Genomic DNA, 57,671 nt, shown 5'->3' with positions numbered 1-57,671 from the left:
TCGTTCTGTGCAGGTATTCGGTCCTTCGGACGCCCGAAGATTTCGAATCGGGAGTTTTACAATCGACAAGATGGTGGATGAGGGTACGGTGGTGAAGCAGGGGGATTTCATTTGCTCATTGGATAAGACCGAACTTTTTGGCAGATTGGAGGACAAGCGACTTGAGCTGGACCAGACCAGGGCCCAGTATGAGCAAATCCAATTGGACACCTCCCTAAACCTCCGGCAGGAAAGGGACAATATCCTCAACATGGAGTACATTGTTCGAGAGCAGGAACTCATTCTCGAGCAGTCCCAGTACGAGCCCCCGGCGATTATCAAGCAGAATCAGTACAACCTAGAGAAGGCCAAACGCGAACTTGAGCAGGGTAGGGAGCGCTACCGCATCAAAACGCTGCAAGAAAGGGCCAGAATGGTAGAGATTGGCGCAAAGCTACGGGAGGTACAGGCCGAAGTAGATCAAATGATCGAGGTGCTCGACAAGTTTGTAGTGAAGGCGCCCCAGGACGGAATGGTGATTTATGTGACCAACCGTGGCACCAAGGTCAGAGAGGGATCTCAGATCAGTTCATGGAACCCGGTGGTTGCCACCTTGCCCGACCTTTCCACGATGCAAAGTATCACGTACGTGAACGAAGTCGATATACGCAGGGTGAAAATTGGCCAAGCGGTGGAGATCGGATTGGATGCATTTCCGGATAAGCGATATTCTGGAAAAGTCACGAAAGTCGCCAACGTGGGCCAACAGCGTCCCAACTCGGACGCGAAGGTTTTTGAGGTCGTCATCCGGGTCAACGAAAGCGATGATCTGTTGCGTCCCTCCATGACTACCAGCAATGCAATCATTGCCGAACAGTTGGACAATGTGCTTTACATCCCGCTGGAAGCGATCAACGTGGAGCACGACAGTATAAACTACGTATACCTCAAAAGCGGTGTGAAGCAAGAGGTGATGATGGGTATGACAAATGCCAATGACGTGGTTATAGAAAAGGGAATAAACCAAGGAGATAAGGTATATTTGTCAACCCCGGGCTGGGGCGAAAACCTAGCGGTGAAACTTTTGGATGAACTAAACGGAAAGAGAAGCCGTGACAGGGATGAGCCTAGGGTCACGGTCGACCGTGCTCAGGGATTTATCCCATAGGGCAACCTGTATTTATCCCAAGGGGATATGATCTAATGCAAGCGTATGATGAATGAACGGCTTTTGGCCAATTTTTACATAGCCTTTGAGGCGGTGTTATCCAACAAAATTAGATCCCTTTTGACCGCTTTGGGGATTATATTTGGGGTGGCTGCCGTGATTGCGATGCTTGCCATCGGAAATGGGGCGCAGCAGGAAATCATGGAGCAGATCAAGCTGGTCGGAGTAAACAATATAGTAATCCAGCCGGTGGTAGAACAGGTCGAAGAGCAGGTCGATGAATCCAGTTTGCTGGAAAGGGAGCGGGCCAAGTTCTCGCCCGGTTTGAAGCTGCAGGATGTGGAAGCCATTCAGGCAACCATACCGGGTATACGACGAATTAGCCCGGAGATAGTATTTGACACCCACATCGTCAAGAGTGGCTTGCGACGATCCGCTAAGCTGGTGGGAGTTACCCCTGCGTATTTTGACGTTTTGGATTTCAAGCTCAAAGAAGGGAGGATGTTTAGTGAGAAAAACATGGTCAAGGGCGATGCAGTCTGTATCATCGGCAGGAGTGTGCAGTCCCGTTTTTTTCCCAAGGAAAGCCCGATTGGGAAACGGATAAAAAGTGGTAATCAGTGGTTGGAGGTAATCGGTGTGTTGGAGGAACGGGTAGTATCGGAATCCAGTATATCGAAGCTGGGCATTCGGGATTTTAACATGGATGTGTACGTTCCTATACAGACGATGTTGATCCGCTTCAGAAATAGGGATTTGGTCACCCAGTCGGCGTTGGCGGGGGCTGAATCGGGAGGTGCCCGCTCAAATTACCATCAACTGGATAAGTTGGTCGTGCAAGTCGAGGACAGCGAACTTTTGACACCCACTGCGGAGGTGCTTTCCAAAATATTGGAGCGGAGGCATTTCGGTGTGGTGGATTTTGAGATCACCATTCCAGAACTCTTATTGAAACAGCAGCAGCGTACCCAAAACATTTTCAATATTGTCCTTGGTGCGATTGCGGGCATCTCCTTGTTGGTGGGAGGGATAGGCATAATGAACATAATGCTCGCATCTGTGATGGAAAGAATAAAAGAAATCGGACTAAGACTTTCGTTGGGAGCAAAAAAATCCGATATTGTCAATCAGTTTCTCTTCGAGGCAGTCATGATAAGTATTACCGGTGGAATCATAGGCGTTATTTTAGGAGTGGTGTTGGCCCATATGGTATCCACTTTTGCGGAATTTCCGACAATTATTACCATGCCATCCATTATTTTGTCCTTCGGTGTGGCCGCAAGTGTTGGATTGGCCTTTGGTATCATGCCTGCGAAGAGAGCAGCCAGTCAGGATCCCATTACATCCCTTCGATATGAATAAGAACCAGGTAATTTTAGCTATCTTTTTGTGTTTTTTCTTTTTTACGTCGGCATCTGCACAAGAACCAACACGTTTTACGCTAGAGGAGATTGTGGCCCGTGCCAAGGCCCAATCCCCCGCTGCCCTACAGGCAGAAACCCGCAGGGAGAACCTCTATTGGCGCTACCGTTTATTTCGTTCCAACTACAATCCCCAGCTTTTTCTTTCGGGGACCTTGCCCCGGTACAGCCAGGAGTTTGCCAGCGTCACTCAGCCCGATGGGACGCTGGAGTTTAGGGAAGTGCGGCAGAATTTCATGGACGTGGAACTAGGCCTTAGGCAGGAAATCGCTGCGACGGGAGGTACCATTTCCGTTAACAGCAGTACCAATCGGTTTGACAATTTCATGGCTTCCAATTTCGATCCCCAGACCCGTTGGAGTGGTGTGCCTTTAAATGTGCGGCTTATCCAACCCATTTTCGCTTTTAATCGACTCAAATGGGACAAGCAGATCGAGCCCCTGGTTTACGAGGAAAGTAAGCGGGGCTACGTGGAGGAGATGGAGGGGATTTCCCGCCGTGTATCCTCTATGTTTTTTGATTTCCTTGTCGCCCAGGTTGATCTGGAGATAGCTACAAAAAACCTGGCCAACTCAGAGGCCATTTTGAAAATCGAGAGAGGGAGGTACAATATCGGTACAACCTATGAGGATAAGCTGTTACAAGTGGAACTACAAGTACTGGAGGCAAAGCAGGATTTGGCCAGGGCCAAGCTACAAATGGAAACCAGTTCACTGGCTTTAAAGTCTTTTGTCGGGTTGAACGAGGCATTGACCATTAGCCTGGAACTGCCCTCGGAGATTCCTTCATTTACAATCAATGTCCAGGAGGCAATAGATCGGGCATTTCAGAACCGGTCGGATGCGATTGCTTTTGAGCGGGAAAGAATAGAGGCGGAAAGCGGCGTTGCCCAGGCTAGGGGACAGCGTTTTCAAATGAACCTGAATGCGAGCTATGGGTACAATAATGCCGGATTGGCGTTTTCCGAAATTTACACCAATCCAAATACACAGGCACTGGTTAGTCTGGGTGTCGGTGTGCCTGTATTGGACTGGGGCAGAAACAAGGCCCGCATGAGCCAGGCCAAGGCCAATCAAAAGTTAATCAACTATACCTTGGACCAGGAAGTTATCAATTTCGAACAGGAGATCTTTACGAAAGTAAAGAATTTTGAGATGCTTCGGGACCAGATCGAGATTACTGAGCTTTCAGACCAGGTGGCTGACAAGCGATACGAGATTTCCTTCAACCGCTATCAAAATGGCAACGTGACCATCACCGACCTAGGTATCGCACAGCGGGAGAAGGATCAGAATCGACGGGCCTACATAGAATCCCTCCGTGAGTTTTGGACAGCTTACTTCGAGATGAGGGGCCTGACACTGTATGATTTTGAGAAGGGTGAACTATTGTACAATCCATCTTTGGAATAGCTAAGGGTGCCAGGCTTATATAAAAAGGTTCTTTTGAACGTAGCAAATGATTGACGTAGTCTGTGCGGTAATAATCAGATCCGGTCGCGTACTGTGTGCGAAGCGGGGCGTGACAAAAGCCCGAGCCAACCAATGGGAGTTTCCAGGTGGAAAAATTGATCAAGGAGAAAAGGAGGAGGAGGCCTTGATCCGAGAGATTTTTGAGGAGTTGGGGGTACGTATTCGCATTGGCACTAGATTGGAGTCATTGGAGCATGAATATCCCGATATTGCCATTCGGCTTATACCCTTCATAGCTTCCTTGGAGAGCGAAGATATTGTCTTGGCAGAGCACTCCGACGTTTATTGGGCAGGATTTGCCGAGCTAGCGGCATTGAACTTTTCCGAAGCCGACAGAAAGGTGGTTGCCATGCTTAGGACACATCCATCCACTCAAGGATTAGTTGGATAAAGCGGATATTTCGACAATAAAATGGATGGGTAATTTTTTCTACACAAAAAAGCCCAGCCCGGAATTCCCTGGCTGAGCTTTTCATGGTGATAATAGTTGGTTGAGTTAATGTCTTTATCTGAATACGTACTTTATCCCCAGACCTGCCCGGAAGTAATTTCCAGATCCGGTAGGAAAAATGGGACTTGCTTCCATCAAAAAACCGACATTTTCGGTTTTGGCAAATGGCTTCACAAGTAGTCCTAACGGTATTCCCAGGTAAAGGTTTTGCGAAGGTTGATTTCCCAAATGAAATCCCGAGTAGAAATTTACCGTCTCATTTTGCACAAAGTTGTAGCCAAAGGTTCCTTCAATGCCAACCCTTCCTCCAGTAGAAACCCTTGCCTCTCCAAAAATTTTTTGTTCAGGATCGGTACCGATACTGGCGAAAGTCGCCGAACTTAACCGGTATACCCCAGCAGCTATTTGGGCGTAAGAACTCAGGCTGATGCCAAGGAAAAGAATGGCTGCGATAAAAAAACACCTGTTCATGGTTGATCTTGGTTAGTATCGATCAAGGGCTTTCAAAATTCCTGCCAAAGTTCATGGGCCATATAAACAAGAGGCGGCAAGGAGTGATCCCTATGTTTTTTGCCTTCCATCGCAATAGGGTGGGTTTTGGGTTTTTTGACAGGTACAGATCTGGTATTCGCCGTCATTGGAGGGGGAAAATTTAAGCGGTTTATGGCTCGTTTGGCGATGGGATCCATTGCAGAATGGATGGCTAGCACTCAGTCCGCAGGTACACCATGCCTCTCTAGAACAACTATGGAGATGGATGGTCAAAGGTCGGCAAGAATCACTTCTAGATGGTGGGGTATTCACAAAAAGGGGAATAAAAAGGGCAGTCAACGCCGGTTGACTGCCCTTGGGTTTTTTATAGTGAAATTAAAATTAGTGTACGGCTTCTACACCTACGGGTGCCTTTACGTTTTTCTGCCAGAAAAAGAAGATAAGGAATAACACGATCAGGATACCTGGAAAGGCCACCATGTTTAGCAGTGTTGCCTGCCCGGCCACTAGTTCAAGTTCTTCCCCTGTCAATCCTTGAGCTGATTTTTCAGCCATATTGCCATCGATCCATCCGCCAATAATAGGTTGGAAAATGGCAGTGGAAAACATGCCGATACCTCCGATGATGGACATGCCCAATGCACCACTAAGAGGAACCCGCTGCGCAACCGCGCCGATCATTACCGGCCAGAAGTAACATACTCCCAATGCAAAAATGATTGCCGCGAAATAGGCAACACCTCCTGTTACCACACTGAACAGGTAGATACCTAGTGTAGAAAGGATGGCACCACCCAAAAGGACGCCCGTTTGCCCTAGCTTGGCCACTACCGGGCCGGCAAAGAAGCGGCCTACTGCCATGATACCGGTGGTCAGGGCCAAGATCAACATGGCATTTGCACCACTCTTACTCAACACGATGTTAACCCACTGTTGTGGTCCGAATTCAGTGATGGCGGTAAGGGCCATGGTGAAAAACAAAAATATAAACACCGGGCTCACCATTGCTTTGAAGTTCTCTGCCAGGGAAGTAACGCCCTCCACTTTTGGCTTGGGGAATGCTTTACCGTAGAACAGAACCGCGTAGATGATAGTTGGAATCATCAATACCCACATTTGGGTTTGCCATGCGCCCATGGCACCGCCCATACTGGTCATGATGTTTGAGATGATCGCGCCAAGCATGATACCTCCGGGGAACCACATGTGGAAGCGGTTCAGCATTTTGTTCAGCTTGTCACCAGAATACATGTCAGCGATCATTGGGTTACAGGCAGCTTCCGTACAGCCGTTTCCAAACCCTATAAAGAGCGTGGAAATCAACAGTGTCGTGTAGCCACCCGCATAGATGGTTAGCAAAATACCAAGGGTGTGCGCTACAAATGCTACCCGCATGATGTTGGCAGGACCGAAGGAATGGTAAACCAACCCTCCGATAATCATGGAAATGGGGAATCCCAAAAACCACATCGAATTGATAAAGCCCAGTTGCTCGGCACTGAGGCCAAACTGTTCCCCTAGCTGGGGAAGGATCCCCGCCCGGATGGCGAACGTAAAGGCGGTGGTGATCAAGGCAAAGCAGCTTCCGTTAAAAAGCGCGCTTCGGTTAATGTTTTCGTTCATTGACTTTGGGTTTTGATGATTTGTGAAAATGTTTTTAGGTTGATTTACTGATTTGCTCGGACAAGATAAAAAAAAATGAACTTATCCCGGAGATCATAAATAAAATATTGTCAAAAAATTTGATGAGCGTTTTATTTTGGCTGCAAATCACGTTGGCAACCAAATTTTTGGGGTTCATTTTTTGGGTGTACGTCGAGTCTTTTAAAAAGTTAACACTGTTAAAATTGGTTTATTTCACTCTGGTTTACATGGAGGTGAAGTTAGACTTACTAAAAAACCAAAAAAAATGTAATTCAAATACATAAAAACGAACCCTAAATATTAATCATTAATTAAAAATAAAGATTTAATACATAGATAAATTATTTAAATGTTAAAAAAAAATAAATTTAACAAAATAAAAAAATTGTAAAATTATATAATAAAAATATTTTTTGAAATACATAAAAAATATTTTTGAAAGTGATTTTGGTTTCCTAGCTTTACAACGGTTTGTTTTTCAGAAAGCTAGGATTGGAGTTATGGAAAGGGAAGATAAGCACTTGTATATCCACGAAATGGTGGAGAAAATAGCGGGGAGAAAAGGAGATACGATTGCCCTTGTTTTTCGATCAGAATCGCTAACGTATGGCCAATTGAATGAGCGTGCTGAGGCACTCGGCGATGAGATACTTCGGTTGTTTCCAGGCGAAGGGCTGATTGGATTGAGTACCACCAGAAACTTGGATTTGGTCGTCGGTATTCTTGGTATTTTAAAGGCGGGGAAGGCCTATGTGCCCTTGGATCCTACGTATCCCCTGGCTCGGTTAGCCCAGGTAGTCGCAAATTCCAATCTTAAGGTGGCAGTTTGTTTGGAAGAGGAATCCGTTTTTTTTGAAGACCTCGGTTTGGCTGCGCTTTCTTTGAATTTTACTCATTCTACTCCTGGTTTTGATTTGACTAAAGTGACAAGGCAGGAAAATGCGTGCATTCTCTACACCTCTGGTTCCACGGGAACACCCAAGGGTGTATGCGTTCCGCATGCCGGACTGGTCAGTTTTTTGGGACATCATATCAGGACGTCGGAAGCGAGATCCGGTTCAAAAACCGCACAATTTTGCCATATTGGATTTGATGTTTCGTTGGATGAAATATTCGTTCCCTTGGTCACCGGGGGAACCCTCTATCTTTTGGGAGAGGAACTCAGGCTGGATTCCAGGGCTCTTTTGGACTATATCATTGAGGAGGAAATCAACCGTTTATACCTCCCTTTTGTCGAGCTACAGTACTTCGCCGAGGAGGCCGCTAGGTCTCAGTTGTTTCCCCAGAGCCTGATAGAGATTACTACGGCGGGAGAGACGCTCAAGATTACCCCACCAGTTAGGACTCTTTTTCAGCAGCTGAACGGGTGCAGGTTCAACAATAAGTACGGGCCTACCGAAACCTGCATTTATGTTACCGAACTGGCACTGAAGGGTGATCCTGCCTTTTGGGATGAATTGCCTAGTATAGGGAAGCCGCTGTCAGGAGTGTCGATAGTTTTACTGGATGAACAGCTGCAGGAAGTAGCCACAGGAGATAGTGGTGAAATATGTGTGGGCGGGGTACAGGTTGCTAACGGCTATTTGAACAACCCGGAAATTACAGCTGCCTCGTTTGTGGAATGGGTTGATAAAGAGAACCGATCTCATAGGATATATCGTACAGGGGATCTAGGCAGGTGGCTTCCGGATGGGAACCTCCAATTTGAAGGGAGGAGAGATCAGCAGGTCAAAATAAGGGGAAACCGCATAGAGCTATCCGAAATAGAAATCGCGTTGATGCAGATCCCTTCTGTCAGCCAAGCGGTGGTATTAGCGCGGGAAGAAGTGGCCGGTAAGAAGTATCTGGTGGCCTATGTCATCATGGAGGGACTGCCACTGGAGGTGGAGGCGTTGCGTGAGCATCTATTGCGAACGCTTCCTGATTATATGGTTCCCTCCTTTTTTATTCAGTTGGACGAATTTCCTACCACCAGCAGTGGAAAGGTAGATAGAAAGCAACTTCCGGCACCTGTTCACAAGCGACCTAACCTTAAGACACTGTTCCGAAAGCCAAAAGCTGGAATCGAATCGCAGTTGGCTAGTTTGGTTTGCAGTGTGCTTCAGTTTGATCAAGTTGGGGCGGATGATCATTTTTTCGAATTGGGAGGTAATTCCCTTTTGGCCCAAAAACTGGTGGCAGAGATCTCCCATCATCTGGGCAAGCGCTTGCCCATCACCCGATTGTACCAGACACCCACCGTGGCGGGGATAGCCGGTTTTTTTGAACCCCAACGTCAGCCTAACCGGGCTATCCCTAAATCAGAGCAAACTAAGACATCGGGTGGTGCAATAGCTATCATCGGGATGGCTGGACGTTTTCCGGGGGCAGATACGGTAGAGGATTTTTGGAGCGTTCTGGAAAATGGTGAGGAAACGATCACGTTTTTTGAGGAACATGAGTTGGATCCTTCGGTACCGGATTCCCTGAGAAAGGATCCGTCCTACGTAAAAGCAAGGGGGATAATTAACGGTGTGGAGTACTTTGACCCCGGTTTTTTCGGGATCTCTCCAAAACTTGCCGCACTGATGGATCCGCAGCAGCGGGTATTTTTGCAGCTAGCGTGGGAAGCGTTGGAAGATGGAGGTTATTTCCCGCAAAACGGTCACGACCAAATCGGTGTTTTTGCCGGCTGTTATTCGAACGGGTATTATTTGAACAACGTGCTGCATCATCCAGATTTGATTCAGCAGGTCGGTACTTTTCAAGTAGCAACGGTAAACGAAAAAGATTATATCGCTTCCCGTACAGCCTACCATCTTGACCTTAAGGGTCCTGCGGTAAGTGTATATTCGGCCTGTTCGACCTCTTTGTTGGCAATAGCACAGGCGGTGGAGTCGATTCGCTCCGGCAAGTGCAGCATGGCATTGGCAGGGGGTGCGTCGGTGGCTTCTCCTTACAAAGTAGGCCATCTTTACGAAGAGGGATCCATGCTTAGTGCGGACGGTCACTGCATGCCCTTCCAAAATGGATCAACCGGCACTTTGTTCAATGATGGGGCAGGTGTGGTATTGCTAAAGGATTTTGAAGTTGCGGTTGAGGACGGCGATTACATATATGGAGTAATCAAAGGAATTGGCGTAAACAACGACGGAGGTGGAAAGGGAAGTTTTACTGCCCCAAGTTCCTCTGGTCAGGCAGGGGCTATACGGATGGCCCTAGAAGATGCTGATGTTGACCCAATGGATATTCAATATGTGGAGGCCCATGGTACGGGCACGCCCATTGGTGATCCCATTGAAATAGAAGGGTTAAAACTAGCTTTTGATGTACAGGATAGCAAACAATACTGTGCTATCGGTTCGGTCAAGAGTAACATCGGCCATTTGACGGCTGCGGCTGGGGTTGCAGGAACCATTAAAACGGCCTTGGCACTCAGCAAGAAAATCATTCCGGCTTCATTGGGCTTTACTACCCCAAATCCTGCCATCGATTTTGCCCATAGTCCTTTTTTCGTCAATGCATCCAATCGCAGGTGGGAGCAACAAGCCGTTAGGCTGGCCGGCGTAAGCTCCTTTGGAGTGGGTGGCACCAATGTCCACGTGATCTTACAGGGGTATGATCGTCCTATTTCACCTGTTTTGAACTCGAGGCCGTTTCAGTTGATTTCTTGGAGTGCCAAGTCTGAAAACAGCCTTAGGATGTACAAAGCGAGGCTCTTGCAATTTTTGGATCGACATCCGGAAGCAACGCTGGAGGAAATAGCAGCCACCCTTCACACCAAGCGTGCAGCCTTTAACTTTAGGAGTTTTTTGGTGGCTGATTCCATCGGGCAATTGAAAAGTCAGTTGGCAGATCCTAAGACTACGAATATTTTTTCCAACGAATTGACCCATCTCCACGGGGATATGGTGTTTACCTTTCCGGGACAGGGAGCACAGTTTGCCAATATGGGACGGGAACTGTACCAGTCTGAACCGGTCTATCAGAAAGCCATTGATTCCTGCGCCCTGATATTGGAAAGGTATATGGGAGAGGATATCCGGGACATAATCTTTACGAAGTCCGGAAATGATGAGGAAGCGAACAAAATCCACACTACCAACTATACCCAGCCGGCCATTTTTGTCACCAGCTATGCCTTGTCCCAACTTTGGATGAGTTGGGGAGTTCGTCCGTCGGTTATGTGCGGCCACAGCATAGGAGAGTTTGTGGCAGCCCATTTGGCAGGTGTATTCAGTTTGGAAGACGCCCTTTATTTGGTAAGCCTAAGAGGCAAGATGGTCTCTGAACTACCTAAAGGTAGCATGCTGTCGGTTAGGAAAGGTGTTGAAGAGCTAAAAGGTATGCTTCCTGCGGATCTTTCTGTTGCCGCAATCAACAGCCCGGCGGCGGTCGTCGTTGCAGGCGAAGACGTAGCCATTGCTGATTTTTCTAAGAAGTTGGATGTATCCGGAATTCCCAACCGGGTGCTTTCGACGAGCCATGCGTTCCATTCCCATATGATGGATCCTATTGTGGAAACGTTTTTGGAAATCGTAAATGGGGTAGCATTATCAAGGCCTACTATTCCAATCGTTTCTACCGTTACGGGGAGTTGGTTAAAAGAAGAGGAAGCGACGGATCCGGCATATTGGGCAAAACATCTAAGGCAAGCGGTTCTTTTTTCCGATGCGTTGGAGGTAGTGGCTACATTGGATAGTCCTTTGCTGTTGGAGGTTGGGCCTGGTACCGTGACCAGTGCGCTGGCACGTCAGCAAATCGGAAGTAAACTGAACGGCGTTTTTCACACCCTTGATGGAAAAAGCGGAGATAGTGAACTCTCAAAAGTATTGCAAACTCTTGGAGAGCTTTGGCTGCGCGGCTATCAACCGGATTGGAACTCGTTTTACGGAAGGCATCCGAATCGGACATGCAAATTACCCCACTACGCTTTCGAAACTATCCGCTGCTGGGTAGAGCCAGGCAGGGTGCTTTATTCAGATCAGCGTATTGAATTGGATGAGCAAACCAATACGGGCACTAGGCCAGATAAACCTGCGGATCCAGCTTTGCTTTCTGCTGATTCAGATCCCATTTTGGATAAGTTGATGGATATTCTATCAAATGCTTCTGGTATTTCCATAGACCAAATCCATCTAGGTAGGTCTTTTTTGCAGCAGGGTTTTGACTCGTTACTGTTGACCCAGCTTGCCTTTACTATCAAAAGGGCCTTTGAAGTGCCGATATCTTTCCGCCAGCTGAACGAGGAGTATGCCTCTCCAGAGAAATTGTTGGCCTTGCTGCGGGAGCAGATAGCCCTAGAAACCAGTATCGCTGTACCTAACCAATCGCCCACGGCTTCGGTAGTCCTAGACTCGAGCCATCCACCTGTGCCCAATGCCAGGCTGGGAGTTGACCAAAGCGGCAATCCCGCTTGGTTTTTGGAAGATGAAAACAATCCGGGAAGTTATTTCCAACTTAGTTAATATTTTTTTGCAATGAACGACCAAATGAAGACAACGGCGGTGGGATTCAATCCATTCGCCGGTAACGCTATTGAGCGGGTGTTTCCTATGATTGCCCCTCAGAAGGAAATCTGGCTGGCCTGTATGGTGGGCGGAGAACCGGCTAATTTAGCCTATAATCAGGCTATCTCGCTCCATATGCGGGGTAGACTGAATGTAGATAGGTTAAGGCAGAGCCTGGCCATTTTGATAAAAGGCCACCAATCCCTTCGCAGTAGAATAAGCCGAAACGGGGAGAGTGTCATGGTAAACCTTGATGGGAAGCTGGAGTTTGAAGTGCTGGATTTTTCGGTATTGCCGGTAGATGAACAGGAGGACAAAATTTCTGGTTTTTACCAACAGAATGCGCTGCGCAGTTTTGACCTATTCGAAGGTCCTTTGATCCGGTTTACCCTCTTGAAAAAGAGGGAAGAAGATTTCGTATTAAATATAACCGCCCATCATATCATTTGTGACGGTTGGTCCTTAAATGTAATCGCCAGCGAACTTGGCAAGAATTACTCGCTATTGCAAGCTGGATATCCTGCGGGACCTAATCAGGAGCCTGATTTTTCACAATATGCCTTGCAGCAATTGGAATTTGAGAAATCTCCGGCTTATAGGCTGGTACAGCAGTACTGGCAAAAGAAATTCGCCGGGCATTCTCGAGATATTTCATTACCCATCGATTTTCCACGTCCGGAAATCAGAACCTACCGGGCAGACAGAAAGGTATACCTGCTTAGTGAGTTAGCGGCGGTCGGAATTCGAAACCTCGTACAAGACACCGGTTGTAGCGCGGTAAATGTACTGCTAAGCGGAATTGAAGTAATGTTATCCCATGCTTGTAAGACAACGGAGGTGGTCATAGGACTACCTGCGGCAGGCCAGGTGGTGCACGGTGATTTTGGTCTGGTAGGACACTGTGTCAATTTACTTCCCATCAAAAGTTCCGTGACGGCTGAAAAAAGCTTTTTGACTTATCTAAAGCAGCGGCGGAGCGAGTTGCTGGATGACTTGGATCATCAGCGTTTTACTTTTGGTAGCTTGCTGGAATCCATACAGCGGGTGAGGGATTTTTCAAGGGTGCCCTTGGTTCCCTTTGTACTGAACTTGGACGTGGATCCAGGGGATGATTTGAACTTTCAAGGACTTGAGGCAACCCTTTCGAACGACCCGAGGGCTTACGAAAATTTCGAGATTTTTCTGAACGTCGTGGGGTCTGCCTCCGGCTTTTCGTTTGAGTGGACCTATAACGCAGACTTGTTTCATCCGGATACCATCGGTAGGTTGATGTCAAACCTCCAACAGCTTCTTGAAAAGGTCTGCGAGGACTCGTCCCTGCTGATTTCATCTCTTGGTGTCGGACAGATGGCAGTAGAAAACACAGAAGTGTTTTCCACTTTTTTACCCAGAGACTACGCGTTAGACCAAACGTTCCAACAGTTCTTTTCAGATATAGTTCGGCGTTATCCCGAACATCCCGCCGCATCTTTTGGCTCCAAGGAAGTCGATTATCAAGCACTTGACCAAATTACCAATCAGTTGGCTAATTACCTGATCGGAAACGGAGCGGGTGTAGGTACCGTTGTAGGGTTGGCGGTGGATAGATCCTTGGAAATGCTGATTTCGGTGATCTCCATTTTTAAAACTGGGGCTACGTACCTTCCCCTTGATCCGGAATTCCCTGCGGATCGTCTAAGCTACATGGTGGAAAATGCTAAGGCGCAGTTGGTTTTGGTGAACGAAAAGCATCGACTGTCCATCTCGTCCTCGGCGCTTTCCATCGATCTGGAGTCCCTTTTTCCCCTATTGGCAAATGAACGGACAGACAATCCGGGTATTTTGGTTGGCCCGGAAGATGTGGCCTATATCCTGTATACCTCGGGTTCTACCGGTAGACCAAAAGGAGTAATGGTGACCCACAGGAATCTAACCAATCTTCTGCAAAGCCTTAAGGAGGATTTTGGCCTTGCGGTAGGGGATCGTTGGCTGGCCGTGTCTACCATATCCTTTGATATAGCATTCAATGAGCTGCTGTTTCCGCTTGTGTCGGGAGCTACCGTAGTAGTAGGCGATAGCCAGTTGGTGAAGGATGGACGGCGACTGGTTGAGATGATCAAGGAGCAAGAGATCACGGTTTTACAGGCTACCCCCCCGACTTGGCGATTGATGCTATTGGACGAATGGAATTTCCACGACCGATTGCGGGCAGTCTCCACGGGAGAGGCGTTGCCGAAAGATTTGGCGGAGAAACTCCTGCCCAAGGTTCGCGAACTGTGGAATGGCTATGGCCCAACGGAAACGACGGTCTGGTCTTCTCTCGCGAAAATAACCGTGTTGGATCGGGGAGTTACCATTGGGAAACCCATCGGAAATACGACATTCTATCTGCTGGATACCGACGGCCATCCAGTAAGAAATGGTGAGCCAGGAGAGCTCTATATTGGCGGTTTGGGAGTCTCCAAGGGTTACCTCCACTTACCTGAGCTCACTGCCGAACGATTCTTGCATGATCCCTTTTCAGCTCACATGGGCGGGCGTATGTATAAGACCGGGGATTTGGTAAAAGGGCTTTCCGACGGGGAGTTTCTGTGTTTGGGACGATTGGATAACCAGGTCAAAATCCGTGGATACAGGATAGAACTGGAGGAAATAGAATACGCGCTTCAAAAACTCGACGGAATACAGCAGGCGGTCGTAGGTGTGCGTGAATTTGGTCCGGGAGATGACCGCCTCGTAGCCTTTATCAAGCCACAAATAGCGGATGCCGGACTTTTTGAAGCTTTCCAAAATGTGTGGAGAAAGCAATTAAAAGAGGTCTTACCTCCCTATATGGTTCCTGCCGGCTGGGTCATGATGGAGGAATTCCCTCTCACGCCAAATAAAAAGATCGACCGGGCTGCGCTGCCCAATCCTCAGAAAACACTCCTAACCAAACCAAAAGATACAGCGGTGTTAAGCCCGGGCGAAGAACAGCTAGTGCAGATTTGGTCTGAGGTGCTGGGTGTTTCATTGATCAGCAGGGAGGATAACTTCTTCGAGCTGGGAGGGCATTCACTCACGGCGGTAAAGGTTATTTCCCGATTAGAAGGGGTATTGGGCAAGAAGATACCGGTTGTTGCCCTCTTTAAGTATCCGGTGTTTGGAGATTTTGCTGCAAATATGCTGGATGAGGGGCTTGCTCCGTCAAGCAATTCGCCCACACCAACCGTTCCGTTGGTAGAACTGCCTGAGATGGTAGATCTTACGTTTGACGCTACCGAACCCCAGTCAGAAATTTTTGCGGCCTGCCTCCTAGGGGGGGTAGAGGCCAATAAGGCCTATAATCTTTCCTTTTCCTTGGAGTTGAAGGGATCCTTGAATGTACCCGCATTCGAGCGTGCACTTACCTATCTTCAACGGCACGAGTCACTACGGGCGAGGTTTTCAGAAGATGGCACCCGGGTCGAGGTGTCAGCCGATGCGAAAGTCCCGTATCAGTTTTCGGATGTATCCGGTCTGGAGCCGGAAGAGATCGAAGCATTTATCCATCAATTCAAATTGGATAGCGTAAACCAGCTATTTGACCTTCAAGTGGGTCCACTTGCCCGGTTTTCATTGATCAAGACGTCGGAACGTAGCCACCTGTTTACCATTATGGTACATCACATTGTCTGCGATGGCTGGTCTATTGATAATTTGTTTCGCGAGCTAGGGCATAGTTATCAAAAGCTAATCAAAGGTGAACCGCTTTCCGGGGCTTTACCGCCAGCATACAGTAGATTTGCTTCCGAAAGGCAGGTATATTATCAATCCGATGCTTACCGGGAAACCGGGAATTATTGGAAGGAGAAGTTTGAAGATGGTTTTCCCGTATTGGAGTTGCCCACTGATCAGGAGCGGCTTCCAAACCGTAGCTTCAACAGCAAACGGCTAGACTTCTTTGTTCCGACTACATACCTCTTTCCATCGGGTAACAGTGCTGGATTTTTGGGAGCGAATACCTCGACCTTTTTACGGATTGTATTGGAGGTTTTGCTTTACAAAGTTAGCAGGCAATCTGATTTGATAACGGGTATGCCCGTAGCCGGCCATTTGGAGCATCCGGATTTTTTCGAAATGGTGGGACATTGTGTTAACATGCTTCCCGTGAGAGCGGCCTTGAGCGGCGACACTTCCTTTCAGGATTACCTCGCCAGACGAAAAGACGAAATCTTGTTGGATTTCCAACATCAGGGCTATACCTATGGCAGCATGCTGAAGGATTTACCTATCAGCAGAGAGGCCAGCAGGCCACCCATGATTTCTTTTGTAATGAATTTCGAAAAGGCGGAGGAGTTGGGGCCTTTGTATACGGGCTTAGATGTACGTTTGATCAGTAACCCAAGAGCCTATGAGCATTTTGAGGTGGTCCTTAATATCAACGAGGTTTCGGGGGGTTTTTGGTTTAATTGGAGTTTTCAAACCGCTCTCTTTTCGCCGGTCTCGATTGAAAGGTGGCACAAAAACTTCATGGAAATTGCCAAGGAAGTAGCTTCGGATTCCACGGTGACCCTGGGGAAGCTACCCTTGATCTACGATACAGGTTTTCGGCCTGCACGAGTTGGTGGACCTACCAAAGCGCTCAAAAACGGGTTTTTACAGATTTTGGACGAGGTAGTTGCCCGTTTTCCCGATCGTCATGCCCTTTCCATGGGGGATGAGGTGCTTACCTATTTTGAATTGGACAGAAAGTCCAATCAGCTAGCGCGGTTTTTGGTCGAAAAGGGGATTCGTCCAAATGACCGGATCGGTATATACATGGACAGATCGCTGGAACAGATGGTGGTTGTTTTGGCGATTTTGAAAGCGGGAGCTACCTATGTTCCTTTGGATATCTCCTATCCCGACGAGCGCATCTACGCGATCCTTGCACATGCGGACCTGAAGATGGTTTTTTCTAGGAGCCGAAGGTCTTGGAAATTTGAACATGGTCTGGTAGTGTCCAGTGATAAGATTTATTCGATGGCTGCGGGTTTTGAGGATGCTCCCTTGCTTGAGCGACCAAATCAGGAGCAGATGGTATACGTACTGCATACATCGGGATCTACCGGACAGCCGAAGGGAGTTTGCATGGGCTACACGGCACTTTCAAATTTGATCCAGTGGCAGTTGGAGGGATCTGGTTCGAGTCCGGAGTGGAGTACGGTACAATTCTCGCCGATTACCTTCGACGTTTCCTTTCAGGAGATATTTTCTACATGGTGCAGCGGAGGTACACTTGTTCTTATCTCTGATGAGGAAAGGCTGGACGCGTATCGACTTTTGGAGATTTTAATCAATCGGAACATCAACCGATTGTTTCAGCCGTTTGTGGCATTGCAGTCGTTGTGTGAAGCAGCGGTTAACCGTAAGGCGTGTCCCGTATCCCTTCGAGAAGTGATGACAGCAGGGGAACAGCTGCAGGTGACGCCACAGGTGGTGGCATTTTTTCAACAGTTGGATGGTGCTCTGTTGTTCAACCAATATGGCCCCACCGAGACCCATGTGGTCACCGAACTCCGCTTGGAAGGGGATCCCGCCAATTGGCCTGCCCTTCCGGGGATAGGGAAACCGATCGATAACACCACCATTATCCTATTGGATGAGCAGCTGAATGAAGTCGGTCTCGGGCAAGTAGGGGAGCTTTGTGTGGCAGGTCTGTCTTTGGCGGATCGTTACCTAGGCTCAGAACAGCTTACCATGGATAAATTCCCGATCTGGACAGACCACAGGGGAGTTGAGCAACGGATCTATAGAACGGGGGATTCTGCGATGGTGAACTGGGATGGCTCCTTGGTTTTTCTTGGCAGAAAGGATGACCAGGTAAAAATCAGGGGCTACAGAGTGGAACTTGGTGAAATCGAGGCCGTGATCAACAGTCTTCCGTTTGTAATTCAATCGGTTGTCAAAGTGCAGAAAAATGCCGTAGGTCAAAATGAGTTGATCGCTTATATCCAATCAGACCGGTTAGACCACCCCGTAAGGTCAGATGGCTCTGCATTACTTGCTGATTTCTCTGTTTTTGACCTCCCTGAAAAGGAAGCCCAGCTTCTAAGGGATGCATTGAAGAGTCGGTTGCCGGATTACATGCATCCGAAGGTGGCCGTTTTGGTGACCGGTTTCAAGAAAACCTCCAGTGGCAAAATAGATCGGAAAGCACTGCCCCAAGTTGAGGTAGCTGAGCTTTTGGTCCGTGGCACTGCCTACTTTCCTCCCGGTACCTCAAATGAACGGTTAATCTGTCAGGTGTGGTCCAAATGGTTGAATCTAAAGGAAATCAGCATCAAGGACAACTTCTTCGAATTGGGAGGCTATTCGTTGATAGGAATAAAAATAATGGCGGAGCTGGAGAAACTTACAGGTGTACGCCTTCCGTTGATTTCCCTCTTCAACAATCCAACCGTAGAAAAACTGGCGTCGCTGCTCGAGCCTGACCAGGACCGTATCGCATGGGATTCACTGGTTCCCATCAAACCACAGGGTACCAAAAGGCCCATCTACATTGTTCACGGTGGGGGGTTAAACGTGACCCCCTATTATAAGTTGGTTTCCAGAATGGACGCAGAGCAGCCTATTTATGGAATACAGGCCATGGGGCTAAATGGTATAGACCAACCCTTTGAAACCATAGAGGAGATGGCTTCCCATTACCTGTCGGAGATACTGGACCAAAATCCCTACGGCCCATACAACCTGGCCGGATATTCCTTTGGGGGGGTGATCGCTTTTGAAATGGCGCAGCAGTTGGTTCGAATGGGGAAGAAGGTGGACAAATTAATACTTTTTGATACCTACGCCAACCAACATGAAAGACCCACTGGATTGGTAGGGAAGGTGATTGACGGAATCCGCGAAGAGCTTGGAAAGCGATATATTGAGTTTAACTTGTTATGGAGGCACCCAAGGGTATTCAAAAACAAAAAGGTGAACTCCTTCAGGAAGAAGCGGGCCGCTTTGATGCGTATTTTGGGAACTTCCCAGCAGACCGAGGCCGACGGGATTTTGGCTACCCAAGAGCGGATCATAGCCGTTAATAAGAAGGCTGCACTGAACTATAAGGCCCAAAAATACGATGGAAGCATTTATTTCTTCCGGGCGGGAATCTGGGATTTTTACGAAAAGGACCTAACGTATTTGGGATGGAGGCCTTTTGTAAACGAAATCAAGGTTATCCCCTCATTAGGTGAACACGTTGCGATGTTCAACGACGAAAACGTAGACCTATTGGCAAAAAACCTTCAGCAGGTACTTGACGAATAGATGAGCTCATCCTGTAGTTTTTATGACAAAGGACCTACATTTCTCCAAGAAAAGGAATTGACCCAAAGTAGGAGATTGAAAGGGGGAGTCACCATCTACCTGGTTGACTCCGGGGAGGTAGTGCTTCCGGCGGATTACAGGAAGGTACTTTCGATGGAACAGCTTCAAAAGTCTGATGCCTTTGCCTTTTCTTGGCTAAAAAAGCGGTTTTTGGTTGGACGTTATTACCTCCGGTATTTGCTCGGGGCTTATTTGGGCGAAGATCCGGCGAAGATTGTATTTTGCAGGGGAGTGAATGGTAGACCCCAATTGGGGGTAGACTTCCCGCTCTGCTTTAGCGTCAGCTATTCCCGAACCATGATCGCCATAGGCATCGCTGATGGCTCCCTCGGAGTAGATATTGAGTTTGTCAACGAGGAGTTTGGGTTTACGGACATCGTATCGCATTATTTTTCGCCAAAGGAAGCTGAATTCATTGTGAATTCAGACAATTCTGCGGATGCTTTTTTTATGCTTTGGACACGAAAGGAAGCCTTGCTAAAAGGGATGGGTTTAGGCCTTGTAGACGACCTTCATGCGGTTCCCTCGTTGGATGGAACCCACCTAGCTGATCTCACAACAAAGGGTATTCCCGATGCTGATTGGACTGTCCATAGTTATACCTACGGGACAGGGTCTAGAATCAGTATTTCCTACCCTGATCGTATGTTTGAGGTCTGTTTTTGTCGGTTAGTGGCAGATCCGTCCCGAATTATTTTTTGATACGGTGACCATATTTGGTTGGTTTTGTGTATATTCCTGCTCTTTAGCGACGATATACGTTGTACCACACTACCAAAACCAATTATGAGTCCAATCAAAAAAGAAGATCTCAACCAGGAAATTTTTGACATCTACGACGAGTATGTACACAGTAAGATCGACCGTAGGGATTTTGTGTCCCGACTCTCTGCTTATGCAGTCGGAGGATTGACCGTCTCGGCGATTATGGCGTTTTTACTGCCCAATTATGTTCAGGCCAAGCGATTTGAGCTCAACGATCCCCGACTTGTTTCCGAATACCTTACCTATAATTCGCCAAAAGGTGCAGGCACCATGAAAGGATTGCTCAGTAGGCCTGCCGACGCTTCTGGTAAACTACCCGGCGTTTTGGTCGTTCATGAAAACCGCGGGTTGAACCCGTACATTGAAGATACGGCCCATCAAGCAGCGTTGGATGGGTTCATTGCCTTTGCCCCGGACGCATTGACCCCATTCGGTGGATATCCGGGTACCGACGACGAGGGAAGGACCATGCAGGCAAAGCGGGACAGGGAAGACATGCTGCAGGATTTCATTGCAGGATACGAATACCTTAAAAATCACCCGAACTGCACCGGAAAAGTAGGCGTTGTTGGATTTTGTTTTGGCGGTTGGATTTCGAATATGATGGCTTCCCGTTTACCGGATTTGGGGGCCGCTGTTCCGTTTTATGGAGGGCAGGCATCTGCAGAAGATACCAAAACCATACAGGCTCCCCTTCAGCTGCACTATGCGGAGTTGGATACCCGTGTAAATGAGGGCTGGCCTGCCTATGAGGAGGCCCTCAAGGCGAATAATGTGGGTTACGAGGTGCATTTTTACCCCGGTGTGAACCATGGGTTCCACAACCATTCTACACCACGGTACGACAAGGAGGCAGCCGACCTAGCTTGGTCTAGAACCGTCAGTTTCTTTCAGAAATATTTAGTTTGATCTTAATTGTTTTTCTAGTCCCAAGTTAACCAGTAGCTGACCATGAATTTAAATGACAGAGGCATTTCATTGATGCATGAATTCGAAGGACTTAGGCTGGAAGCCTATCTGTGTCCGGCCCGCATCCCAACCATTGGATGGGGAAATACAAGGTATGAGAATGGCCAACCTGTGAAAATGGGGGATGTCATTACCAGGGAACGAGCGGATGAGCTTTTTAAAAATATCGTGACCGACTTTTCCAAAGGTGTGCAACGATTGGTTTCAGCCAATCTAAACGACAACCAATTCAGCGCATTGGTTTGTTTTGCGTATAATTTGGGATTGGGTAACTTGCAGCGGTCTACGTTGCTAAAAAAAGTCAATGCCAATCCTGCCGACCCTACCATCAAGGATGAGTTTATGAAGTGGACCAAAGCGGGCGGGAAAGTCTTGCAGGGACTGGTTAGGCGTAGAGAGGCAGAGTCCAAGCTTTATTATTCTTAAAATCCCCAACGGTAAGCAATGACCGACAACCACGTAGACGTAGATTCCCTTTTTGGGCGCTTTTTGGCAAAAGAAACAGAGAACCCCTTGTACTTTGGCGAAAAGCTTGCCAAGGTGGGTACAGATGAGGTAAGGACTAGGCTTTTAAACCTTTTAGACCTGGAAGACATGGACGATGCTTTTCTGGCCGTAAAGGCACTTCTTCTGATGCCAAACAAGGAAGAAACATTGGAACGGTTATTAAGCACAATTCTCCGTCCGGCCAATAGGGGAAAGAACGGAGGGCTTGTTTCCTTGTTGGAAGAATTTGACCTTGGTGAACATTTCGTGGATATTTTCAGGATATTTCTTTTTGGCACCTTCAAAGCATCCACCTTGGCGAAGGGGTATTTGGATTACATGGAATTTGAAATCACTCCTAGAACGCTCAAAAAGGTGGAAAAACATTGGAATCATTTCCTTAACAACGCATCAAACGATGATTCCTTTGAACTGAAGAAAATGGAGGGAGAAGAAATAATCCAAGAACTGAAAGATCTCTTGAGTCAAGGGTAATATATTCTCGTTGTCACGGAGTACATGATTGCATTCAATACCAAACCACCCATTACAAAAAACCCAAATGAAGCCTACCCAACTTGCATTAGTCATTACCCTTGCCACAGCTTGTTTGGCTTTTATTTTTCCCGCAAAGATCCTCGCACAAAAAAGCTGGAAGGATATCCAGACGGTTGATGAGCTTTACCGGATGTATCCCGAATTGGTCGAGGAAATGTTTGATCCGTTTGACTTAAGCTACCCGGGGCTGGAACGGGTCAAATCGGCCCACGAACGTGGGGAATGGGTTGCTGCAGCGAATGAGTTACTTACATATTTTAAAGGGGCCGAAAATGCCCCTGCTTTTGTTCGCGACCTGCCAGCCTACTCTACGACGGAGGTAGCGGAGGCGGATACGATTTTGCAGTATGTGTTTACTATTCAAAACGTTCGAGGGGTGGTGCCCATTGGTACCGACGGCCACAGGGACTGGTACTATAAAGGGCCAAACAACGACCGGGAATGGGCATGGCTATCCAATAGACACAGTCAATTGGCCACAGTCATGAAAGCCTATTTCGAAACAGGGAACAGTAAATATGCCCGTTTCATTGATGAGTTTTTACGGGATTTTATCCTCGCAAGCATGCCCTATCCAGCCGAAAAAGGTACGGAATCTATTTGGCGGGGGCTGGAGGTGGCAGCTCGCGCCAAGGTTTGGGCCCGTCTCTTTTACGCCATGCGGGACAGCGAGTATCTGTCGGATGCTACCCGTTTGCTGATTTTAAGGAGTCTTCCGGATCATGCGCATTACAACAGAAACTTTCATGGTGCAAATAACTGGTTGACCATGGAGATTTCGGCATTGGCTACGATTGCAGCCTATTTTCCCGAATTGAAACAGTCTAGCGCATGGCTGGAGTATGGGATCGAAGAAATGGTTGAAAGCATGAGGGATCAGGTGTATCCCGATGGTGTTCAGACCGAGCTCGCTTCACACTACCATAACGTTTCCCTCCATAACTTTGAGCTTTTTAAAGAAATATGCGACCATGCAGGCCGGGAAATGCCGGACTACTTTGTAAACACCATCAGGGATATGTACGGCTATATTGCCCATGCTGTCCGACCGGATGGACACCGCATCCTTAATAATGACGGGGATCGGGGCAGTGACCGGACAATGATACTGGCGGGAGCAGCGAAATTCAATCGGCCAGACTGGGAGTACATTGTTACCAACGGGCAGCAGGGCATGGCTCCCGCACAAAGCCCTTCGTTCTTTTTTCCATGGGCGGGTCACCTCATTTCCCGAAATGGATTTGGTCAGCATGCCCACTGGTCTTTCTTTGATATGGGGCCTTGGGGAAGTGGCCATCAACACAACGATAAACTACATTTGTCGATCGCAGCGTATGGTAGAGACCTGCTGGTGGACTCGGGAAGGTTTGCCTATACAGGTGCGGTGGCCGAAAAATTCCGGCCTTATGCGCTGAGCAGTGCTGCCCATAATCTGATTCTCATAGATGGGAAGGGACAGGGCCGGGGCCCCACCCATGCGACGGAGCCTTTGACGGACGCCGATGCACGAATCACAGACGATTATGATTTTGGTTATGGTAGGTTTGACTCCTTTTCAGGTTTGGAGGGTAATGCTGCTCATACCCGTTCAATGATGTATGTAAGAGATCGGTTTTGGGTGGTAGTCGATCATATAGAGGTAGACCGTCCCAGAACCATCGAAGCGCTCTGGCATTGGCATCCTGACTGTACAGTGGAGGTAGAGGGAAATGTTGTCCGTACCAATCAGAAGGTTGGGAATCTGAGCATCATACCGGCAGCAGACATGAAATTTCAGATAGATCTCATCAAAGGTCAGGAGGAACCAACGATTCAGGGATGGTATAGTCCGTCCTATAATGAGTTCAGCCCGAATACTACCGCCGTTTACAAAGCCGAAATACCGGGTACGACTACTTTTGTTTGGTTATTGTTGCCCTCTGAGGATGTCGGAGCGCATGCAACCGCCTCCGTGGTGGCTTACCACGCCAATTCGGTTGAGGTAGATATAGAGGTTGATGGCCGCAAATGGGCTTTGACGATTCCATGGAATGGAACGCAGGGCGTAGATGTGACCCAACGAGTCGTAGGTTACGAGGTCGTAGATAGGGATCGGGATTGAAGGCAGTAACATTTAAAAGGCCGGTTGAATTTGATAGGGTCGTCCAAAAGGCCCGCAAACGCCAATTACTTTCTTTTGTTTGACGGGGTTTTGGAAAGTCGCAGTAGCATGTTTTTTAGCAGATCTCTGAGCAGTTCCGTGAGTGGCTCGGGTTCCAAGACGTCCACATAGTCGGCAACGGTTAGAATCCACCGGGCCAAACCCTCCAGCGAGGAAGTCATGAAGGTCATTTGGACGGTTTTGCCGGTTATTTCTTCCATGACAAATCCGTGATGATAGCGCATTTCACGGAGGTATTTTGCGTTTTTCCTCTCCACGCTAAGAACTACGCGCTCCAGAAGCTGGTCCTTTGCCACCTGGTCAAGGTATTCGCTCAACGACGGGTGATTCCGGCTGCGCATAGTGTCCAATAAGGTAACGCTCTGTACCCTATCCAATCGAAAGGTGCGGTAGGCAAGCCTTAGCAGGCACCATCCGATAAGGTACCATTTCCCGTATGCGTGGTAGACGCCTACCGGCTCAATAACCCGATCGGTCGTTTCTTCTTCCAAAAAACTTGTGTACTTGAGTTGAACGTTTTTTGACTCCAATAGGGCGTTTAAAAGGGATTGAAGTGTTTGCTCGCGATCCTTATGCGGATTGCTGATCACCGCGATTTGCTCCGAAAGATTGGCGACCCGGTCTTTTTGTCCTGAGTTTAGTAGGGATTTTATTTTATACATGGCCGATTGAAAGTGGCGACTGCTCTCCCGATCTGTAAACTTTTCAATTATCTTTTCCGCTATCAAGAGTGACACCACCTCCTCTTTGCTGAATTGGACAGGGGCAAGACGGTATCCTTCTACGAGCGTATATCCCACCCCCGCTTCACCCGTGATGGGTATACCTGCTTCTTCGAGCGATCGCATGTCTCTGTATACCGTTCGCAGACTGATTTGGAACCGATCGGCGATTTCCTGTGCTTTTACAGCGCGTTTCGACTGTAGCTGGGTCAAAATGGCGGTTAGTCGATCAATCCGGTTCATCCAGCAGTTGTTTTGTTTCCTAAATGTACCTTTTTTGGACTTATCCACCGCGTAGGTTTGCCGTATTCATTGCTTTCTATCGCGATACCGTGCAGTGCAAATTTTTTTTGAATTAATCTTCGGGACTACTGACATAGGGCTGTCACTTGCTCTCTCTTTCTTTGTACGTATAATCAACTATCCACAAAAAAAACAGATCATGGAAACACAGGAAAAATCAGTGCCGCAAACAAAAACTCCCATAATTGACCGCCAGCAGTTACTTGCGCATTGGCAGGGACACAGATCCCTTACCCGTCGCGTTATAGGCCTTTTCCCTGATGACAAGCTTTTTTCCTTTAGAATAGGGGGGATGAGACCTTTTGGAGCCATTATTCAGGAATTGCTGGCCATTGCCGGGCCGGGGGTGGTCGGTCTCGCAACCAACGAATGGAATAACCTGGATGAAAACCTGGCCGGGCTGGACACAAAGGAGAAGCTTTTATCCGCTTGGGATGAGACTACCGAGAGGATTAACGAGTGGTGGCCTCGCGTACCGGAAGAGAGATTTCAGGAACGCATTACCGCGTTTGGTCAATATGAGGATGTGGGGTACTGCACTTTGTTGTACTTCATTGATAACGAAATACACCACCGGGGACAGGGCTACGTGTATTTGCGTTATTTGGGTGTGGCCCCACCGAATTTCTGGGAACGTTAAGCGCTTCATCCGATAAGTTATTTCCCCCGGGTGGATTTCCGCCCGGGGGAAATTTGGGTTTTTTTGCGTATTACCCATCCCGTAGGGTGTACTATCAAGGCGATTCTTTCATATGGTTTTTACAAAATCGTGGTTTTAGTTAAATTTAAGCGATGAAAATGCTAACCACCCAAGTGCTTATTTTTCTCCGTAACAAGCCGGACAGAAAGAATTTGCTCCTCTTGTTCCGGTTTTTGATTGTCCTATTAGTGATCATTCTGATTTACACACTGATATTCAGGTATTTGATGGGGTTAGAGGGGCAGACGTATTCTTTGGTGACCGGGTTTTATTGGACACTCACCGTGATGTCTACGCTTGGGTTTGGTGATATCACCTTCCAAGGCGATGCAGGCAGGTTATTTTCTGTGATCGTTTTGGTGTCTGGCATGCTTTTTCTCCTTATTCTCTTTCCCTTTACCTTCATCAATTTTTTTTACTCTCCCTGGATGAAGGCCCAAGAGCTGGCGAAGGTTCCTAGAGATCTGCCTGAGGGAATCTCCGGTCATGTTATTCTGACGAAATACGGGCCTATAGCCGAAGTGCTAATCAAGAAGCTGAAACAGTTTAACTACGAGTATGTGGTATTGGTAGCAGATATTCAGGAGGGGTTGCGGTTACGGGACCTGGGGGTTCATGTGATGCTGGGTGATTTGGGCGATCCGGAAACCTACCGGATGGCGAGGGTAGGCAGGGCTGCATTGGTGGCGACCACAGAATCTGATGTCATAAACACCAACGTTGCATTTACGGTAAGGGGCATCAGCAAAGAAGTTCAGATCATCGCAACGTGTAGTTACTCAGCCTCCGATGATATACTCAAATTGGCCGGCTGTAATCATGTGCTGCATCTGGGAGAAATAATGGGGTTGTTTTTATCAAGGAGAGCCAATGGTGGCGATGCCGGTGCCCACCTAATTGGCGAGTTTGACGAATTGAAGATTGCCGAAGCGCTGGTGACCGGGTCGAGCTTGGTTGGACTTAAATTAAGGGAAACGAGGCTTCGGCAGGACATTGGTGTGAGTGTGGTGGGTGTATGGGAGCGGGGTAAGTTTCAAGCTGCTGAGCCAGATACGCTGATTTCCTCCAGTACGGTGTTGGTTTTGGCAGGGACAGCCCAGCAGATAGAATCGTACAATCAGACCTTTTGCGTAAAGGCCGTGATGGCGGCGCCTGTTTTGATCATAGGGGGAGGGCGCGTGGGGCGTGCTACGGGTCGTAACCTGATTGCCAGGGGACTGGATTACAGAATTGTCGAAAAGGATCCCGAGAGGGCGAGGGGAAAGGAGCGAGTGGTGTTGGGTGATGCTGCCGAGTTGGAAGTGCTGAAGGAAGCGGGCATTGACGAAACCCACTGTGTCATCATCACATCTCATGACGATGATGTCAATGTTTACCTGACCATCTATTGCCGGCTTTTGCGCCCGGATGTGCAGGTAATCACCAGGTCAAATTTGGAGCGGAATATTGGAATCATGCATAGGGCAGGTTCCGATTTTGTCATGTCATATGCCTCCATGGGGGCCAACACGATCTTTAACCTGTTGGAGCGGAGTGGCATCCTGATGGTGGCCGAGGGATTGGACCTCATCGAAGTGGCCGTTCCGGAGTCGCTGGAGGGAAGAAGCATAGCGGCATCCTGTATACGCAAGGAAACAGGCTGTACCGTTATTGCCGTGAAGGCGGAGGGCATCACCCATGTAAATCCAGCACCCGATATGGTATTACAAAAAGATGCCGAGATTATCCTGATAGGTACGGTTGAGGCCGAAAAGAAGTTTTTTGAACGGTACGGTTCAAACTAAAGGCACGCCTTCAAGCCTTCCTCGATAGGCGTTGGCTTCAAACCATAGGCCTTTTCAATTTTGGAAGAGTCAAAGCAATAGTTGTTTTCAAGCTGGTAACTCAGTTCTTTTATTTCGGAGAGAATGGGTATAAAGGGCAATAAGAGTGTCATCAATAGGGGTGGCATACGCCGAATGGTTGCCTCCATGCTCAGATATCCACTTAAAATAGCTGCAATATCTTCCGCTGAGGGATATCTGCGGTCTGTGGGTAAGTGCCAAACTTGGTTGTAGGCGGCATCGTGTTGGGCTAAAAACGCGGTGGCATTTGCAGCATCAGGGATATAGGTGAAGGAGTGCTTTTTATTGGTTTGGTAGAGCCACTGCGCGGATTTGCCCGCTTTCATGCGGTTGATGACTGATTCGTTCAACATACAAAACCGGGCATCTTTCCCATAAAAATCGGCTGCGCGAACGATCATTCCCTTTAGTCTACCGGAACGGATTTCATCCAACATCTCTTGGGCAATTTTGGCGCGAACTATTCCTTTTCTACTGGACGGATTGATGGGACTGGACTCCGTGAGTTTCCCTACATGCGCGGGATCATACGCATACATGTTGTCAAAAAAAACCAACTTGGTGCCGTGGGCAATACATGCGTCCAAGACATTTCTCATGATGACAGGCCACTGTTTTTCCCAAATGTTGGTTTTGTAGGTTATTCCTACCACCAAATAAGCCGTATCTGAACCAGCTACAGCGCGATCAGTTGCTTCCGCATCCAATAAATTGGCGGTGAACACCTCATCGCTTGGGTTGACCTTCGAAGGGTTTCTACTGACCAATCGGAGGGGGAGGGCATTTTTAGCGAGTTCCATCGCCAGGGCTTTTCCGATATTTCCGGTAGATCCCAAGATGGTGTGGTAAAGTGGTTGGCTCATGGCTGTTGTAGTGACGAATGGGTAGAAAAGAAAGAATAGGTGGTGGTCCAGGTTTGGCTTTCGCCGGGCATTACGTGTACATCCATGTAGGGTTCTGGACATAGCGTAGTGTGTATTCCCCAAAAGGGTAAGAAAACGATGGGGTGATCATTGGTGATTCGTACTCCATAGCCGCTCTTTCGGTTGGTTAGGGTGATGTCGTAATCCGAAGCTTCTTCCGAGTAGCCTCCCAGCACAAAATAGACGCTTTCTCCTGGTGGGATAGCCTCCTTAAATGCCACTTTATTGCCGGAAATTTCGGTGACTGTGCCCATTCCCTTGGTATTTGAAATCAGCGTCGGCCGAAATGGGAATGAGACCTCGTAAGCGGGGCCTATGGGCTGATTGTCTAACATAAAAAAATTGTGATTGTATACGCGGGTTTTGATGGGATTTTTGCCGGTATTTTCCAGTCGGTGCACCAATTTCATTTCTGGCTGACCTTGTACCAGCTCCACTACCTTGGTATATTGGTAGCCGTAGCCGTTTTTTTCCGAAAGGCGCTGCCGGAGTGTGACACTTGTTTTTGTTTTTTTGATTCGCCACTTTCCATGATCGGTGATCTCAAAGGGAGCAGTAAAGCGGTAAGGCTGTTCGTCTATTTTCCGGATCCACCCAATGCCGATTTTAAGAAACTCTTCTCCGGACTTTGCTTCCTCGTATCCGATCGGGTCAAAAGCTTCCACTGGCCCTAAAATTGCGTCGTGCAGATACGGGTCATACCGCTGAAACCACTGCCCGAAGTACGTGTGCCCCTGAAAAGTAAGTTGGGAGATGACACCAGACCAATCAAATCGGGATCCTCTATAATATCCTTTTGAGGCATCGGGAAGATACAGGCTGACCCGAAGGTCATCGCTTTGGATCTCTGTGGATGGGAAATCTTGAGCTTTTGCAATGCCAACCCAACTGGTCAGCACCAATAACCAGGCAATCCAGTAGGGTTGTTTGAATAAATGGAAGGAATGCATCATACTTGACTGAATATAAAGCAGTAAGATATGCGTTCTGACCCGGAAAGCAAAATGATATTATTTACGGAACGCCATGTCGTTCCAATGGATTTCCTTTCGGAAATCCCGGATTCGGGTATCCTTGTCTATGACGAGCGCCTCTACGCCCGCAATTTCAGCAAAGTCCATCAAGATTTCTGTGCTTAGGTTAGAGCTGAAACAGGTGTGGTGTGCACCTCCCGCCAAAATCCAAGCTTTGCAAGCAGTTTCCATGTCGGGAAGCGGTTTCCAAAGCACGCGGGCTACCGGAAGCTTTGGGAGTTCGTTTTCGGGATCTACGGCTATAACCTCATTGATCACCATTCGGAATCGGTTTCCCATATCCACCAAGGAGGCATTGAGGCCCTTTCCGCCCGCTGCATTAAATACCAGTCGGACAGGATCCGCCTTGCCGCCTATACCCAGTGGGTGTATTTCCAAGGAGGGTTTGTGAGAGGCCAAGCTTTCGTCGACCTCCAGCATGTGGGAACCCAGCACCAAGCTGTTTTCAGGATCAAAATGGTAGGTGTAATCCTCCATGAATGCATTAGCACCGGGGAGCCCCTTACCCATTACCTTCATGGCGCGAACCAACGCGGCTGTTTTCCAGTCTCCTTCCCCAGCGTACCCATAGCCTTTGGCCATGAGGCGTTGTACGGCAATTCCGGGAAGCTGGTGCATGCCATGTAGGTCCTCAAACGTATTGGTGAAGCCATTGAAGTTTCCCGCCTTCAGAAATTGTTCCAGCCCCAACTCGATTCGAGCAGCTTCCAATAGTGAGTTTCGCCATGTTCCACCGGGTGCCAGTTCCGGGGCTAAAGTATAGCGTTCTTCGTATTCCTCGAGTAATACCTGAATTTCGTCTTCGGTGACCTGAGAAATGGCTTCCACCAAATCTCCTACCCCATGGGTATTCACCGAAAACCCGAATCGGATCTCCGCTTCCACTTTATCCCCTTCGGTTACGGCTACCTGCCGCATATTGTCTCCGAAACGGACAAATTTTGCATCCTGCCAATCGTTCCATCCGGCACATGCCCTTGCCCAATCGTCGATTTCTTTATGAACAGCTGGGGATTGCCAGTAGCCGACCACCACCTTACGGGGAAGCCTCATCCGGGAAGTGATAAACCCAAACTCTCTGTCTCCATGGGCACTTTGGTTTAGGTTCATAAAATCCATGTCGATGCTGCTCCAGGGAATATCCCGATTAAACTGGGTGTGTAGATGTAATAAGGGCTTTTGAAGGATTTTTAGCCCATTGATCCACATCTTGGCCGGAGAAAACGTGTGCATCCACGTGATCACCCCCACGCAGGAAGGAGATTGGTTTGCCTGATTAAGTACCCGTTTGATTTCCGGTGTATCGGTGACCACGGCAATAAACCGAACCGAGATCGAAAGCAGTGGCGATGCTTGCAGACCTTCCGTAAGTTTTATTGCGTGATCTTTTACTTCTGCAAGGGTTTGTGCACCGTAGAGGTGTTGGCTTCCTGTAATAAACCAGAGTTCGGATTGGACGGCTGGGCTCATAGTTGTTTTTTTGACACTTTTAACGGTGTCTTTTGATACTGTTTCTTGATGAGTGGATTTATCTTTTGATTTTGTATTGGCTGTTTATCCTTCTAGCAGGACGGCACGGTCTTTTTGGTCCGACTCTACGCTGGGGGGTATTTCGTTTTTGGGTATAAAGTTAAGCACTCGTTGAAACTGGGCGTGATAGCTCTCTTGGTTTAACGTGTAAAAGTAGGCGCCCTTTTTTGATTTTGATTTGTCTTTTTCCTGCTTTCTGGAGATGATGCCAGTTGACAATACCTTCCTGGAAAAATTCCTCTTGTCGATCGGGATATCGTAGAGTCCTTCGTATAGAATCTGCAATTGCGGAAGGGTAAATTTCTTGGGGAGCAGTTCGAAAAGAATGGGATGCAGGGCTGCTTTGTACCTCAATTGTTTTAATGTCAAATCGACCATGTTTTGATGGTCAAAAATCAGTGCTGGCAAGGATTTCATTTTGAACCAGTTGGGCTGAAAATGATCGCAAAGCTGCTTGGCGTATTGCTTGATGTCAATTAATGCAAAATAGGTCATGCCAATAACCCGCTCTACCGGATCTCTGTTGGGATGGCTGAATGCATGGAGTTGCTCCATGTACACATTACGAAGGCCGGTCAACTCAAACAAGATCCGTTGGGCGGCCTCATCCAACGACTCGGAGGGTTGCAAAAAACCGCCCATTAGACTCCATTTGTCCTTTTCGGGTTCAAAACCTCTTTGGATAAGGAGCAATTTGTAATCTTCTCCGTCAAACCCGATGACTACACAGTCTACGGAAACCAGCATACGGGTTTGATTTGAATACTCGATCATACGTGTCTTTAACTAAATTTTCTGATGGTTTCAGTGAAAGGATTTAATAGGTTATCGTTTTTTTCATTCTTGGCCATCTTTTAGCCAAGTAACCTGCGATGGGACAGGTTCTGGACCTCAAGGATGCAAAGATATTTTTTGGCTGCATACCTTCTATTGGGGACTTCCCATTTTAAATTCTCCATTTACCCAGCTATCTTTACCAACCTAGGAAAAGAAAAGGCATAGAAGAAGGCTAGTGACTGCTTGGTTAGGGATGATCGTAGCGCATTTCAAACCATCAACAGTAGCGTGGCGTGTACTCGCCTGATGGAAAATACACGATGCTTTTTTGATATGATCCGATTTTGCAGCAGGCAAATCATTTTGAAAATGCTTCTTTGCCTGATCCTACGAGGGCTAAATTAAGTAAAAAATGACATTTAAGATAAAAAACCTTTATGGAATCATTTAAAAATTTAAAAGAAACCTGTTACGCGGCAAACATGGAGTTACCAAAATTGGATCTTGTTGTCTATACTTTTGGCAACGTAAGTGTTGTAGATAGGAAGCAGGGGGTATTTGCGATCAAACCGAGTGGTGTACCCTATGAAACACTACGCCCGGCTGACATAGTGATTGTTGATTTTGACAGTCAAGTGGTTGAGGGATCGCTCCGGCCCTCTTCCGATACCAAAACCCATGCGTTTTTGTACCGGCATTGGGAGCATATAGGTGGTATCTGTCATACCCATAGTACGTACTCGGTTGCCTGGGCCCAATCGCAGCAGGACATTCCGGTTTTTGGGACAACCCATGCAGACCATATGACCCAAGATATACCCTGTGCACCCCCGATGGCAGACCACTTGATTGCAGGTGACTATGAGCATAATACCGGACAGCAGATTTTGGATTGTTTCCACACGAAGGGACTTTCGTATCAGGAGATGGAAATGGTGCTCATCGGAAACCACGGGCCTTTTACTTGGGGCAAGGACGCAGAGAAGGCTGTATATAACAGTAGAGTACTGGAGGAAATAGCGAAAATGGCCTATTTGACACGACAAATAAATCCCAATGCTCCTAGGCTAAAGGATGCACTCATTCAAAAGCACTATGAGCGAAAGCATGGTTCCGGTGCTTATTACGGGCAAGGATGTTGATTGTGACTTTGAGGATCATTCGTTATTTTATTGCGGCCTTTGGGTCTAAATGTAAACAAGCTGTATATTTTTATATATGAAATGTAGTTGGCTACCACGTTCTGCTAGGTTTGTGTGTACGGTTTTCATTTCTCTATATCTTGTTGGGAGGCAAGTTGTATAGCATGTGGCTGGAGGGAAAGGGGCGATTTTTTAATAATCCGTAAGGAGTAAAAAGGGCAAGTAATTTTTTTGGTGTCCTATTTCTCTTTTTTTTCTACATGTTCTTAATGAATCGGACGGCGGGCTTCCGGTACCCCAAAGGGATTGATAGGTGCTTTTTTCGGATAGTCGGCTTTTTTAGTATTTGTAAGGAAGGAGAGGTCGCCCATACCAGAATTTTATTTTTTGTTTTTGCATATGATTGACTGAAAATTTTATAAAATGATTGTTTTTTTGTTTCTGTGAAAAAAACACTTAAAAAACTTTTTTATTTATGTAAAAAATTCCAACATTTCGAAAAGCATATAAGAGATGAGAGAAGTTCACTTTAAAAAACGGAGTTTGTGAAATCAACGCTTCGGTTTTTTGTAAAAATTGTGCAATCGATTGCGCAAGTTTTACACGGATAAGTCGATCTATCTATTACAGTCTATTCATTTAACGTTCAAGTTGCCTATGAAACACGAAGCGACATGCTTGGAGATGTATGTCCAAAATCCTTATCATTATCTCCAAAATGTAAATTAACTATGTTAAAACCCAAAATGTATGAAAAAATCATTACGTTTAATTTCGGATATTCCCAAATACAGCAAGTTTGCACTTTCAGTGCTGATTTGCTCCGGGTTGTCCTATGTACCAGCGTTTGCTGGTTTTTCTGCCGCAGACGCACCTATTATCCTTGAGAACAAGGCAGACTTTGCACGGGTCACCGGAACGGTAAAAGATTCAAATGGAGAGCCGATTCCAGGTGCTACTGTGGTAGTAGAAGGTACCGGGTCAGGTACAGCTACTGATATCGACGGCAAGTTTTCGCTGGATGTGCCGGATGGAGGCGTCCTCGTGGTGTCGTTTATCGGCTACAAGCCTACCCGGGTTTCGGTTGGAAACCAAACAACCCTTAACATTGTGTTGGAAGAAGACATGTCTTCGCTACAGGAGGTAATTGTGGTAGGATATGGTACGCAGGAGAAGAGAAACATCACCGGAGCCATCGCTTCATTGGATGAACGCTCCATTCGCGAAATCCCCGTTGCCTCCGCTGTAGAGGCTATTCAGGGCCAAGTGGCAGGTGTAGACGTGGTATCAGGGGGCGGACGCCCCGGCCAGGCACCCCAAATCTTAATCAGGGGTCGTAGATCCATTTCCGCCTCAAATGAGCCGCTGTATGTAATCGATGGAATCCCGCAGACCAGTGCAGGGTCGGCGATCTTTGACATCAACCCGCAGGATATCACCTCTATGGAGGTGCTTAAAGACGCCGCAGCCACTGCAATTTATGGTTCCAGGGGTGCAAACGGCGTGGTTATCATCACCACCAAGCGGGGCAGCACAGATAAGACAACTGTTTCCTACGATGGTTATTATGGGATTTCCAACACGACTTCCCGAGTACGTATGATGAACGGAGAGGAGTTCGCCGCGATGAAGCGTGAATCTAGAAGATGGGATCCCAATACCCGGGCAGCTGCATGGAATGGGGTGATTCCCGATGACGAGTTTGTGTTTTTGGATCCTATCGAGCTGGAATCCTTGGCTATGGGACGTTCTACCGACTGGTTGGACCTTATCCTAAAAACCGGTTACCAGACCAACCATCAATTCAGTGTAAACGGCGGCAACCAAAACACCCAGTTCAATATCTCACTGGGATACTTTGACGAGGAGGGAATCGTGGACAACATGGATTACCAGCGCGTTACTGCCAGGGTAAACCTGGATCATAAGATCAGCAAAGTATTCAAAGTGGGCACTTCCTTTACAGCCTCGTCGGTGATCCAGAACTGGGGTTCGGGCTCCGCCCTTGGAGAGGCCGTCGCCAACAACCCCCTCGGTGTACCATTTAACGATGACGGAAGCATCCGTTTTCTTCCCACAAACGATGGTATCCGTACCAATCCCTTGTCTGAGTTAGTGCCAGGGGCCTTTATGGATGAGAGACGATTTACCCGAATTTTCGCTCCTTTTTATATGGAAGCAACGATTACGGATGGTTTGAAGTTTACAACCAACGCCGGTCCAGATATTCGGTTTAGAAGGGTTGGTAATTTCCGGGCCAGTCAAACCAACGCCAACAGAGGGGGGCCGGCCAGTGCTTCGTTGGAAAACGAAATTGACATGGGATATACCGTTGAGAACATCTTAAATTATAGCAAGACGTTCGGAACCCTGCACAGTTTTCAGGCAACGGCCCTTCAGAGTATTCAGGGGTTGAGGTCTGAAAGGCATTTGACCGAGGTATCCAACCTTCCGTACGAAACCCAGATGTTTTACGATTTGGGCTCTGCGGAAGTGAGGAACAATGTCGCCAGTAGACTTGAAGAATGGACGTTGGCCTCCTACATGGGTAGGGTCAATTACGAATTGGCGGGAAAATACCTTTTCCAAGCGACATTGAGAGCAGATGGCTCTTCCCGATTGGCTCCCGGAAGGCAGTGGGCCTATTTTCCAGGGGCATCAATGGGATGGAGGGTGATTGATGAGGACTTTATGAAAGGTCAGAATGCGATCACGGAACTAAAATTACGTGCATCGTACGGACGCGTGGGTAATACTTCCGTAGACCCTTATCAAACATTGGGCAGACTTCGCAGAACAGTCTACGCATTTGGAGAAACCCAAGCCTTGGGTTTTGGCCTGAATCAGATTCCGAACCCTGACTTGGGATGGGAGATATCTTCCACGGTAAATGGTGGGGTGGATTTCGGTTTGTTTAACAACCAACTTTCCGGTTCATTCGAGTATTTTGTGACCAATACCACCGATATTCTTCTGGCAAGAAATCTTCCTTTCACTTCCGGTTACAACAATATTCTTCAGAATGTGGGTGCAACCCGATCTAGGGGCGTGGAGTTGAGCATCAATGCTACACCTACCGATACACCTAAGTTCCGTTGGGATATTCAGTTCAATATTTCCCGATGGAGAGAGGAAATCGTGGATCTTGTTTTCAAGGACGAAAACGGCAATTCCATCTCCGATGTGGGTAATCAATGGTTTATTGGACAGCCCATCCGTGTGTTCTTCGATTACGAGAAAATCGGAATTTGGCAGGCCGATGAGGTGGATTTGGCGCGCCAGATGGATCAGAAAGTGCCCGGCGAAATCAAGCTGAAGGATCAGGACGGAGACGGAAGAATCACACCCGCCGACCGTATCGTATTGGGTACCGATGTTCCAGATTTCGTAGGTGGTATCACCAATCGGTTCCAGGTAGGCAATTTTGATTTGAGCGTGTTCTTTTTCTATCGCGTTGGGCATATGGTTCGAAGCCGCTTCCACGACAGCAACAGCGGGCTGTTTGGGCGATACAATAACCTGTTGGTGGATTATTGGACCATCGATAACCCAACCAACGATAACCCTCGTCCGAATGTGAATCAGGAGTTTCCACGGGATGGATCCACCCGATCCTATTTTGACGGCAGCTTTGTGAAGCTTCGAAATGTGACCCTCGGTTACAATCTGCCCGCACCTATTGCAAACAAAATGTTCATGAGCAGAGCACGTATCTATGCGACGGCGCAAAATCCGCTCTTCTGGGCAAATTTTGATACCTGGGATCCTGAAATTGCAGGTGAACTTAACGCGGGCGTAGTGCCTTCGGCGAGACAGTTCTTATTGGGTATCAACGTTTCATTCTAACATTTGACAACCATGAAAAAATACATAAGCACCCTCGCATTGGCCGCAGTTGCCTGGATGAATACGTCTTGCGAGGATTACTTGAGTGAACAGATGATTACCGGGGTTTCTGCCGGTTCCTTCTATACCACGGCTGCCGGGTTTGAGTCAGCCGTGAATGCCACCTATTCCGAGACTAAGTTTTTCTATGGGCCGGAGCGTGGGTTTTCCATGACGGTGTTTGGTACAGACGTGCATACCAATGGGGCGGACGGAAGTCACAAAATGCTCAATTTGTACGATGGAGGATTGAATCCGGCGCAGTCATTTGTTCGAGATACTTGGCGGGATTTTTACCGAGGTATCAATCAGGCCAACGCGACGATCAATCGATCGCAGAATATTCCGGGCCTATCCGAACAGCATAAAAATCTGCGTCTTGCGGAGGTTCGGTTTTTGAGGGCATTATATTATTTCAACTTGGTGAGATTTTATGGCGATATCCACCTTACCTTAGAGGAAACCCAAGGGGTTGAAATCACCGCAAACCGAACTCCTGCTGCCCAGGTTTATTCGGAAGCTATAATACCCGATTTGCAGTTTGCCATTGCCAACCTACCAAACTCCCAATCTGACTACGGAAGGGCGACCAAGCCGGCAGCAGAATTCTTGTTGGCGAAGGTGTACATGACCCGAGCCTACCAAAGCTATGGACAGGGAAATGCAGATGCGCAGGAGGCGGACAGATTGATGAGCAGTGTCATAAACAACTATAATTTTAGCCTACTGGCAGATATCACTGCTCTTTGGGACATCAATAATCAGCGGAATGCCGAGATTATCTGGAGTATCCAGAATAATAAGGCACAAGTCGATGAGCGTATAGATGGACAAGGTCATCGGGGACACCTGTACTTTCTGATGGAATACGATGTGTTGCCTGGCATGGCGAGGGATACGGAGAATGGTAGACCTTGGAAGCGATTCCGGCCCACCCCTTTCCACCTAGGGTTGTGGAACCGGGCCATCGATTCCCGCTATGATAAGACCTATAAGCATGCTTGGATTTCGAATAATGCAGGAAACATCCCGCGTTGGACAGCTCAGGATGCCGCAGCAGGCCATATTCCTTCCAACCTTGTCGGCGAACGGAAGTTTGTAGTGGGCGATACGGCTGTGTTTATCCCAGGCCCGGGCAAGGACGCCGAGTGGACGGCAGAGCGAAAAGCAAGAACACGGTATTTGGTCATCACCGACGATGTGTACGATGAGCGTTGGTATCCCACCCTTAACAAATGGATCGATCCTACCCGCCCCAACAGGCAACATGAAATGGGTCAACGCGATCATCCGCTGATGCGATTGGCAGACGCCTACCTCATTCGCGCCGAAGCTCGAATTATGCTGGGCAATACTACCGGTGCCGCAGAGGATATTAATGTAATCCGTAGAAGGGCAGCTTGGCCGGGAATGGAATCCCAAATGGAAATCACGCCTGCACAGGCTACCTTGGACTTTCTTTTGGATGAGCGAGGACGGGAACTGGATGGAGAAGGCCATCGATGGTTTGATCTAGTTAGAACCAAAAAGCTAGTGGAGAGGGTTCGTCTTCATAATGTGGAGGCAGGACCGAATATCCAAGAGTTTCATATTCTTCGGCCAATCCCACTTGAGCAGATTGACCGTACCGACGGTGGTTACCCCCAAAACTGTGGTTACCCCGGCGCAAATTGTTAAGCTGATTCGTAGGCATTTTAAAACCCCCAGGTCTTTGGCCCGGGGGTTTTTCGATTATAGCTGGCCAAATCTAGCAATTCAAGCCTACAATGTGTTTTTTTACTGGGCGATTTTTGTACCTTTAAAAGTACTCAGGTTAAAAACTCAAAAACCATTGGTAATATGTATACTAATTGTTGGTTGTCCTTCCTATTGGCTCTAGCGCTTTTTGCCTCTTGCTCGAATCCAACCTCCCAATCGAAGCAATCCAAAAAGGGGCCACCTAACGTGGTAATTATTTTTGCAGATGATTTAGGCTATGGAGACCTGTCCAGCTACGGCCATCCCAGTATTAAAACAAAGCATTTGGACCAAATGGTGGCTGAAGGTCAAAAGTGGACCAACTTTTATTCCGCTGCCAACGTATGTACGCCTTCCCGGGCGGCGCTTTTGACCGGGAGATATCCCATAAGAAACGGCATGTGCAGTGATGTTCGCCGGGTACTGTTCCCGAATTCCGCCGGAGGTCTGCCCCAAACCGAAAACACCATTGCCAGAATTCTAAAGCCAGCCGGATACGCAACGGCGGCAATAGGAAAATGGCATCTAGGCCATTTGGAGTCTTTCCTTCCCACCAGTCATGGGTTTGATTACTACTTTGGGATTCCCTACAGCAACGATATGGATGCGGTCAATGACCTTGACAGGCAGGAAAGATTTTGGAACGCCAAGATAGATTACTTCAATGTTCCCCTTATGCGCAACACAGAAATCATCGAAAGGCCGGCAGATCAGACTACCATCACCAAGCGGTATACGGAAGAGGCCATTGCATTTATGGATTCGCACAAGGAACAGCCGTTTTTTGTCTATTTGGCGCACAATCTGCCCCATGTGCCCCTGTTTGTATCCGAGGATTTTGTTGGAGTCAGTGACCGCGGGTTGTACGGGGATGTGGTGGAGGAAATTGATTGGGGCGTGGGGCAGATATTAGATTACCTGCGATCCAGCGGACTGGCAGAAAATACCCTGGTGGTATTTACCTCAGACAATGGCCCCTGGGTAGTTTACGATGATCATGGCGGAAGTGCAGGGTTGTTTTATGGAGCCAAAGGAACCAGTTACGAGGGAGGTGTGCGGGGACCGGCTATTTTCTGGTGGCCGGGAACGATACAGCCACGAATGGTGACGGGCATGGGCAGTACCTTGGATCTGTTGCCTACGGTTGCCTCGCTTGCCGATATTGTCTTGCCGGATGACCGGGTTTACGATGGATACGATTTGAGTGGATCATTGATTGAAGGATTGCCATCCCCGCGCGAGGAAATGTATTTTTACCATGGAACTCGGCTCTTTGGTGCCAGAAAGGGTGCTTACAAGGCCCATTATTACCAAAACAATCCCCGTGGTTATCCCGAGCGAATGGAGGTTTTGGATCAGCCTAAGTTGTACCAGGTACAGCATGACCCCGGAGAGCAATATGACCTTGCCGCTAAGCACCCGGAGATATTGGATGAGATAGCCGAGATGGTCGAAATACACCGTAGTAACCTAGTGCCCGCACCCACAAATCTTGAATCACGTCTCGATACCCCTTGACACGGGAACGGGATTGCAATATGTTGGGTAACAAACCTGATACTATCAGATTTAATTTGTTCTGGCATACCCGAGCTGCGTTTTGATGCTGGATTAATCCATTCGCTCCTAATAAAATCTCGTAACAAGGATATTTTTTTTATCACTGAAATTTTTTTTCAGTGAGTTGGGCCTTCTTTGAGTTATGGGAATAAAACGTTTTCTTAGGTTGATTTTTCGATTTCGGAACAAAATTCAATTTCTGGTATTGGTGTTGATCTTACATTCTAGGATGGTTATACATGCTTCATGGGATGATCTACGGGAAGCTTAGCGTTGCCGTATGGATTATTTTCTTCAGTCTATCGATTGTACTAAAGTTGTTCGCACTGTTCAGGTTTGGTCAGCCGAAGAAGGAAGGTGCCTCCGTAGACGATAACCATCACCTGTAGGAGGCAATACCGCGAAGGGAGTTTCACTCCCAATTTTTCAAGGTACTACCCATAGCATTGCTCAGTACAGGCAGGGAAATAGATGAACAAAGCCTCCCGGGCAATCCTCAAATTGTGGGCGTATTATTTGAATGACCTAAAAGACTTTCGTTGTCGAGCAGCTTTTTATTGCCAGCCCCTTATGGCATGTTGGTTTAGGTATTCATACAGCAGTCCGAGAACCGTCTCGTGGTCCATATCCAAAAATTCGTGTTCACGGTGATATGTATTGAAACCGATGATCCACTCGTCCAGTTCAGGTTCGCTAAGTTCGAAACGGACCATTAGAACCCGCTTTATGGAATCTGACCGAATGATCTCCAAATAGGGAGCTTGCCTAGCGGCTTTTTCCAAGGCCCGCTTGTACTGTCTTTTGTTTTTTTCTCTTTTGGAAAAATAAGAGATAGGGCCGTCTATGGTGAAGCCCGGCGTCATCTCTGTAAGTGACCCACTGTGGCCTGGCAGGATCGTTCCCGGACCCATTGGTTTTCTGTTCGGATCCTTGTCAAGGGAGACACCCGGGATATAGATAGATGGTCGTTCGCCGTAAACACTGACAGCAGGCAGTCCTACGGCATCAAAGATCATGGAAACCAATTGGTGAGATGTATCCTTAACCATCAAAACATGGGTGACATAGCCCTCTTTGCTAAAAACCACCGAATCCCCAGGTTCCACTTTTAAGCGGAAATAGCCTAAGTGACCACTGGTGAAAGTTGCGGCGGTCCGCATATTCTCCACCTTTAATCCCTGTAGGTAGGAATGATCGAATACATCTATGATATTCCCTGTCAACACTTGGCCCTGAACAGAAAAGGCAGTGATGGATAGTAAGGAAAAAAGTAGAATGGATTTCATAGACAAACAACGGGTTTACTGTGGGAAGCAACTTCCTTCTGAGGTCAAATGAAACATGCAACGACCCATTTTCTACACCACAAGGCTTTGACTGACCAAGGTACAGCCTGCCATTCATTTGTGAAAAATATCGGTGTTAATATATGCTAATAGGTCGTCGACCACAGAGGTAAGTCTAAGGCACCTTATCCAATCCGTTTTTGGAATAGCTGTAAAAAAAGCATCCAAAAAGACGACGAAGAAGTCTTTCTGGACGCTGCGAACGAAATGACATTGGTCTATGCTAAAACTTTTCTGGTTCGGACCAGTCGCTCCATTCTAGGTGTTGGTCGCGGTACCTTACCCGGAAGTAGCGTTCCGAAACAGGAGGCACCCGCAGGATCAGCTCATCCGTGAGATTGTCACAGGCCTGTTGGTTTACATTGTAGAAGTAGTCTTCGGCTTGTTTCCAACTTTCGTGAAGGATCTCGTGGAAATCCGGTGTTGCGGCAATCTGCCAATGGGAAGCGTAGTGAACGGCCCCGGAGCGCTTGCTGGCAAAGCCAGAGGCCTTTAAAATGAGCTGCCCGTCCACCCCATTTCCAAGTACGCCTTTGGTACTTGGCTGGTCGGGTCTGATCCCGTATCTCCAGACCGTTACCTGGTCGCTCAATTCGTTGTCTTTTGGGGTGTATTCATTTCCCCGGCTGATGCGCTTGAGGGTGAAGGAAGGGTTGTTCCTGTTTGGATCTACTTCGATGACCACAAACCCATACTCGGGCTGTGACACGCTGAATTCCGCGTAGTTGCGCTGTGCGTATTCGCCCCAGTAGTCAATTCGCCCGCTGGCCGATGCCACATTGACCCAAAGATGCCGGTAGTCCCGGGACTGCCCACGGGAATAGGCATGGGTGTGTCCGAACAAATGGGCGGAGGGTTTTCCCGACACTTCGGTAAATTTCTCCAATAGCTCGATGACCTGCTTGGTATATTCCAATTCGCCCACCAGCCAGAACTCTGTCTTGAAGGGGTGATGGATCTGCAAAAACACAAAATCTATGTGTGGATCGGAGGAGGTTTTTTCCAATACCTCCGTTAGCCAGTCGATTTGGTCTTTGATGCGATAGGGTGTGTTCGAATCCAATCCAATAACCCGGACGTTTGCATAGTCCGTATACCACCAATGGCCATCGTAGGCGGCATTTCCATTTTGGGGCAGGCGAAAGTAGTTGAAAAAGTAGTCAGAATTGTCTTCGTGGTTGCCTGTAACCGGGTAAACGGGTACATGGTTGAAAAGAGGAGCCGTTGGCCGGAAGAAATGCTGAGGCCATTGTTCGTAGATTTTTCCCCTGGCTACCAAGTCACCGGTTACCAAAATCATGGCAACCTCGTTATTCAACGGCGTATCGGGGCCGGTATTGAAATAATTCAGGATTCCATTGTTTACGGTTTCTTCGAGTTTGTCAGGTAAGCCGGCATCTATCTGTGAGTCGCTGAACACCACTAGCCGAAAAGGTACGAGCGGATCTGTTTTGGGGTCTGGGGGAGTTGTAAACTGGTATATGGGAGATGTAAACCCTCCTGTTTTTACACGGTAAAAGTACCGGGTGTTGCTGCGTAGCCCTCCCAGTGAAACCTGATGCAATTTTGAGTTTTCATAAGCGACTTGGGTAGTATGGCCTACCGATCGCATGCCCAGCTTATCACTTGTTCCATATTCCACGAGGCTCTCGTTTTCGGAATCGGTCTCCCAAAACACATGGATGGAATTTGGCCCCGCGTTTTGCAGGTAAGGTTGCACCACAACTTGTTGTCCGATTGACGGGGCAGACAGAGTAAAGGTACATGCTATCAGGAGGGCGATGGCTGCGGTCTTGAATTGGGTTTCTGTAGTGATTTTCATTGTGTTTTTTTAGGATATACGCTGATACCACTGTAACTGACCATATCTTCAGTAAGGGTTTTCCGAAACGGATTTGGGTGAAAACTTGTAGGATTTGGGAGTTCTGCTGATTTTGATGAACCCCTTACGCCTCTAATCTCGTGATTTTTTGATAACTTCATTCTGCTAAATAGTTATTTCTTTTTTGAAGCAAATTGACACCGAAATGCACCAATCTGTTTTTGACGAATTTAAGACATCACACCACAAGGAAATGGCTCTCCTTGAGAAATTGGCGTTGGATATGCGATGGTCCTGGAACCATGAGGCAGATACGATCTGGCGGCAGATTGATCCATCCCTTTGGAGAATGACCAAAAATCCCTGGATGGTGTTGCAGCGGGTTTCTGTCGAGCGATTGGCGTATGTTTTTTCCCAACCCCATTTTTTGGCCCAACTGGATGAAATCAATCAGCGTAGAGAAGAGGCCCAGTCAAAAATCTCGTGGTTCAAACAAGTCCATCCTGACTCGGCGTTAAAACGGGTGGCCTATTTTAGCATGGAGTTTATGCTGGACGAAGCTTTGCCGATTTACGTCGGCGGGCTCGGCAATGTGGCGGGAGACCAGTTGAAAGCTGCTAGCGAATTGGGGGTGCCCGTTACGGGCGTGGGTCTTTTTTACCAGCAGGGCTATTTTCGGCAGGAAATCGACCGGCATGGCAATCAGCTGGTTCGGCAACCCTACAACGAACCGGGTCAAATGCCGGTATCTCCATTGCGAAATGCGAATGGAGAGTGGCTTCGGGTACCGGTTCGCTTTGGTGGATTTACGATTTGGCTGAAATGTTGGGTGGTAATCGCCGGTAGGGTCCGGTTATACCTTTTGGATAGCAATGACCCTGCAAACCTTCCGGTGCACCGTACGATAACGAATGAGATATACAGCGGAGGGCCGGAGCATCGAATCAAGCAGGAACTGATCTTAGGTGTCGGCGGGTGGCGAATGCTTCAGGCACTTGGTGAAATCCCAGAGGTATGCCACCTAAACGAGGGCCACGCTGCTTTTTTGGTTCTGGAGCGGGCCAATTGGTACAAGGAAACCTATGGCGTGTCTTTTTGGGAAGCGTTGGAGCTGACCCGGCCGGGTAATGTGTTTACGACCCACACGGCTGTTCCAGCTGGTTTTGACCGTTTTGATAGATCTCTCATAACCCACTATTTGGGTGACTATGCCGAAAAGGAACTGCATATTTCCGCAGACTCCCTGATGAACTTGGGAAAATTAAATCCCGGTGATTCATCCGAGCTCTTTAACATGGCATTCTTGGCAATCAGGGGAAGTGGAGGGATCAACGGAGTCAGCAAGCTCCACGGGGAGGTCAGTCGTGCACTGTTTTCACCGCTCTTTCCCAGATGGCCCTTGGCGGAAGTCCCCATAGGCCATGTTACCAACGGTGTGCACATGGCCTCATGGGATGGGAAATTTTCAGATCGCCTGTGGACTGAGGCGTGTGGTAAGGATCGGTGGCGGGGTGACTTGGAGACGGTTTCCTCAAATTTGGCGAAAGTTCCCTCCGTGGATCTGTGGAACATGCGGAACGAGGCAAGGGCGCACCTGGTTAATTTTGCCAGAAGGCATATGGCAAACCAGTATCGGCTGTCAGGCCAGGAGCAATTGGCATGTGATGCAGAAAAGATGTTCTCCAAGGATGCACTTACCTTGGGTTTTGCCAGAAGGTTTGTTGCGTATAAGAGAAGTAGTCTGCTGCTGATGAAAAGGGAGCGTCTTGCTGCATTGCTCCGAAATACCGATCGCCCGGTTCAACTGATGCTCGCCGGAAAGGCCGGTCCCGGGGATCAGGTAGGACTATCCTTTATCCGTCAATGGATGGATTTCATCAATGAGTACGGATTGCACCACCGGATAGCCTTTTTGAGCGACTATGATATGGCGGTTGCCAAGCAGCTTGTGCGAGGGGTAGATGTTTGGCTAAACACTCCCAAGCGCCCTTGGGAAGCATCCGGCACCAGTGGGATGAAAGTTCTGGTAAATGGTGGCTTAAACCTCTCCACGTTGGATGGGTGGTGGGCCGAAGCCTATGAGTCCCGTTTTGGGTGGGCACTGGGAGATCAGGAGAACCACGAACAGGATCCCTATTGGGACGAGAAGGAAGCAGAGGAATTGATCAGCCTGCTCGAAAATCAGGTCGTACCTTCGTTTTACGAAAGAAATGCGGCAGGCGTGCCGGAACGGTGGACGGAGAAAATAAGGCATAGCATGGCCGAACTTACCCCTCGATTTTCGGCCAATAGAGCTGTTCGGGAGTACACCGAAGCCTATTACATTCCCGCAGCCAGTCGTTACGTAGAGAGGGCCCTTCAAAATGGGGAGCGTTCGGAAGCTTTTTTACAAGATCGTTTTAAGCTTATCGCGGATTGGGGAAACATACGGTTTGGGGGGCAGGTATGGATCGCTGAGGCCAATCAGGTAGAGGTAAGTCTGGAGGTCTGGTTGGGTGATATGAACCCGGATTGGATCGAATTCCAATTGTTTGCAGACCCATCCGGGCAATTCGGGTCGGAGATACATGAATTTGGCCTGACCCATTATGAGGCAAAGACGGAAAATACCCATTATGGAATCCGGATTGATACGCCGAGACCAAGAGAGCATTATTCGATACGTATGCTGCCCAAGTTAGCCGGTTTGAACTGTCCGTTGGAATTGCCGCTGATCCGGTGGTGGGAATAATCTGGCTCTATGGTGGTGTGGAGAAAGATCTAAGCCTTCGCTTAAAGCGTTGCCTCCAGCACCTCATCTGTCCATTTCTTTCTCTTTCAGAAATAGATTTGGTGATCTTCTAATATACCGAGTAAACTGCGGAAAATTTTGGATTAATTTAGATATATTTTTGAGAAAAGCAAAAAATAAAATAGATAATCGAGTCGTTTTTTACGTTAGCCTTTCATACCAACGGAGTGCATTTGTCCGATAGATTTTGTCCACCACGGTACGTGGGAGCTTCATCCCTTTAAACGTTCCCGTTACCTTCGGTACCTGCATTGTCTCGTCGGTGACAAAAAAACGCCAATGGCGCAGCCAGATTTCATGGGCATGTGTCATGATTTCTGATTTTGTTTGGAGACCTTTTGCCAAGATATCTGAGGCACTACTTCTAAGATCTGTTCCATAGAGGATCCTGTCCTGGTAGGCGATGAGGAAATCGTGTACCCGCTGCCAATCAGATACCGCCTGATGCTGGAGATGGGAGATACGCTCGGCTAGGTCTACGGCCAAATTGGGGTATTTATCCAGGCGCTTGGCCAGCTCGTCTACGTTCCATTCGAGGCTGCCCAAATGAGCGCCAATAAAAATCAGGTCGGGGTTTTCCTCTAAAAGCCGATCACGGGCAGCGATCTGCTGATCATAATCCGGGTATTCGGGATGCAGGTACATGTGGTATTCAGGGTTTTCCCCAAAATAATCCCTATCTCCCTGCACCGTCATTTGTTCTAGGGGAAGCCAGGTGTTTTTGGGCTCGCCCAAATGTCCAAGAAGGGGAACCTTACGGTCAGTGAGAAATTCCACGATTGGTTTAAAGGCCGCATGGTCTATCATCACAAAATTCCCATCCTTGTCCCTAAGTTCCATGCCAACATTTTTCCAGACCTTTACCCCTATGGCCCCGCTTGCGATGGTCTTTTCAAGGTAGGCGATGCACTTTTCCGCCCAGCCCGGTAGATGAAAGCCCTCTATGGAAAAGGTGGTAATGAAATAAACCCTACCTTCAAAGGATGGGATGATGCGCAACGAAAAGTCATCCTGCAGCTGTGGGGATCGGGTAGGGGAGGTGTATACGCTTACATTGACCAACCGAAAGTTATCACGGATCGCTTGTTCGGCAAAAAGCGTATCAAAATCCTCCCACATGTGCATATGGGCATCGATTTTTTCCACGTTGCGAAAATCTTCCAAAGAATAGAATGGATTTGTCATAGTGGTATATCAGGCAATGTAGGACATAGAGAGAGGACTATACGTTCGGTAACGGTTCGCTTTTTTTGTTAAAAAAGGGAATTGATTTTATTCTGCCACTCGTCTTCAAATACTACTTGAAATTCAAAATCGTGGTCTGGAAATTCGTCAAAGAGTTCTTTCCAAGCTTTCTTTGCTCCTAATTCGTTGCAAAGTGCAAATACGTCTTGTTTGTATTTGGTGTCCTCATTTTTGAGGTGAATGCCTTTTGTTTCCAAAACATACACGGTTCCGTAATCGTCTTTTTCTTCTTGCTTGTCTGCTGCAAGAAAGTCAGGGTAGATTTTATTTCGTTTCCAACCTTGTATATGATAATCTTGTCTGCTCATATTGCGATACCACCACAATAGTTTTTCCTGTTCGTCAAGGTAAATGGCAACTGATTTTTCAAGGTCGTTTATGTTTTCTTCGGGAACATAGTCAAACAATGATTTTTGAATGGGTGTGTTGTCGTTACGCACCAATTGTTTGTTGCTCTTTACTTTTATTCTTGATGGCAATTCAAAACCTCCTCTGTCTGTAATCAGGAAGAAGCATAATTTTTTGTCGGCAACCATTTTTCTAAAAACCTGTTCAGATAAACGGTTTCGCTCTTTCTCTAAAATCTTTTTGAGTTCTTCAATGATGAAAACGAAATTGGCTGCAACTGTTTCACGCTTGTATTTACCCAAAAGTAGTTGAATCGCTTTTTCTCCGATTTGGAAACAATGCCAAGGGTTCGGAATAATTTCCGTTATCTGTCTTGTTAGAAATACTTCGTCTATTTCTAATGTGCCTGATTTTTCCGCTCTGCCTGTTTCTTTTAGTAACTCCTTTTCTTCATCACTCAATCCTAAGGCGATTTCCTGTTCTTGGTTTCGCTTATTTTGGAGAGAAAGATTTTTGATTTCATCAATGTTGATGCTTTCCCAATCTATTTCGCTGAGAATATCAATTTCAAAATTCATATCTCGCCAACTTTCCTTTTCCTGAATGACAAATTTTGGCAGATAGATTTTACCTTCAAACTTTTTAAAGCCCGAACGATATTGCATTACACGGTCTTTTAAACCGCCCGTGTCTGTTCCTGCCTCATCACTTACAATTCTGCCTGCAATGTCGCCCAATCCTTCATCCTCCAAACCTTTTTTAATGTCGCTTACCAAAGATTTTGCATTTTGGCGGAATGTGTAAACATAACACTCGTCCAAATCTGTGATTTTGGTTTTACGTGCAAAGGGCTGCCTTAAAATTCTTCCGACCAACTGCGTGATGCCTGTTGCAGATGATGGATTGGTAAGCACTGTAAGCACATAAGCAAAAGAACAATCCCAACCCTCTTGCAACGCTTGTTTGGTTATGATATAGCGTATTTCACAATCATTGGCGAATAAGTCTATGCCTTCAATGTCGTCTTTCTCGCTTGATTTTATGGCAATATGGCTTTCTGGAACATTGCATTTTTTGATTAAATATTCTTTGGCATCTTCTGCGTGAATGTATTTTTTATCTTTTTGGTCTTTCCCTGTTCTTTCAACTTGTATCAAGCAAATCGGACGGATATATTCACCTGTGTTTCCTTCGTATTCTTTGGCTTTCTTCTCTAAATCGTTTTGTTTTTCAAAACTTGCCAACAAAGTGTCTTGCCAATCCAAACTGGTTTTGTTAGTCAGGTGAATGTCCAACTTTATCATTTCTTCTTCGTGCAGTTCCCGACCTGTAATTTTCACCAACTCATTGCTGTTGGGTGGTGGTGTTGCCGATAATTCAAGAATAAAGGAAGGATTGAAATTGCGTATGGTATTTCGTGCGTTTTCTCCATAGGCACGGTGTCCTTCATCAATTACCACAAGCGGACGTAAAACCTTTAAAGTGTTTCCAAGCGAAGTTTTTATTTGTGTTCCGAACACTTCCATTTCAGTAGTGAAGCAATCCAAATTCGGAATCAATTCTTTTAACTTCTTGTGTCCTTCAAAATCATCTTCACGAGGGAAAAAGTCGGTAAATCCGCCTTGGTCTCTGAAAACCTTTAATGTTTCTTTGTTTTGACGATTAGCAGATGGAAGCATTAACATCAGCACAACCAAATTTTCTTCCACATCAAGGCGATTGAACATTTCTGTTTTTTCCTTGATTAGCGTTCTGCCACCGCTCGAAATATCTAATACCTGACGGTATGGATGCTCTCTATTTTTAAGAGCCGCTTTAGTTTGTCGGTAAATTTGCGTGGATGGCACAACCCACAAAATCAATCCTGTTTGCTTGTTGAGATAGGTTTTTTGGATATTGTCAATAGCGTGACAAGCCACCAAGGTTTTTCCGCCACCTGTGGGAACTTTCAAATAAATATCGGGCAATGGTTCATCTAATCCATTGGTTTTGGAATGATAAATGGAACGTCCTGTTGCCTTTTCCCAAGCCTCTTTCGGGAAATTAATATGCTTTGCCAAATGCGGTTTGAGCTCAGCAATTTCCTCAAACTCTTTTTTAGCATCAGCTAAAGCACTCAAATATTCTTTGAGTTCCTTTAAAACCTTTTCCTGATAGTGCTTTAGTCTCATCTTTGTATTCTATAAATTTCGTAAGGCAACTGACAAAAATCAATTCGGTATTCCAAACAAGTATGGTCGTCCACATATTTGCAAGGTGCAAAGACTAATCGCTGTTTGCTTTTAAATGGTGGTAAATTTCTGCAACCTTCTAAGGTTAGTGCGTTTCTTTTCAACCATTCAATATCTGGTTTGTAGATTAAGTAAACTTCGTAGGTTTTACTTTCCCCTATAAACCCGGTAGCTTCATTAAGTACAGATTCGTTAAATTCTTCGCCTGTGGCAGTGTAGAAAAGGTATCGGGCAAATTCTGTGTAGGTCGGTAAATTTTTACCTCTTAACAAACTTTCCATTTCGATAGTGTCGCCTAATTCAAAGTAACTGAACGAACCGCCAGTTCCTTTTTTGAGTAATTCACTTTTTGCAGTCTTCACTCCTTTGATTACTCTACGAACCCTCTCGGCAGTGATTGAGTCTGCATAATCTTCCATTTCAACTAAGATAAATTTTCGCTTGCCACCGTCCTCTTTATTGAGTTCCAATACAGCGTGGGCAGTAGTCGCGGAACCAGCGAAACTGTCAAGTATTATTGAATCGGGATTAGTAGCGAGTTGTAAAATTCGTTTTATAAATTTTACTGGTTTCGGTGTTTTAAATTGCTCAGAGGTTGTTTTTTCAGGAAATAAATTATTCTGCTCGTATTTGGCTTGTCTATTATGACCTGTTTCTTCAATGTCGTGCCACAAATTTGAAGGTGCTAATCCTCCTTGGTCTTCTAAATATGTTTTCTTAATAATTCGGCTTTCATCTTCTGAAAAAATGATTTCACCAGTGTCAATCATCTCCTGCATCGTTTCTTCTTTCCATCTCCAGCCATTAGCTGGAGGAGAAATGGTTTTTCCACTGGGTGTTTTTAAGTCATACCTAAGATTTTCCCTTGGGTTTGGCGATGAAACATTGCCTGCAAACCAAGGCCCTCTAGGGTCATTATCTGGATTTTTGTAATGTTGATTATTCTTATCTGTCCGTTCCAAACGATTCGGCAACCATTCTAAAGATTTACTATAAACAAGTGTAGAGTTATAATCATTTGAAAACGTCTTTGCATCATTATTCGATGAGTCACCCGAACGCCAAGCTATATCTACTACAAAGTTTTCTTCTCCAAATATTTCATCACAAAGCATTCTTAATCTATGCTGTTCATTATCGTCAATGGAAATGATAATCACACCATCTTCACTCAATAATTCACGAAGCAACTTCAATCTAGGCATCATCATACAAAGCCATTTATCATGCTTTGTCATATCTTCTTTGTCAACTACTTTACCAAGCCACTCTTGTATCATTGGACTGTTCACATTGTCATTATACACCCATTTCTCATTTCCTGTGTTGTAAGGCGGGTCTATGTAAATGCACTTTACTTTCCCTGAATAAGTTGGAAGTAATGCCTTCAATGCTTTCAGGTTATCACCTTGAATAATCAGGTTATCGTGTAAGGAAACGGTGCCTGTCCCGCCATAAGCGGGATCGGTCAAACTAAATTCTTTTTTTGGCACCAATTGGTGATACTTCACCGCCAAATGGTGGTTCTGCACAAAAGTTTTTCCTTTGAAATGGAGTGTTGGCATATCTTAATTCTCTTTTAACTTTTTAATTAACTCTTTTAGGTTTGTCGTTATTGAAGCTACAACTTGCTTGCTCATTCCTTTGGCTAATTCCGTCTCTAGTGCATTATGAAAAAATGTTATTGCTTCGGTAACCTTTTTTTCTTTAAATAGAATTCTGAATGAACGAATTGAAATATAAAAGGACTGAAAATTTTCCTTTACAATATCATTTTGAAAAAAAGAATCATCTTGGTTTAAAGTAGTGCTTAATTGGTTTTCAATTAATTCAAGCTGTTCGATAAAAAAATTTAAACGATTCTTAATAAACTCCATACTCTTTGAATCGAGTGTTTTCAATTTGCTAAGAGCAGCAGTTGTATTAGTTAATTTTTCTAATGATTCAACTTTGTTTTTCGCCTCTAAAGCTGATGATTTCGCTTCTTTTGCAGCATTTTCAGCAGTTGTTGCACTTTCTTTACTTTCTATACTTAGTCTTAAAGCGTCAGTTGCATTTTTCTTTGCCTCTTTTGTTTCAGAATCAAGTCCTGAAAAATCTTTTTCAAATTTTTCTAATTTATCCGAAGCCTCCTTAATCCCCTTTTTGGCAATTTCAGAGTTATCAAATGCTTCTTTTGCTTCTTTCTTTGCATCATTTAGCTTTCCATCAAATGCTTTATCTATATCTATTTTTGCAGCAATATTTAAAACCACAGGAATTAAAGCTGCCAAAATTGTTAAGATTCCAATCCACCAAGTTGCAAGAGTATTTAATCTATTTATATCGTTGTTCACTTCTTGTTTAGCTTCAGAGATTGTGGAACTTACTCTGTTTTCAAGAAATTCCATATGCTTCTTGATGTTCTCTAAATTTTCTGGTGTGAGAGTTAAATTACCGAGAGAATCCTTCTTTTCAGGATAAACAATAAATGGCGTGTAATCAACCTTTTCAATACTTTTTTCCTTTATAATGTCTTGATACTTTTGTTCAATTATGTAGTTTTTACTTGAGAAGTAGTAAAACATAAAAGCAATACCTACTGTCAACAAAACAGTCCAACCAAGAATTATATTTTTCCATTTATTGCTCATCTTAATGCTTCAAAAATAGTTTGTGGTAATTCAATCGGAATCCTAAATAAAAGTTCTTTGTAATCTTCCTTCTCTTCTGCTTCGTAGTATGGAAATAACTTTGCGAAAGCTACTTTAGGAAGATTATTTTCAATAATTGTGTTATTTGCACAATCAAAAATTAACTCATCGTGAGTAAGTAAGATTAATTGTAATGGCTGATTTGGTGTATATTCTTTGAATATTTCAAATAAATGTCTGATAAATCTTTCTATGGTAGTTCTATTCATAAAGTCACTAGCATAAAAAATATCATCAAGGATAAGAGGCAAATTTATTCCTGTCTTAATTCTTGATGCAATTGCAATGCTAATACCGACCATTGCAGAAAACATTCGGTAATGAAAGGTATTGAAATATTTATTTGGCGAAAGTGATTCTTCATTGGAGTTGCCATTATTTCGTGTAATTTTTGCAACTATAATTTCAGAGAGAATTTCACCCGTATCTTCATCGGCAATTGGTTTTTTATCAATTAAAAATGTTGCTTCTCTATACTCTTCTTTAAAATATTCTTTCAGTATAGTTTCAGTAATAGTTTTAATGGGAGTGAAAGCTGTATTTACTTCTTTATTTTTTACTTCTTCTAAAATCTTTTGATAAGCTATTACTTCATCACGAATAATTTGGAATGATTCAATTAATACCGAATTGCTCTCAATTTCCCTTTCAATTGATTTTATTCTTGTCTTTGCGTTGTTAATTTGAACTTCAATATCAGCTATTTCCTTTTTTAGAAAACTTATTTTTTCAATCAACGTGATTTGTTGTGATTTTTCAGAAAGCTTCTTTTCTACTTCATTTATTTTATCCAATCTAAATTTTATAAACTGTTCTATTTTTGAAATGAACGCATTTAGTTCTTCATTAATAAACTGAGTATTTGATTCTTCAAAGTGTTTTAATCGTGAAAATTTTTCGTCTTGATTTTCAGTTAATCCTCCACTTAACTGTTTTGCTCCATTGAAAAAATCATTGGCAGTATATTTTGATGAATAACTTAAGAATTGCAATTCGCCCTGCGATAGTTCAGCAAATTCTTCAAATTCTTTGATTGAGTCAATTTCTGAATTTATCCCAATTTCAATTCTGTCAATTTGTGATAATAAATTCGAAATTGAACCATTGATTTCGTTTGACTTTAAAAATAGATTTTGCTTTATTTCACCAATATCTTTGATTTCTGTAATTCTCTTGCTTACATAGTCTTTTAATTCAGTTGGTGCTTTATTTGATGAATTACAAAAAGGGCAGTTGTTATACTTGTCAACTAATTCTAAACCAAATTTCAGAAATTCATATTCATTTTGACCTCTTTGATGAATTCCGGTGGAATTGTATTGAGCAAATATTTGAGCATATTCCTCAAATGATTTAGTAAACTGATCAGGACTAAATTCAATTGAATAATTTTTCAGCTTTAGTCTAGATAAAATTTCTGCTATTTGTTTTATTTTCTCATCTTCCTTCGGGCTTCCTTTTTGTTTTTCTAAATCTTCAATTGTTTGTTTTTTTTCAATTTGACTTTTTTCCCAATTAACTATGCTTTCAATTAGTGTTTTACTTTCTTTTTGTAACGCAGAATTATTTCTTTTTTCTTTATCTCTTCGGTATTGAATAAATGATAGTAGGTTTCTATTTAAATTTAAAAGCTCTGTCAAACCTATGCTTTCAGCGACTAAGTGATGGAAAGATTGATTGTCGTCAGTTCCATAATTTAGTTGACCATTTGAATAAATATCAAAGTCACTGATAAAATGCGTGTGAGGATTAAGTTGCTTTCTTATTTTTTCAGGAAAATATTCCTCCTGAATGCTGATATTCTGTTTTACTGTTTCTAAAACGCAATCTGATTCAGAAAAGTCATTATTAAATCTTTTAAGGTATTCGATGAATCTTTTATCATTATCAATATACTTTTCACTACTTCGAAGTTCAGCTTCACCAACTCTTCTGCATATTGTGTATTCAACAGCATCATAAATTGAAGATTTACCAACACCATTAGTTCCCAAAATCACCATACTAACTGGGTCATCATCTTCAGTTAAATCAATGCCATATGGTTTTTTGGATTCAGGAATCCCTCTAATATTAGAAATTTTTATCTTTTTAATTCTGTAGTCTCCTCTATATTTATCAAGCAAATCAATTTCTTCGCCTTCAATCTCAAATTTTTTTCGTGGTTTTGATTTGTAGGAATTATAAAGAGGTGATATAATTTCAAAGAACTTATCCTTCTTGGTGATATCTAAATTGGGATGCTCAGCAAGAACCAATGAAATAGTATTCTTCTCCATTTCTGGCAGATTTGCTATTTCTTTTAGTAAGGTATTGAAGCTCTTAATCATTTTTTCTGTTTCTGATATTTTACTTTTTCCTCTGCCACTTGCAAAGCTTTCAAAGCCACATCTTCGTCCGCAACCTCATACACTAACTTGTCAGACAGCCAAGAAACTAGCAAGTCGGTTTCTTTAATCTTAAAAAACTCGGCAAGTTTTATCACCTGTTCACGGCTTGCATTGCGTTGTCCTCTTTCAATTTTGCTTAAAATTGCTTGGTCAATGTCTAGGTATGCCGCAACTGTCCGTAAGGGCAATTCCTTGTCTTCCCGTAGTTTTCTTATCGTTTCGCCTAAGCTGTCCATTTTGAACCAGTTTGTTTTGAAGGATTTTGTCAAATCTACCTTTTTTTGGAAAAAATTCCAATACTGAAGGCCGGTTGCTGGAGATAATTGATTCCTGGATAGGTGGCTTCTCCCTAGGTGGCATCCCACCCGAATGGCTTTGTTTTATAGGCCGGGTTGGAATGCGTTTTTCACAGATGAAACCAGTATAGCCTATTTCATTTACGGGTTTTTTTACCGGATTCATGATTCGGCAGCAACCTTCGCACACTTTTGCCCATGGCGTTTCTCAAAATTGACTATTTTTACTGCCTAGACTATGACACCCATGAATAAGGCCAGAACTTTTCTTTTTTTCATTGCTATCCAATGCATTATATCCTGCCAAACACGGGAGACACAGGAGGTTGAGATCCAAATCTATCCGAAAGGAAGCTTTGGGTACGATGTGGATTTTCTCGCCGGCGTAGATGATAGCTTTTTAGTGTTGTCACGGGGGATGTCCTCTGTTCTCGTATCTCCGAGGTTTCAGGGCAAGGTGTTTACCAGTACAGCCGCGGGTATGGAAGGGAACAGCTATGGTTGGATGAACTATGACGCGATAGGTTCCGGTCAGCATTCCCCCCACATCAATGCCTACGGAGGAGAGGACAGGTTGTGGCTTGGACCGGAGGGTGGTCCTTTTTCCATCTTCTTTCCCCCCGGATCGGACATGGTTTTTGACAATTGGCAGACCCCCGCAGGTATAGACAGTGAGTCGTGGGATTTGGCCATGTCTTCAGACGATCGGGTTTCGATGACCAAATCAATTATATTGACCAATTATGCAGGTACGGCCTTTCACGTAAAGTTGGATAGGGCAATACGTATCATAGGCTCCGATCTGCTGGAAGAGGAATTTGGATTTAGGATTCCCACGGACTTGGAAATGGTTGCATTTGAATCGGTAAACGGGATCACCAATGAGGGGGAGTCCCCATGGGGAAGGGATGAGGGAACGGTGTGTTTGTGGGTGTTGGGCATGTTTAATCCATCTGACAAACTTACCATCATTATCCCCTACCAAGAGGGTCCGGAGGCTGATTTGGGCCCGATAGCGACAACGGATTATTTTGGCGAAATTCCAGGTGACCGGATAAAAATGGACAATGGCTTACTGTTCTTCAAAGGAGATGGGGGCTATCGTAGCAAGCTGGGGCTTTCACCGGACCGTGCGAAATCCCTTATGGGTAGTTTTGATTCGGAACGCAAGGTATTGACCTTGGTGACTTACAATAAACCGTCTGATCCGCTTCCTTATCTCAATCAGGTTTGGGGTCTACAGGATTTTCCGTTTCAGGGTGACGCGGTTAATTCCTACAATGACGGGCCCTTGGAGGACGGTACGCAGATGGGGCCATTTTATGAACTGGAGACGGTGTCTCCGGCGGCATTTCTCGCCCCGGGGGAGCGTTTGGAGCATGTGCACCGTACCTATCATTTTGAAGGCTCCGAAGCCCAGATGAGTGCTTTGTTGGCGGAGATTTTTGGCATCAGCTTAGAGACTCTTAACGACATATTCTAAAGGAAAGGAAATTCAATAGATCCGCTTTCAGTCTATTTTCCGGCTGTGTTGTCATTCTTTTGAATGTGGTTGGTTATGGTCAATCGGAGTTTTTGAAGTAGTTTTTGTGGAACTAAATGTTAGATTTAATAAAAAAATAATTTTACTTTTTGGATTGTTCAGATTAAATATTTGATATTTGACTAAGTTAGCAAAATTAATTTCCGGGACGGGTTATTGGAAGTTCTTGTCAAATGATATACTTTAGATGCAATCCTTCGATTTGGGTCTTTGGAGCCAACGTTATGTTGGTATTTATTTTGGAAAAAAACCGGTTAAATTAAAACGTGGGTTTTCTTGATAGAAATAGTGAGCGAGATCTGATGATCAGTCTCCGACAGGGGGACATAAAGGCATTCGATGAGTTGTATCATCGGTATGCGAAGAAATCAATGGGTTTTGCGTTGAGATTTTTTGCTGACAGGTATGTTGCGGAAGAGGCAGTCCAGGAAATTTTCATCCGAATTTGGGAAAAG

Annotated in this window: 35 protein-coding genes (2 of these 35 cut by a window edge); 20 read left to right on the top strand and 15 right to left on the bottom strand. The window is 45.9% G+C overall.

What is annotated here, in order from left to right; genetic code table 11:
• The 4 genes in view from ADIS_RS07005 to ADIS_RS06990 are tightly spaced (at most 46 nt apart) and all read left to right on the top strand, a layout consistent with a single transcriptional unit that may run on beyond the window.
• Positions 1-1,147, top strand: the 3' portion of a protein-coding gene (locus tag ADIS_RS07005; RefSeq protein WP_035805017.1) for an efflux RND transporter periplasmic adaptor subunit. It extends 167 nt beyond the left edge of the window; only the last 1,147 of its 1,314 coding nucleotides appear in the window; the start codon falls outside the window, past its left edge; the stop codon is at positions 1,145-1,147.
• 45 nt (positions 1,148-1,192) lie between these two features.
• Positions 1,193-2,509, top strand: a complete 1,317-nt coding sequence (locus ADIS_RS07000; protein WP_010853693.1) for an ABC transporter permease — start codon at positions 1,193-1,195, stop codon at positions 2,507-2,509.
• Positions 2,502-3,980 (top strand): TolC family protein, encoded by a 1,479-nt coding sequence (locus ADIS_RS06995; protein WP_010853692.1) that lies wholly within the window; start codon positions 2,502-2,504, stop codon positions 3,978-3,980. Before ADIS_RS07000 ends, ADIS_RS06995 begins: the two co-directional genes overlap by 8 nt.
• A gap of 46 nt (positions 3,981-4,026) precedes the next feature.
• Positions 4,027-4,431: a (deoxy)nucleoside triphosphate pyrophosphohydrolase gene (locus ADIS_RS06990; RefSeq protein WP_035805015.1), complete on the top strand. Its 405-nt coding sequence runs from the start codon at positions 4,027-4,029 to the stop codon at positions 4,429-4,431.
• 114 nt (positions 4,432-4,545) lie between these two features.
• On the opposite strand, the gene ADIS_RS06985 is transcribed toward ADIS_RS06990, so the two are convergent.
• Both ADIS_RS06985 and ADIS_RS06980 read right to left on the bottom strand, forming a co-directional pair.
• Complete coding sequence (locus ADIS_RS06985) at positions 4,546-4,962, bottom strand: hypothetical protein (RefSeq protein WP_010853689.1); 417 nt, start codon at positions 4,960-4,962, stop codon at positions 4,546-4,548.
• Positions 4,963-5,364: 402 nt separating this feature from the next.
• The gene (locus tag ADIS_RS06980) at positions 5,365-6,606 is read right to left on the bottom strand and encodes an MFS transporter (protein WP_010853687.1); all 1,242 of its coding nucleotides are present in this window, start codon (positions 6,604-6,606) and stop codon (positions 5,365-5,367) included.
• Positions 6,607-7,127: 521 nt separating this feature from the next.
• Between ADIS_RS06980 and ADIS_RS06975 the strand changes: the two genes are divergently transcribed.
• The 7 genes from ADIS_RS06975 to ADIS_RS06945 all read left to right on the top strand — a co-directional run bounded on the left by ADIS_RS06975 (position 7,128) and on the right by ADIS_RS06945 (position 24,294).
• The gene (locus ADIS_RS06975) at positions 7,128-12,074 is read left to right on the top strand and encodes a polyketide synthase (RefSeq protein WP_155907224.1); all 4,947 of its coding nucleotides are present in this window, start codon (positions 7,128-7,130) and stop codon (positions 12,072-12,074) included.
• A 24-nt stretch (positions 12,075-12,098) separates the two neighbouring features.
• Entirely contained in the window at positions 12,099-19,355 is a 7,257-nt protein-coding gene (locus ADIS_RS06970; RefSeq protein WP_162141563.1) for an amino acid adenylation domain-containing protein, read from the top strand.
• Complete coding sequence (locus tag ADIS_RS06965; RefSeq protein ID WP_035805012.1) at positions 19,356-20,117, top strand: 4'-phosphopantetheinyl transferase family protein; 762 nt, start codon at positions 19,356-19,358, stop codon at positions 20,115-20,117. It begins immediately after the preceding gene.
• 84 nt (positions 20,118-20,201) lie between these two features.
• Positions 20,202-21,089 carry a dienelactone hydrolase family protein gene (locus ADIS_RS06960; protein ID WP_010853682.1) on the top strand — a complete coding sequence of 296 codons (888 nt, stop codon included), beginning with the start codon at positions 20,202-20,204 and terminating at the stop codon, positions 21,087-21,089.
• Positions 21,090-21,131: 42 nt separating this feature from the next.
• Positions 21,132-21,575 carry a lysozyme gene (locus ADIS_RS06955; RefSeq protein WP_010853681.1) on the top strand — a complete coding sequence of 148 codons (444 nt, stop codon included), beginning with the start codon at positions 21,132-21,134 and terminating at the stop codon, positions 21,573-21,575.
• Positions 21,576-21,593: 18 nt separating this feature from the next.
• On the top strand, positions 21,594-22,130 hold the full coding sequence (locus ADIS_RS06950) for a hypothetical protein (RefSeq protein WP_010853680.1): 537 nt from the start codon (positions 21,594-21,596) through the stop codon (positions 22,128-22,130).
• A 67-nt stretch (positions 22,131-22,197) separates the two neighbouring features.
• The gene (locus ADIS_RS06945) at positions 22,198-24,294 is read left to right on the top strand and encodes an alginate lyase family protein (protein ID WP_010853679.1); all 2,097 of its coding nucleotides are present in this window, start codon (positions 22,198-22,200) and stop codon (positions 24,292-24,294) included.
• Positions 24,295-24,359: 65 nt separating this feature from the next.
• Here ADIS_RS06945 and ADIS_RS06940 read toward each other — a convergent pair whose 3' ends face one another.
• Positions 24,360-25,319 carry a helix-turn-helix transcriptional regulator gene (locus ADIS_RS06940; protein WP_010853678.1) on the bottom strand — a complete coding sequence of 320 codons (960 nt, stop codon included), beginning with the start codon at positions 25,317-25,319 and terminating at the stop codon, positions 24,360-24,362.
• A 199-nt stretch (positions 25,320-25,518) separates the two neighbouring features.
• On the opposite strand from ADIS_RS06940, the gene ADIS_RS06935 reads away from it, so the two are divergent.
• On the top strand, positions 25,519-26,019 hold the full coding sequence (locus ADIS_RS06935; protein ID WP_010853677.1) for a DinB family protein: 501 nt from the start codon (positions 25,519-25,521) through the stop codon (positions 26,017-26,019).
• Positions 26,020-26,171: 152 nt separating this feature from the next.
• Complete coding sequence (locus ADIS_RS06930) at positions 26,172-27,863, top strand: potassium channel family protein (RefSeq protein ID WP_035805009.1); 1,692 nt, start codon at positions 26,172-26,174, stop codon at positions 27,861-27,863.
• Here ADIS_RS06930 and ADIS_RS06925 read toward each other — a convergent pair.
• The 4 genes from ADIS_RS06925 to ADIS_RS06910 form a co-directional block, all read right to left on the bottom strand.
• The gene (locus tag ADIS_RS06925; RefSeq protein ID WP_010853674.1) at positions 27,860-28,786 is read right to left on the bottom strand and encodes an NAD-dependent epimerase/dehydratase family protein; all 927 of its coding nucleotides are present in this window, start codon (positions 28,784-28,786) and stop codon (positions 27,860-27,862) included. The two genes, ADIS_RS06930 and ADIS_RS06925, sit on opposite strands and share 4 nt — an antisense overlap.
• Complete coding sequence (locus ADIS_RS06920) at positions 28,783-29,799, bottom strand: hypothetical protein (protein WP_051113281.1); 1,017 nt, start codon at positions 29,797-29,799, stop codon at positions 28,783-28,785. Before ADIS_RS06920 ends, ADIS_RS06925 begins: the two co-directional genes overlap by 4 nt.
• A gap of 57 nt (positions 29,800-29,856) precedes the next feature.
• A complete protein-coding gene (araA, locus tag ADIS_RS06915; RefSeq protein WP_010853672.1) occupies positions 29,857-31,350 on the bottom strand; it encodes an L-arabinose isomerase in 1,494 nt (497 codons plus the stop codon).
• 84 nt (positions 31,351-31,434) lie between these two features.
• Positions 31,435-32,184 (bottom strand): NUDIX hydrolase, encoded by a 750-nt coding sequence (locus tag ADIS_RS06910; protein ID WP_010853671.1) that lies wholly within the window; start codon positions 32,182-32,184, stop codon positions 31,435-31,437.
• Positions 32,185-32,624: 440 nt separating this feature from the next.
• Between ADIS_RS06910 and ADIS_RS06905 the strand changes: the two genes are divergently transcribed.
• The 4 genes from ADIS_RS06905 (at position 32,625) to ADIS_RS06890 (ending at position 40,469) form a co-directional block, all read left to right on the top strand.
• Positions 32,625-33,329 (top strand): L-ribulose-5-phosphate 4-epimerase, encoded by a 705-nt coding sequence (locus ADIS_RS06905; RefSeq protein ID WP_010853670.1) that lies wholly within the window; start codon positions 32,625-32,627, stop codon positions 33,327-33,329.
• 750 nt (positions 33,330-34,079) lie between these two features.
• Positions 34,080-37,175 carry a SusC/RagA family TonB-linked outer membrane protein gene (locus tag ADIS_RS06900; RefSeq protein ID WP_010853668.1) on the top strand — a complete coding sequence of 1,032 codons (3,096 nt, stop codon included), beginning with the start codon at positions 34,080-34,082 and terminating at the stop codon, positions 37,173-37,175.
• Positions 37,176-37,187: 12 nt separating this feature from the next.
• Positions 37,188-38,891: a RagB/SusD family nutrient uptake outer membrane protein gene (locus ADIS_RS06895; protein WP_010853667.1), complete on the top strand. Its 1,704-nt coding sequence runs from the start codon at positions 37,188-37,190 to the stop codon at positions 38,889-38,891.
• A gap of 162 nt (positions 38,892-39,053) precedes the next feature.
• Positions 39,054-40,469: a sulfatase family protein gene (locus ADIS_RS06890; protein ID WP_081634881.1), complete on the top strand. Its 1,416-nt coding sequence runs from the start codon at positions 39,054-39,056 to the stop codon at positions 40,467-40,469.
• A gap of 596 nt (positions 40,470-41,065) precedes the next feature.
• Here ADIS_RS06890 and ADIS_RS06885 read toward each other — a convergent pair.
• Both ADIS_RS06885 and ADIS_RS06880 read right to left on the bottom strand, forming a co-directional pair.
• Positions 41,066-41,797 carry a hypothetical protein gene (locus ADIS_RS06885; protein WP_010853664.1) on the bottom strand — a complete coding sequence of 244 codons (732 nt, stop codon included), beginning with the start codon at positions 41,795-41,797 and terminating at the stop codon, positions 41,066-41,068.
• A 283-nt stretch (positions 41,798-42,080) separates the two neighbouring features.
• Entirely contained in the window at positions 42,081-43,679 is a 1,599-nt protein-coding gene (locus ADIS_RS06880; protein WP_010853663.1) for a fibronectin type III domain-containing protein, read from the bottom strand.
• Between the two features lie 205 nt (positions 43,680-43,884).
• Between ADIS_RS06880 and glgP the strand changes: the two genes are divergently transcribed.
• The gene (gene glgP, locus ADIS_RS06875; RefSeq protein WP_010853662.1) at positions 43,885-46,410 is read left to right on the top strand and encodes an alpha-glucan family phosphorylase; all 2,526 of its coding nucleotides are present in this window, start codon (positions 43,885-43,887) and stop codon (positions 46,408-46,410) included.
• A 201-nt stretch (positions 46,411-46,611) separates the two neighbouring features.
• Here glgP and ADIS_RS06870 read toward each other — a convergent pair whose 3' ends face one another.
• The 6 genes from ADIS_RS06870 to ADIS_RS06845 form a co-directional block, all read right to left on the bottom strand.
• Positions 46,612-47,655, bottom strand: a complete 1,044-nt coding sequence (locus ADIS_RS06870; protein ID WP_035805007.1) for an amidohydrolase family protein — start codon at positions 47,653-47,655, stop codon at positions 46,612-46,614.
• Between the two features lie 68 nt (positions 47,656-47,723).
• A complete protein-coding gene (locus ADIS_RS06865; RefSeq protein ID WP_010853660.1) occupies positions 47,724-50,234 on the bottom strand; it encodes a DEAD/DEAH box helicase in 2,511 nt (836 codons plus the stop codon).
• A complete protein-coding gene (locus tag ADIS_RS06860) occupies positions 50,231-51,859 on the bottom strand; it encodes a site-specific DNA-methyltransferase (protein WP_010853659.1) in 1,629 nt (542 codons plus the stop codon). The genes ADIS_RS06865 and ADIS_RS06860 overlap by 4 nt, the downstream gene beginning before the upstream one ends.
• A gap of 3 nt (positions 51,860-51,862) precedes the next feature.
• Complete coding sequence (locus ADIS_RS06855; protein WP_010853658.1) at positions 51,863-52,927, bottom strand: hypothetical protein; 1,065 nt, start codon at positions 52,925-52,927, stop codon at positions 51,863-51,865.
• Positions 52,924-55,317, bottom strand: coding sequence for an AAA family ATPase (locus ADIS_RS06850; protein WP_010853657.1), 2,394 nt, complete (start codon positions 55,315-55,317; stop codon positions 52,924-52,926). Before ADIS_RS06850 ends, ADIS_RS06855 begins: the two co-directional genes overlap by 4 nt.
• Positions 55,314-55,646 carry a helix-turn-helix domain-containing protein gene (locus ADIS_RS06845; RefSeq protein ID WP_238325399.1) on the bottom strand — a complete coding sequence of 111 codons (333 nt, stop codon included), beginning with the start codon at positions 55,644-55,646 and terminating at the stop codon, positions 55,314-55,316. The genes ADIS_RS06850 and ADIS_RS06845 overlap by 4 nt, the downstream gene beginning before the upstream one ends.
• A 274-nt stretch (positions 55,647-55,920) precedes the next feature.
• On the opposite strand from ADIS_RS06845, the gene ADIS_RS06840 reads away from it, so the two are divergent.
• Positions 55,921-57,156: a DUF6786 family protein gene (locus tag ADIS_RS06840; RefSeq protein WP_051113280.1), complete on the top strand. Its 1,236-nt coding sequence runs from the start codon at positions 55,921-55,923 to the stop codon at positions 57,154-57,156.
• A gap of 326 nt (positions 57,157-57,482) precedes the next feature.
• Positions 57,483-57,671: the 5' portion of an RNA polymerase sigma-70 factor gene (locus tag ADIS_RS06835; protein WP_035805001.1), read on the top strand. 399 nt of this gene lie beyond the right edge of the window; only the first 189 of its 588 coding nucleotides appear in the window; the start codon lies at positions 57,483-57,485; its stop codon lies off the right edge, out of view.

It is taken from the genome of Lunatimonas lonarensis (genome assembly GCF_000390185.1).
Lineage (GTDB): Bacteria > Bacteroidota > Bacteroidia > Cytophagales > Cyclobacteriaceae > Lunatimonas > Lunatimonas lonarensis.
This window is presented reverse-complemented; position numbering and strand designations above follow the sequence as displayed.

What these genes read in the sequence shown, in the direction of transcription:
- ADIS_RS06855 (WP_010853658.1), bottom strand. Translation starts at nt 52,927, where the DNA reads ATGAGCAATAAATGGAAAAATATAATTCTTGGTTGGACTGTTTTGTTG.
- ADIS_RS06940 (WP_010853678.1), bottom strand. Translation starts at nt 25,319, where the DNA reads ATGAACCGGATTGATCGACTAACCGCCATTTTGACCCAGCTACAGTCG.
- ADIS_RS06965 (WP_035805012.1), top strand. Translation starts at nt 19,356, where the DNA reads ATGAGCTCATCCTGTAGTTTTTATGACAAAGGACCTACATTTCTCCAA.
- ADIS_RS06960 (WP_010853682.1), top strand. Translation starts at nt 20,202, where the DNA reads ATGAGTCCAATCAAAAAAGAAGATCTCAACCAGGAAATTTTTGACATC.
- ADIS_RS07000 (WP_010853693.1), top strand. Translation starts at nt 1,193, where the DNA reads ATGATGAATGAACGGCTTTTGGCCAATTTTTACATAGCCTTTGAGGCG.
- ADIS_RS06920 (WP_051113281.1), bottom strand. Translation starts at nt 29,799, where the DNA reads ATGATGCATTCCTTCCATTTATTCAAACAACCCTACTGGATTGCCTGG.
- ADIS_RS06840 (WP_051113280.1), top strand. Translation starts at nt 55,921, where the DNA reads ATGAATAAGGCCAGAACTTTTCTTTTTTTCATTGCTATCCAATGCATT.
- ADIS_RS06910 (WP_010853671.1), bottom strand. Translation starts at nt 32,184, where the DNA reads ATGATCGAGTATTCAAATCAAACCCGTATGCTGGTTTCCGTAGACTGT.
- araA (WP_010853672.1), bottom strand. Translation starts at nt 31,350, where the DNA reads ATGAGCCCAGCCGTCCAATCCGAACTCTGGTTTATTACAGGAAGCCAA.
- ADIS_RS06890 (WP_081634881.1), top strand. Translation starts at nt 39,054, where the DNA reads ATGTATACTAATTGTTGGTTGTCCTTCCTATTGGCTCTAGCGCTTTTT.
- ADIS_RS06925 (WP_010853674.1), bottom strand. Translation starts at nt 28,786, where the DNA reads ATGAGCCAACCACTTTACCACACCATCTTGGGATCTACCGGAAATATC.
- ADIS_RS06985 (WP_010853689.1), bottom strand. Translation starts at nt 4,962, where the DNA reads ATGAACAGGTGTTTTTTTATCGCAGCCATTCTTTTCCTTGGCATCAGC.
- ADIS_RS06850 (WP_010853657.1), bottom strand. Translation starts at nt 55,317, where the DNA reads ATGATTAAGAGCTTCAATACCTTACTAAAAGAAATAGCAAATCTGCCA.
- ADIS_RS06990 (WP_035805015.1), top strand. Translation starts at nt 4,027, where the DNA reads ATGATTGACGTAGTCTGTGCGGTAATAATCAGATCCGGTCGCGTACTG.
- ADIS_RS06900 (WP_010853668.1), top strand. Translation starts at nt 34,080, where the DNA reads ATGAAAAAATCATTACGTTTAATTTCGGATATTCCCAAATACAGCAAG.
- ADIS_RS06955 (WP_010853681.1), top strand. Translation starts at nt 21,132, where the DNA reads ATGAATTTAAATGACAGAGGCATTTCATTGATGCATGAATTCGAAGGA.
- ADIS_RS06995 (WP_010853692.1), top strand. Translation starts at nt 2,502, where the DNA reads ATGAATAAGAACCAGGTAATTTTAGCTATCTTTTTGTGTTTTTTCTTT.
- glgP (WP_010853662.1), top strand. Translation starts at nt 43,885, where the DNA reads ATGCACCAATCTGTTTTTGACGAATTTAAGACATCACACCACAAGGAA.
- ADIS_RS06930 (WP_035805009.1), top strand. Translation starts at nt 26,172, where the DNA reads ATGAAAATGCTAACCACCCAAGTGCTTATTTTTCTCCGTAACAAGCCG.
- ADIS_RS06860 (WP_010853659.1), bottom strand. Translation starts at nt 51,859, where the DNA reads ATGCCAACACTCCATTTCAAAGGAAAAACTTTTGTGCAGAACCACCAT.
- ADIS_RS06905 (WP_010853670.1), top strand. Translation starts at nt 32,625, where the DNA reads ATGGAATCATTTAAAAATTTAAAAGAAACCTGTTACGCGGCAAACATG.
- ADIS_RS06935 (WP_010853677.1), top strand. Translation starts at nt 25,519, where the DNA reads ATGGAAACACAGGAAAAATCAGTGCCGCAAACAAAAACTCCCATAATT.
- ADIS_RS06880 (WP_010853663.1), bottom strand. Translation starts at nt 43,679, where the DNA reads ATGAAAATCACTACAGAAACCCAATTCAAGACCGCAGCCATCGCCCTC.
- ADIS_RS06865 (WP_010853660.1), bottom strand. Translation starts at nt 50,234, where the DNA reads ATGAGACTAAAGCACTATCAGGAAAAGGTTTTAAAGGAACTCAAAGAA.
- ADIS_RS06970 (WP_162141563.1), top strand. Translation starts at nt 12,099, where the DNA reads ATGAAGACAACGGCGGTGGGATTCAATCCATTCGCCGGTAACGCTATT.
- ADIS_RS06945 (WP_010853679.1), top strand. Translation starts at nt 22,198, where the DNA reads ATGAAGCCTACCCAACTTGCATTAGTCATTACCCTTGCCACAGCTTGT.
- ADIS_RS06885 (WP_010853664.1), bottom strand. Translation starts at nt 41,797, where the DNA reads ATGAAATCCATTCTACTTTTTTCCTTACTATCCATCACTGCCTTTTCT.
- ADIS_RS06980 (WP_010853687.1), bottom strand. Translation starts at nt 6,606, where the DNA reads ATGAACGAAAACATTAACCGAAGCGCGCTTTTTAACGGAAGCTGCTTT.
- ADIS_RS06950 (WP_010853680.1), top strand. Translation starts at nt 21,594, where the DNA reads ATGACCGACAACCACGTAGACGTAGATTCCCTTTTTGGGCGCTTTTTG.
- ADIS_RS06975 (WP_155907224.1), top strand. Translation starts at nt 7,128, where the DNA reads ATGGAAAGGGAAGATAAGCACTTGTATATCCACGAAATGGTGGAGAAA.
- ADIS_RS06895 (WP_010853667.1), top strand. Translation starts at nt 37,188, where the DNA reads ATGAAAAAATACATAAGCACCCTCGCATTGGCCGCAGTTGCCTGGATG.
- ADIS_RS06870 (WP_035805007.1), bottom strand. Translation starts at nt 47,655, where the DNA reads ATGACAAATCCATTCTATTCTTTGGAAGATTTTCGCAACGTGGAAAAA.